We start from the raw sequence: 55,197 nt of genomic DNA, 5'->3' as shown, positions 1-55,197 counted from the left end.
ACGGAGCCGGCGAGCAGCATGCCCGCGCCGACCGGGACGGCCACCCCGAGCGACCCGGCGCCGGTGTGGGCGAGCTCCTCGGTGGGCCGGTTCTGCGTGACCGTGTGCGTACCGGGCGTGTTCGGCCCGCCGGGCTGGTGCCCACCGGAGTCACCGGGGCCACCAGGGGTGCCGGGGTTGCCAGGGGTGCCGGGGGTGCCAGGGGTGCCGGGCGTACCGGGATTGCCAGGCGTACCCGGGTTCCCGGGGTTGCCCGGATTCCCCGGGTTCCCGGGGTTGCCCGGATTCCCCGGGTTCCCGGGGTTACCCGGGTTCCCGGGGTTACCCGGGTTACCCGGGTTCGTCGGCTCGACCCCGTACCCGCAGTCGTTGCCGTACGCGGCGTTCCCCAGGCCGACGGCCGAGACGCTGTTGCCGCAGACGTTGACGGGGGCGTCGATCGGCACCTGGACCTGGTTGCCGGAGGCGACGCCCGGCGAGTTCGAGGCGTGCCCGCCGGCGGAGGAGCCGGGGGCGTGCTCGTCGCCGTAGCCGCCGCCGGGACGGCTCTTGTTGGCGCAGGAGTTCCCGTACGCCGGGTTCATGAGGCCGATGCCGTTGACGGTGTTGCCGCAGATGTTGACCGGGGCGTGGACCGGGACCTGGACGTTGTTGCCGGAGGCGACGCCCGGCGAGTGGGACGCCGCACCGGCGGCTCCCGCGTCGGCGTGGGCGTAGCCGCCGCCGAGGGCGATCACGCCGCCCGCCGCGGCGACGGTGAAGATGCTCTTACGGGTGATGCGTGTGACCTGTCGCATTGCTGATGACCTGCTTCCGTGCCTGCGCGGCTCGCGAGAAATGACCACCGGCCCCGGAGTGCATGGCACGCACTCCGGGGCCGGCCTTGGCTCAGACCCTCAGGGGTCGAGGCTCAACGTCAGGCGTTGACGCAGGTGTTGCCGAAGGCGGGGTTCAGCAGCCCGATCACGGAGACCGTGTTGCCGCACACGTTCACGGGGATGTGAACCGGCACCTGGACGACGTTGCCCGAGAGCACGCCGGGGGAACCGATGGCGGCACCCTGGGCACCCGCGTCGGCAACGGCCATGCCCGCACCCGCGAGAACGAGACCGCCGGTGGCAGCCGCAGCAGCGACGACCTTCTTGATCATTATTCCTCCTTGTTGGCAATGCGGTCCCAGCCGCGGACCGCACCACCTGTAACGAGGGGGGACCAAGGGGGCTACGAGCCCCCTCGGGCATTCACTCTTTCCGGTGGTGCACGCACGCGCGGTCGATTTCCGCCCGCCCCAGGGAGGTCAGGAGGCGCCGACGGGCGTCAGGACGCGTCGATGAAGCGGTCGAGGACCCGGACGCCGAACTTCAGGCCGTCCACCGGGACCCGCTCGTCCACGCCGTGGAACATGCCGGCGAAGTCGAGCTCGGGCGGCAGCTGGAGCGGCGCGAAGCCGAAGCAGCGGATGCCGAGGTCGTCGAAGGACTTGGCGTCCGTGCCACCGGAGAGCATGTACGGCACCGCCCGGGCGATCGGGTCCTCGGCGCGCAGGGCGAGCTGCATCGCGTCGACCAGGCTGCCGTCGAAGCTCGTCTCCAGGGCCTTGTCGCCGTGCACGTCCTCGCGCTTCACGCGGGGGCCGAGGATGCGGTCGAGGTCGGCGAGGAACTCCTCCTCGTATCCGGGCAGGAAGCGCCCGTCGACGTGCGCGGTGGCCTGGCCGGGAATGACGTTCACCTTGTAGCCGGCACCGAGCATGGTGGGGGCGGCGGAGTTGCGCAGGGTGGCGCCGACCATCTTGGCGATGCCGCCGAGCTTGGCGAGGGTGGCGTCCATGTCCTCGGGGTCGAGGGGGGTGCCGAGCGCGTCCGAGAGCTCGTCCAGGAAGCTGCGCACGGTCTTGGTGACCCTGACCGGCCACTGGTGGCGGCCGAGGCGGCCCACGGCCTCGCAGAGCTCCGTGATCGCGTTGTCGTTGTTGGTCATGGAGCCGTGGCCGGCCGTGCCCTCGACGGTCAGCCGCATCCAGTGCATGCCCTTCTGCGCCGTCTCGACGAGGTAGAGCCGCAGGTTCTCGTTGACGGTGAAGGAGAAGCCGCCGACCTCGCCGATCGCCTCGGTCACGCCGTCGAAGAGGTCGCGGTGCTTGTCGACCAGGTGGCGGGCGCCGTAGGTGCCGCCGGCCTCCTCGTCGGCGAGGAAGGCGAGGACGATGTCGCGCGGCGGCTTGCGGCCGCTGCGCAGCCGGTCGCGGACGACCGCGAGGGTCATCGCGTCCATGTCCTTCATGTCGACCGCACCCCGGCCCCAGACGCAGCCGTCGGCGACCTCGCCCGAGAAGGGGTGGTGGGTCCAGTCCTCGGCGTTGGCCGGAACGACGTCGGTGTGCCCGTGGATGAGCAGGGCCGGCCGCGACGGGTCCTCGCCCTCGATCCGGGCGACGGTGGAGGCCCGCCCCTTGTGCGACTCGATGATCTTCGGCTCGAGACCGACCTCCGCGAGCTTCTCCGCGACGTACTCGGCCGCCGCCCGCTCGCCCGGGCCCGAGTGGTCGCCGTAGTTGCTGGTGTCGATGCGGATGAGGTCACGACAGAGGTCGACGACCTCGTCCTCGCCCGTGACGCCCCGGCCGGTGTTCGACTCGCTCACGCTGCTTCCTCCCACTACGTGCCCCACGTGGACTGCTGCTGATCTCCCCCATCCTCCCGCGCGCCCCGCTCGACGCCCAAGGGCGTCCGCCGACCGACATGCGTCCGTCACATGCCGAGACCGGGACGGGGGTGGTGATCGGCCACCTCGAATGTTTGCTATGGTTTTCCTCGTCGGAAGGGCCGAACGGCCCAAGAAGACGCACACACCTGGTCCGGGTGGCGGAATGGCAGACGCGCTAGCTTGAGGTGCTAGTGCCCTTTATCGGGCGTGGGGGTTCAAGTCCCCCCTCGGACACCAGCTGAGAAGGCCCCACGTCATGTGGGGCCTTTTCGCATGTCGGGGGACGTTTAGGGTGGTCCGGTGAGACGCAGATCCAAGGCCCCCTCCTCCCCCCTCCCCCAGCGGCACGGCATCGACGCGGTGCGGGTGCGGCTGCCCGAGGATCCCGGGGGGCTCTGGGGGACCGTGCTCGAGCATCTCGTGGCGCGGTACGGCGGGGCCGTCGGGGCGGCGCGGGTCGCGGAGATGGCGCGGGAGGGACGGTTCGTCGGGGCTGACGGGCGGGCCGTGGCCGGGGACGAGCCGTACGTCGCCGGGCGATGCCTCTGGTTCCACCGGGACTTTCCGGTGGAGGAGCGGGTGCCGTTCGAGGTCGGTGTGGTGCACCGGGACGAGCGGATCGTCGTGGTGGACAAGCCGCACTTCCTGGCGACGATGCCGCGGGGACGGCATGTGACGGAGACGGCGGTCGCACGCCTGCGGCGGGAGCTGGGGCTGCCCGCGTTGCAGCCGGCACACCGGCTGGACCGGCTGACGGCGGGCCTCGTGCTCTTCGTCGTACGGCCGGAGGACCGGGGGGCGTATCAGACGCTGTTCCGGGACCGCGCGGTACGCAAGGAGTACGAGGCCGTGGCCGCGTACGACCCCGGGGTCGGGCTCCCCGTGACGCGGCGCAGCCGGATCGAGAAGGAGCGCGGCACCCTGGCCGCGCGGGAGGTGCCCGGCGAGCCGAACAGCGAGAGCCGGATCGAGCTGTCCGCCCGGCTGGAGGGCGGGCTCGCCCGGTACCGGCTGGTGCCGGCGACCGGGCGGACCCATCAGCTGCGGGTGCACATGGACGCGCTCGGGCTGCCGATCCTGCACGATCCGCTGTTCCCGGTCGTGCGGGAGGAAGGGGCCGAGGACTTCGGACGGCCGCTGCAACTGCTCGCGCGGCGCCTGGAGTTCGCCGATCCCTTCGGCGGGGAGCTCCGGCGGTTCGAGAGCCGGCTGCGGCTCAGTGGCCGCGCTTGATCCATTCCTCCAGGTGCGGGGCCTCCGCGCCGATCGTGGTGGTCGCGCCGTGGCCGGTGCGGACCGTCGTCTCGGGCGGCAGGACGAGCAGTTTCTCGCGGATCGACCCGATGATCGTCGGGAAGTCCGAGAAGGACCGGCCGGTCGCGCCCGGGCCGCCCTGGAAGAGGGTGTCACCGGTGAGGACGGTGCCCAGGTCGGGGGCGTACAGGCAGACCGCGCCGGGGGCGTGGCCGGGCGTGTGCAGGACGTGGAGGTCGGTCCCGGCGATCGTGAGGACCTGACCGTCCGCGAGGTCCCCGTCCGGGCTGTGGTCGGGGTGGGTCAGCTTCCACAGCGGCTGGTCGGCCGGGTGGAGCAGGATCCGGGCGCCGGTGGCGGCGGCCAGGGCCGGGGCGGCGTCGATGTGGTCGTCGTGCGCGTGGGTGCAGACGATGGCGCGCAGGGTGCGCCCGTCGAGGGCGGCGAGGATCGCCTCGGCGTCGTGGGCGGCGTCGACGACGATCGCCTCGGTGTCGTCGCCGACGATCCAGACGTTGTTGTCGACGTCCCAGGTGCCGCCGTCGAGGCTGAAGGTGCCGGAGGTGACCAGGTGGTCGATGCGGGCCGCCATCAGAGGACCACCACCGAGCGCAGGACGTCGCCCTCGTGCATGCGCGCGAAGGCCTTCTCGACGTCGCCGAGCCCGATGGTCTCGGTGACGAAGGCGCCGAGGTCGATCCGGCCCTGCTGGTGCAGGTCGATGAGCATCGGGAAGTCGCGGGACGGCAGGCAGTCGCCGTACCAGGAGGACTTGAGCGCGCCGCCGCGGCCGAAGACGTCGAGGAGCGGGAGTTCGAGTTTCATCTCGGGGGTCGGCACGCCGACCAGGACGACGGTGCCGGCCAGGTCGCGGGCGTAGAAGGCCTGCTGGTAGGTCTCGGGGCGGCCGACGGCCTCGATGACGACGTCGGCGCCGAAGCCGCCGGTGAGCTCGCGGATCGCCTCGACGGGGTCGGTGGTGCGGGAGTTGACCGTGTGGGTGGCGCCCATCTCGGTGGCCTTGGCCAGCTTGCGGTCGTCGATGTCGACGGCGATGATCTTCGCGGCTCCGGCGAGGCGGGAGCCCACCACGGCCGCGTCGCCGACGCCGCCGCAGCCGATGACGGCGACGGAGTCGCCTCGGCCGACGTTGCCGGTGTTGATCGCGGCGCCGATGCCGGCCATCACGCCGCAGCCGAGGAGGCCCGCCACCTCGGGGGCGACGGCCGGGTCGACCTTGGTGCACTGGCCGGCGGCGACGAGGGTCTTCTCGGCGAAGGCGCCGATGCCGAGCGCCGGGGAGAGCTCGGTGCCGTCGAGCAGCGTCATCTTCTGCTCGGCGTTGTGGGTGGCGAAGCAGTACCAGGGGCGCCCGCGCAGACAGGCCCGGCACTGGCCGCAGACGGCACGCCAGTTGAGGATCACGAAGTCGCCCGGGGCGACGTCGGTCACGCCCGTGCCGACGGACTCGACGACTCCGGCGGCCTCGTGGCCCAGGAGGAACGGGAACTCGTCGTTGATCCCGCCCTGCTTGTAGTGGAGGTCGGTGTGGCAGACGCCGCACGCCTGGATCTTCACGACGGCCTCGCCGGGGCCGGGGTCGGGAACGACGATCGTCTCGACCCGGACCGGCTCGTTCCTGCCGGGGGCGATGACCCCCTGGACCTGCTGCGCCATCGTGACTTCCTTCCTCCGAAACGGTGATCCGTGTTACGGATGTGACGATATCGGCCAGGCTACGCGCAGCCCGTGACCTTCGCCCGATCATGCGGGGTCTTCGCCCGTACCGGCATGACACGGCATCAGGGGACCGGAGGAGCGATGAACTCGAGTCGTCGGTGGTCACGTTGACCGTCCCGATGGCGATCGGGCCGGAGCCCGGGGGGCGGCAGGAGATCGGGCGCGGCCGCTGATGCGCGTGACCCCCGCGAGGCGGGGAGGGCCGCTCGCGGGGGTCACGCTCTTCCCGTGGGGGGAAGCGGGGGCCTTCCCGTTGGGGCGGGAAGGGGAGGTCAGCCCTCCTTGTGGTCGCCGGCGGTCGCGCGGACCCGGCCGCGGACCAGGAACCAGCCGCCGACCAGCGCCGCGGCGACCAGCGGCAGGCAGTTGACGGTGGTGCGGCCGACGCCGCCGTCCATCCACATGAGGACCAGGACGGCGGCGAGGAAGCCGAGCGTCACGATCTGGGTGTACGGGGCCCAGGGCAGCTGGTAGGAGGGGCGGACGAGCTTGCCCTCCTTGGCGCGGCGGACGAAGAGGAGCGAGCAGACCATGATCATCGCCCAGGTGCCGATGATGCCGATGGAGGCGAAGTTCAGCACCAGCTCGAAGGCGTCCTCGGGCATCTTGGCGTTGAGGACGACGCCGGCGACGCCGAAGCCCGCGGTGAGGAGGATGCCGCCGTAGGGAACGCCGCCCCTGTTCATGACGCCCGTGAACTTCGGCGCGGAGCCGGACAGCGACATCGAGCGCAGGATGCGGCCGGTGGAGTAGAGCCCGGAGTTCAGGCTGGACAGCGCGGCGGTGAGGACGACGAGGTTCATCACACCGGCGGCGCCGGGGATTCCGAGCTTGTCGAAGACGGTGACGAACGGGCTCTGGTCGCCGGAGTACGCGGTGTACGGAAGGATCAGCGCGAGCAGGACGACCGAGCCGACGTAGAACAGGCCCACGCGCCACATGATCGAGTTGATCGCCTTCGGCATGATCTTCTCGGGGCTCTCGGTCTCGCCGGCGGCGACGCCGCACAGTTCGACGGAGGCGTAGGCGAAGACGACGCCCTGGATCAGCAGCAGCATCGGCATGACGCCGTTCGGGAAGATGCCGCCGTTCTCGGTGATGTTGGAGAGGCCCGGGGTGTGGCCGCCGACGTCGTGGGAGGTGGCCACGAGGAAGATGCCGACGAGCATGAAGACCACCAGGGCGGCCACCTTGACGATGGCGAACCAGAACTCCATCTCACCGAAGTACTTCACGGAGATGAGGTTGGCGGCGAGGACGATCGCGAGGGCGATCAGCGCCAGCACCCACTGCGGGATGTCGCTGAACATCGACCAGAAGTGCGCGTAGGTGGCCGCGGCGGTGATGTCGGCGACGGCGGTGGTCGACCAGTTGAGGAAGTACAGCCAGCCGGCCGTGTAGGCGCCCTTCTCGCCCATGAACTCACGGGCGTAGGACACGAAGGCGCCGGAGGAGGGGCGGTAGAGCACGAGCTCGCCGAGGGCCCGGACCACGAAGAAGGCGAAGAGGCCGCACACCGCGTACGCGATGAAGAGCGAGGGGCCGGCGTTGGACATGCGCCCGCCGGCGCCGAGGAAGAGGCCCGTTCCGATGGCGCCGCCGATGGCGATCATGTTGATGTGCCGGGACTTGAGGTCCTTGCGGTATCCGGCGTCACCGGCGTCCACGTGGGAGGGCGTCGGGGAGGCTGCCGGGGCTGCCGGGTCGGCGGACAGCGGGTCGGCCGCAGTGATGCGGTCACTCATGGAGTTGTTCGCCTTCGTGAGGGGGAAGGGTCTGTGCGGTACCCGGCCGTGCCCTTGTGGGGTTTCCGGCACGGCCAGCGCACATCCTCACGGCAAAAGCGGCCGACTGACTGTGGCGGATGTCACTGAAAGCCCTTATTTGAGCTAGTTCAGAGGTTACGGGCGGGTAAACGAAACGCCGAGGTGTGGTGACCGGCAGTGGTCACGAGAGGATCGGCGAGCGGCAGCCGTCACGGGCGACGCGGCGACCGGCAGCCGTCACGGGAGGATCGGCGACCGGCAGCCGTCACGAGCCGCGCGGCGACCGGCAGCCGTCACGGAGCGAGGACGTCGAGTTCCTTGAGGGCGCCGACGGCGATCTGCCGGGTCAGCTCCTCGGCGCGGACCGCGTTCCTCTCCCTTACGGCTTCGGCGACCTGGACGTGGAGGGTGACGGCGGCCGGGTCGGGGTCCTCGAACATCACCTGGTGGTGGGTGCGGCCGGTGAGCACCTCGGCGACGACGTCGCCAAGCCGCGCGAACATCTCGTTGCCGGAGGCGTTGAGGACCACCCGGTGGAAGGCGATGTCATGCACCAGGTAGGCCTCCAGCCGGCGGCCGCGCGAGGTGGCGACCATGCCGAGGGCCTGCTCGGTGAGCTCGCGGCACTGCTCGGGGGTGGCGTTCAGTGCGGCGAGCCCGGCGGCGACGGGCTCGATCGCGGAGCGCAGCACGGTGAGCGAACGGAGCTGGCGGGGTCGGTCGGTGCCGGCCAGGCGCCAGCGGATGACCTGCGGGTCGTAGACGTTCCAGCGCTCGGTCGCCAGCACGATGACGCCGACCCGGCGCCGGGACTCGACGAGGTGCATGGACTCGAGGACACGGACGACCTCGCGCACCACGGTCCGGGAGACGTCGAAGCGCTCGGCGAGTTCGTCGGTGCGCAGCACACTGCCGGGCGGGTACTCCCCCGCGGTGATCGCGAGACCCAGGGTGCTCAGGACGTGCGGGTGGAGCCCCTGGGCCGGTGTCGTCATGTGGTCAGCCTATGCGCGATCAATGACGGGACCACAGCCGGGAACAAAAAGTACGACGTTTATGTCACAGACTCTTGAATACGTCGTACCCAATGGGTTTCATGAGCGCGACGGATCGATGTCGAAGAAGACAGCGAGGCACCACCCATGAGCACCACCCCCCAGTCCGGCACGGCGGACCGCCCCCAGGTCGTCGTCGTGATGGGCGTCGCCGGGACCGGCAAGACCACCATCGGCCCGATGGTGGCCCGGGCGCTCGACCTCCCGTACGCGGAGGGCGACGACTTCCACCCGGCGGCCAACGTCGCCAAGATGTCCGCCGGCGTCCCGCTCGACGACTCGGACCGCGAGCCGTGGCTCGACGCCATCGGGGCGTGGGCGCATGACCGGGCCGGGCTCGGCGGCGTGGTGAGCAGCTCGGCGCTGAAGCGGAGTTACCGGGACCGGCTGCGGGCGGCCGCTCCGGGCGTGGTCTTCCTCCATCTGACCGGCGACCGGGAGCTCATCGAGGGGCGCATGGCCGCGCGCAAGGGCCACTTCATGCCGACCGCGCTCCTCGACTCGCAGTTCGCCACGCTCCAGCCCCTGGAGGAGGACGAGGCCGGCGTCGCCGTCGACGTCTCGGGCACCCCCGAGGACATCACCGCCCGGGCCGTCACCGCGCTGCGCCGTCTCGCCGGCTAGCGCCGCTCCCCGCGCGTACGTCTCCCCGCACCACCACAGTCACCGCAGCTACCGCACTCACTGCAGTCACCGCAGTCACCGCGGCAAACGTCGTCACCGCAGACCCCGCAGCACCGCAGGCCCCACCCCCCGCACCCCCGTCCCATCCCTCTGACCCAAAAGGGACCACCGTGACCAGTCTCAGTGTCGAGATCCTGGCAGCGGACGCCGCCGAACCGATCACCTCGGCGGGCAACGCCCAGCTCGGCATCGCCGTCCTCGCCGGCATCGCCGTCATCGTCCTGCTCATCACCAAGTTCAAGCTGCACGCGTTCCTCGCCCTGACCATCGGGTCGCTGGCGCTCGGCGCGTTCGCGGGTGCCCCGCTCGCGGACACCATCAAGTCCTTCACCACCGGACTCGGCACCACCGTGGCCGGCGTGGGCGTCCTCATCGCGCTCGGCGCGATCCTCGGCAAGCTGCTCGCCGACTCCGGAGGCGCCGACCAGATCGTCGACACGATCCTCGCCAAGGCCGGCGGGCGGTCCATGCCGTGGGCGATGGTCCTCATCGCCTCCGTGATCGGTCTGCCGCTGTTCTTCGAGGTCGGCATCGTGCTGCTGATCCCCGTGGTGCTGCTCGTCGCCAAGCGCGGCAACTACTCCCTGATGCGGATCGGCATCCCCGCCCTCGCCGGTCTGTCCGTCATGCACGGGCTCATCCCGCCGCACCCGGGCCCGCTCGTCGCGATCGACGCGGTCGGCGCCAACCTGGGCATCACCCTCGCCCTCGGCCTGCTCGTCGCGATCCCGACCGTGATCATCGCCGGCCCGGTCTTCTCCCGGTTCGCCGCCCGGTGGGTGGACATCCCGGCCCCGGAGAAGATGATCCCGACGCGTCCGTCGGAGGAGCTGGAGAGGCGCCCCGGCTTCGGCGTCACCGTGGCGACCGTGCTGCTGCCCGTGGTCCTGATGCTCGTGAAGGCGCTCGTCGACATCGTCGTCGACGACCCGGAGAACGGCGTGCAGAAGGTCACCGACGTCATCGGCTCGCCGCTGATCGCCCTGCTCACGGCCGTCATAGTCGCGATGTTCACGCTGGGCCGCGCGGCCGGCTTCACCAAGGAGCGCCTGTCCTCCACCGCCGAGAAGTCGCTCGCCCCGATCGCGGGCGTGCTGCTGATCGTCGGCGCGGGCGGCGGCTTCAAGCAGACCCTGATCGACATCGGCGTCGGCCAGATGATCCTCGACTTCTCGAAGAACTGGTCGATCCCGGCCCTGCTGCTCGCCTGGCTGATCGCGGTCGCGATCCGGCTCGCGACCGGCTCGGCCACGGTGGCCACCATCTCGGCGGCCGGCCTGGTGGCCCCCCTCGCGGAGGGCATGTCGACGACCGAGGTCTCGCTGCTGGTCCTCGCGATCGGCGCCGGTTCACTCTTCTTCAGCCACGTCAACGACGCCGGATTCTGGCTGGTGAAGGAGTACTTCGGGATGAGCGTCGGCCAGACGGTCAAGACCTGGTCGGTGATGGAGACGATCATCTCGGTGTTCGGCATCGTCTTCGTGCTGCTGCTGTCCCTGGTGTTGTAGCGGCGACGACAACCTCTGGGGCCCGGAGGGCCGGCGGGACCGACGTCAGGTCGGGTCCGGCCGGCCCTCCGGCGCGAGGTGGCCGAGAAGCCGGACCGCGCGCGTGGCGATCCTGCCGGTATCGCGCGCGGCCGCGTGCCGGAGCACGGGAAGGAGTTCCGGGTCGTCCCGCCGGATGTCGGCCATCAGCCCGAAGGCGGCGGAACGGAGATCCTCGTCGGTGTCGTGGGCATAGCGGTCCTCGGCGAGGGCGAGCAACGCGGGCACGTCGTCGTGGCACTCGGCGAGACGGTCGAAAGCCGCCGCGCGCACCTGGGCGCTCGGGTCGTTCCGGACGAGGTCGAGAGCGATCCGGGCCTCCTCGGCACGATCGGGGTTCCGGACGTCGCTCCAGGCGAGCAGCGCGTGGGCGAGGCCGGTGCGAACGGACTCGTCGGCCTCGGCGCGCAGTCGCTCGCCCACCAGCTCGAGGCCGATCCCGCTGCCCGACATGGCGAGTTCGTTGATGGCGTCCAGGCGTGCCTCGGGCTGCGGCGCCGAACGGCTCCGCTCGGCGAGGAACTCCCGTGCCGCATCACCCTTGAGCGCCGCGATCGTGGACAAGGCGGCCCGTCGCACACCCCTGTCCGGATCGTGGTCCAGAAGGTGGGCGCTCCGGGCGACCATGTCCTCGTCCGGCGAGGTGGTCCGGGTGAGGCATCTCAGCGCCGTCCGCCTGACCTCGGCGTCGGCGTGCCCGCAGCACGACAGCACCAGCTCGCGCAGCCGGGGGACGTCAAGCGCTCGCGCCCCGAAGGTGTCGAGCGCGGCGGCGACGACTCGCGCGTGCGCCTCGTCGCGCACGGTGTCCTCGGCGAGCGTCCGGAGCCCGTGATCGTCGTCACCGCCGCCCTCCCGCACCCCGCGGAACGCCCGCACACGGAGCTCGGCGTCCTCCTGCGCCAGGGCGGAGCGGCGCAGGGCCATGCTGCGCTCGCGGTCCGGATCCCTGGCCAAGCGGTCGAAGGCGAGCCTGCCCACCCCGGGAGACGGGTCGTCCAGCGCCTGCTCGAGGACGGCGCGCAGCTCGGGAACGCGGGTCACGGCAGTCGGCAGCCGCCGCATGCTGTCCCCCCTGACCCACGCGTCGGCCTCGCGCGTCAGGCACTCCACCGCGAGCCGGATCGCCCAGTCCTCTTCGGCGCGTGGTCCGCGCACCAGCGACGGAATGAGTGCCGCCCGGACGGCCGGGCTCGGTTCCGCCCGCAGGCGGCGCTCGAAGACCCCCAGCAGTTCGGGCCGCTCGCCCAGCACGCTGAGGATCCGCACCAGCATCCGGTAGCGCACCTCCCGGTGGGGACTGCGCAGCACGGTCTCCGCGGTCTCCGCACGGAGCCGGTGTCCCTCCCCCTCTGAGCGGGAGACCAGGATGTCCGCGGCCAGCTGCCCGATCCGGTTGACGGACAGGGTCCGGTCCGCTTCCCGCTGCTCGTCATGGACGGGTCGCCGGTCATACCAGGTCGCGTACTCGTCCCAGCCGCTCCAGTTCCCGCCGAGCGCCGCCAGGGACGAGCTCAGCGTGCCCGCCTTGTCGTACGGGTAGAGGAAGCCTTGCCCCAACAGTTCCGCCTGCTCGAACAGCGAGGTGATCCTCCGCACCAGCGCCGCGCTCTGCGGTGCGAGTACGCCCAGGCGGCGCACCTCCGCGAGGGCCCGGGCGACGAAGGCGACTTCCGTGAAGGCCCGGTCGCCCTGGGCCGTGAGGGGGACGGCGACCCGGCGCGGTGCCAGCAGCCGGTCGATCACCCCGGCCACGAAGCGTTCGTCCAGCATCCCGACGAGCAGCAGGAGGATCTCCTGCCACGCCGGATCGGCGACCTTGGCCTCGAACAGGTCCTGGAGGTCCTGCTCCGTCAGCTCGCGGGTGTGGTGGAAGCGGTGGGCGAGGTCCGTCGCCGTGAGGTACTCGAGGAAGGCGCGGTGGACGAAGCCGTAGATCTCTCCGCCGTAACGGCTGAGGACGAAGTTCCGGTGACGGAACTGGTCGAGCATGATCCGGGCCGCGGTGGCCGCGCGGTCCGGAGGCAGGGCGTAGCGGTCCTTCAGGTAGTCCTCGAAGTGCTGGACGAGGTCGGGGCCGGCGATGTGGTTGCCCGCGACCCCGCCGTGGCCCTCCTGCATCCGGCGGGCGATCAGGCGCAGGAGTTCGCGCTTGTCCTCGGCGGCCAGGTACGGCAGGTGTTCCTCGACCCGGCGGTCCTTGAGGTACTTGCTGGGGTCCCAGTGTTCCACCAGGACGTCGACGGCGTGCTCGTACACCGTCCTGCGGTCGCGCGGAAGTTCGCGGCGGCGGCCGATGATGGCGAGGATGGTGAGGATGAGGGGGTTTCCGGCGAGTTCCCGAACGGACGGCGAACCGTCGACAGCCGAGGAGACCCGTGCGACCATCCTGCGGCCTCCCTCGGGGTCCTCGGGACAGGCGACGGCGAACCACTGCTCGGTGAAGGCGCCGATCTGGGCGCGGTCGAGGGCCTGGAGCATGAAGTTGGCGAACCCGGCACCGTCGAGAACCGCGCGCCGGTAGCCGTAGCCGCGGGAGGTGACGAGGATGCGGGCCCGGGGGTGGCGGGCGGCGAAACCGGCGATGCGCCGGGTGACGGCGTCTCTGATGTCCTTCTCGAAGAGTTCGTCGAGACCGTCGAAGATCACAAGTGCGGTACGAGGCCCCTGGCCCGCGAGGAGGTCGGCCAGGAGCCCGGGCGGCAGGCCGAGGCCCTCCGTCGCGTGCTGGTGGCCGAGGAAGTTCTCGAAGCTCTGCTCGCGCCAGGCGGCCTGCGCGTAGCTGCGCAGTTCCACGATCAGGGGCACTCGGTCCCGCAAGGGCTCCAGGCCGGGCGGCGGCTCGGGGGCGGTGAGCGCGAGGGCCAGGTAGCGGGCGAGGGTGGACTTTCCCGCGCCCGGGTCGCCCAGCAGGACGAGGTGTCCGTGCCCGGCCGCGGTCAGGACGTCCAGGACCGGTTGCGGCGGGCGCTCCTGATAGGCGCGACGGACCCGTTCCACGGTCTCGCGGTCGACACCGGGCGGCAGTTCGTGCAGCTCGGCTTCGGCTGGGTCCATCAGGCGGCGCAGGAGTTCCGGCGGCAGCTCGACGGGAGGCGGGTCGGCCCGTACGGATTGGGGGACGAAGACCTCGCGCAGCGGGACGACGGGATGCTCGCCCTGCTCCCGGAGCGGGGTGAGCACCTCCAGGTCGAGACGGCCGTAGCGCTGGCGCACGCACCTCGCGTAGGCGGCGTAGGCCGACTCCGTGTCCGGGGTGCCCGCCTGAGGGGGCACGGCGGCGGAGACGACCGTGACGTTGCCCTGGACGTGGCTGATGAGCGTGATGTCCCCGTCGGCGGTGGCGCCCGCCGCGTTCTGCCCGCGCCTCAGCCAGCGGCTCCACCGAGCGTTCACGGAGTGGACTCCGGGTCGATCCGCACCGAGCCGCCCACGCCGTCGACCTGCGGGAGATCTCCTCCCGTCCGCACGCCCCGAGCCGACTGAGCGGCCTGGCCCGGCTGAGGGCTGGTGCCGGTGCCTGCTGGTGAGGGCGCCGGCGTCGGGGAGCGACGCCCGATCACGACGTCGCCCGCCACTCCCCGGATCTGGTGCACCGACCCCTGAGCCGTGGCGTCGTCCGCCGACTGGGCCGGCCGGCCCGACAGCAGCCCGGCCACGGTCAGCAGAAAGCCCGCGACGGTGAAGAAGAGGCTGAGCACACTGCTCCACTTGTCGGCGTCGTCGAGCCCCTGCAGCACGAGGAAGGCCGCGAGGCCGCCCAGGGCGACGACAGCACCGACCGAAATGAGGATCGCTCGACGTGTCACACCGTCATCCTGCCGCCTCGGCGGCCTTGTTGGCAGCCGATCAGCCCACCGCCTCCGCCGCCGCGCGCCCCGCCGCGCGTCCCGAGAAGAGGCAGCCGCCGAGGAAGGTGCCTTCGAGGGAGCGGTAGCCGTGGACGCCGCCGCCCCCGAAACCGGCCGCCTCGCCCGCCGCGTAGACGCCGGGGAGCGGTTCGCCCGAGGCGGTGAGGACGCGCGAGGAGAGGTCGGTCTGGAGGCCGCCGAGGGACTTGCGGGTGAGGATGTTGAGGCGTACGGCGATCAGCGGGCCGGCCTTGGGGTCGAGGATGCGGTGCGGGGCGGCCGTACGGATCAGCTTGTCGCCCAGGTAGCGGCGGGCCCCGCGGATCGCCGTGACCTGGAGGTCCTTGGTGAAGGGGTTGGCGATCTCGCGGTCGCGGGCGATGATCTCGCGGCGCAGCGCGGCCTCGTCGATCAGGTCCTCGCCCGTGACGCGGTTCATCCCGCGCACGAGGGCGGCGAGGTCGCGCTCGACGACGAAGTCGGCGCCCTTGTCCATGAAGGCCTTCACCGGGCCGGGGACGTCGGCGCGGGCGCGCCCGAGGACGTCGCGGACGGACTTGCCGGTGAGATCGGGGTTCTGCTCGGAGCCGGAGAGGGCGAACTCCTTGCCGATGATCTTCTGGTCGAGCACGAACCAGGTGTGGTCGTACCCGGTCCGCATGATGTGTTCGAGCGTGCCGAGGGTGTCGAAGCCGGGGAACAGCGGCACCGGCAGCCGTCTGCCGGTCGCGTCGAGCCAGAGGGAGGACGGGCCGGGCAGGATGCGGATGCCGTGGCGGGCCCAGATCGGGTTCCAGTTCTCGATGCCCTCGGTGTAGTGCCACATGCGGTCGCGGTTGACGTGGTGGGCGCCGGCGTCCTCGGCGATGCCGAGCATCAGGCCGTCGACGTGGGCGGGGACGCCGGAGAGCAGCCGGGCGGGCGGGGTGCCCAGCCGCTCGGGCCACTGCTTGCGGACGAGGTCGTGATTGCCGCCGATGCCGCCGGAGGTGACGATCACCGCCTGGGCGCGGTAGGAGAACTCGCCGACGCTCTCGCGGCTGCTGGCGGTGCCGCGCGGGGCGGCCGAGGGAGCCAGCACCTCGCCGGTGACGGTGTCGACGGCGCCGGCCGTGCGGCCGAGTCCGGTGACCCGGTGGCGGAAGCGGAAGCGGACCAGTCCGCGGGCGACGCCCTCGCGCACGCGGCGCTCGAAGGGGGCGACGAGGCCGGGTCCGGTGCCCCAGGTGATGTGGAAGCGGGGCACGGAGTTGCCGTGGCCGTTGGCGTCGTAACCGCCGCGCTCGGCCCAGCCGACGACGGGGAAGAAGCGCACCCCGAGCCCGTGCAGCCAGGACCGCTTCTCGCCGGCCGCGAAGTCGACGTACGCCTCGGCCCACTTGCGCGGCCAGGCGTCCTCGGGCCGGTCGAACCCCGCGGTGCCGAGCCAGTCCTGGAGGGCCAGGGCGTGGCTGTCGCGGACGCGCATCCGGCGCTGCTCGGGCGAGTCGACGAGGAAGAGGCCGCCGAAGGACCAGTGCGCCTGGCCGCCGATGGACTGCTCGGGTTCCTGGTCGACCAGGATCACCGAGCGGCCGGCGTCGACCAGCTCGGCGGTGGCGGCGAGGCCGGCGAGGCCGGCCCCGATGACGATGACGTCGGCGTCGTACGACTCATGGGATGACATGGACCGCATCTTGGATACACGGATGTATCCAGTCAACGGTCCGGCCGCCTTCCGGGCCCTCCCGTTTTCTAATGTCGGGCATTAATATGGTGGGCATGGCAAGGACGTCAGGGCCCGAGACCCGGGAGAAACTCATCCGCGCGGCCGAGGAGGTCTTCGCGGCGAAGGGCGTCGACGGGGCCCAGCTGCGGGACGTCGTGAGCCTCGCCGGACAGAGCAATCCCTCTGCCGTGCAGTACCACTTCGGCTCGCGTGCCGGACTGCTCGACGCCGTCATGGCGGGACGGCAACAGCGCACCGAGCAGGTACTCGCCCCGCTCCTCGACGCCGCCGGCGACGACACCCACGACCTCGTCGCCGCGCTCGTCACGGCCGAGGCCACGGAGCTGCGCACCGACCGGGGCCGGCGCTGTCTGCGGATCTCCGCACAGCTCAGCCACGAGAGCGGGATCCGCACCCGCACCCCGCACCCCACGCTCGCCGGCACCTGCTACTGGCGCCTCATCGGGCGGCTGGAGGCCTGCCTCGCCGCGAACGGGCTGCCCGGGCCGCTGCGCCTGGAGCGTCTCGACCTGGCGCTGACCGTCGTGGGCGCGGCGATGGCGGACCGGGCCCGGCAGTACCTCGACGCCGCCGAGCCGCTGACAGGGGAGTCCCTCTTCCTCGCCGACCTCGTCGAGACCACCACCGCACTCCTCCGGGCCGCACAGCCCCGGAGCGTCTGACACCGAGACGATCCCGAAGGGACCCCCATGAACGACCTCACCGGAAAGACCGTGCTCATCACCGGCGGCGCCCGCGGCCTGGGCGCCGAGGCGGCGCGCCGGGTCGTGGCCGCCGGCGCGAACGTCGTGATCACCGACGTTCTCGACGAGGACGGCAAGGCGACCGCGGCCGAGCTCGGCGAGCGGGCCCGCTTCCTCCACCACGACGTGACCTCCGAGGAGGAGTGGGCGGCGGCCGTCGCCCACGCGGTCGCGGAGTTCGGCGGGCTGCACGGTCTGGTGAACAACGCCGGCATATCGACCGGCGCCTTCCTGGAGACCGAGTCCGTGGAGCACTTCCGCAAGGTGCTCGACATCAACCTGACCGGTGTCTTCATCGGCATGAAGGCCGCCATCCCGGCCATGAAGGAGGCCGGCGGCGGCTCGATCGTGAACATCTCCTCCGCCGCGGGCCTCATGGGTCTGGCCCTGACCGCCGGATACGGCGCCTCCAAGTGGGGCGTACGCGGCCTGACGAAGATCGGCGCCGTGGAGCTCGGCACGGCGCGGATCCGGGTCAACTCGGTCCACCCGGGCATGACCTACACCCCGATGACGGCCTCCGTCGGCATCGAGCGGGGCGAGGGCAAGTACCCGAACACCCCGATGGGCCGGGTCGGCGAGGCGGACGAGATCGCGGGGGCGGTCGTCTTCCTGCTCTCGGACGCCGCCTCGTACGTGACGGGCGCCGAGCTGGCGGTCGACGGCGGCTGGACCACCGGCCCGACGGTCAAGTACGTCATGGGCCAGTGACGGCGGGCACGACCGCCCCGACGCCGGTGACGGCCGGGCTTTCGGTGCGGCCCATGTCGGCGGCTTCGGTGACGGCCCACGTCTGCGACGGCCGGCCTTCGGCGACCGCCCGACGTCGGTGACGGCCGGCCTCCGGTGACGGCCCGACGTCGGCGACGGGCGGCCTCCGGTGATTTCATGGGCGCATGAGCGCCTCTGACGAAGTACTCGACGTCGTCGACGAGCACGACCGGGTCGTGGGCCGGGCCCCGCGCGGAGAGGTGTACGCGCGGGGCCTGATCCATCGCTGCACCTTCATCCAGGTGCGGGACGGCGAGGGCCGGGTCTTCGTGCACCGCCGCACCCCGACGAAGCTGGTCTACCCCTCCCTCTACGACATGTTCGTCGGCGGGGTCGTCGGCGCCGGCGAGTCCTACGACGCCGCCGCGCTGCGCGAGGCCGAGGAGGAGCTGGGGGTGTCGGGGCTGCCCCGGCCCGTACCGCTCTTCCGTTTCCTCTACGACTCCGGGGGCGTCGCCGGCAAGTGGTGGTCCGCGGTGTACGAGGTGCGCTGCGAACTGCCCGTGCGGCCGCAGGTCGAGGAGGTGGCCTGGCACGCCTTCCTGCCGGAGGAGGAGCTGACGGCCCGGCTGGCCGAGTGGGAGTGGGTGCCGGACGGCCGCGCCGCGTACGAGCGGCTGCTCGCGCACCGGGGCCGTTAGGGTGCGTGCGTGAGCGACTTCGTACAGAGCCTGCGGCTGTGGCTGGCGCCGCAGCGCCTCCGGGAGGAGGGTGAGACCCCGGACTACCGCTTCTCGCTGGCCAACGAGCGGACCTTCCTCGCCTGGATCCGGACCGCGCTCGCTCTGATCGGCGGCGGTTTCGCCGTGGACCAGTTCCTTCCGGACCTGCGCTGGGGCGTCCGGGTCGGGCTGGCGCTCACCCTGATCGCGGCCGGGGTGCTGTGCGCGCTGCGTGCCGTGAACCACTGGGTGCGCTGCGAGCGGGCCATGCGGCGCGGGGAGGACCTGCCCGTGTCGCGCTTCCCGACCGTGCTGAGCCTGGCGGTCGCGGTGGTCGCTCTGGCTATGGTGGTGGTCGTGGTCTTCGGCTGGGCCGGGCGATGAGTCCGTCGGCGGGCGCGCGGGACCCGGGCCTGCAGCCCGAGCGGACCAGGCTCGCGTGGCGCCGTACGACGCTGTCGTGCACCGTGGCCGCGGTGCTCGCGGGAAAGCAGGCGATCCACGACGGGGTGACGGCCACCGCGCTGGTCGCCGCCTGTCTCTCGGCCCTGGTGTGGATCGGCTTCCTGGCCGTCGCGCACCGCAGGATCCTGGCCCTCGAATCGCCCCGGCCGGGCCCGCTGTCGAACCGGGCCGCGCTGCTGGCGACCTTGTGCACGGTGGCGTTCGCCGGGTTCGCGGTCGCCGTGGTGATCTGAACGAGCCGAGGACACCCGGCACGGGCCGGCGACGGGTCGGGCGGGAAGGAGTCCGGGCGGACCCCGGCGCGGTCGGGTCGCGGCACGCTCCGGAGACGGCAGGTCGTGGACGGGCCGCGACACCACCGGTACGAAACCTGCCGGAACGGGCATTCCGGTCTAGCCTGAGGGCGTCACACCACCCCTCGCAGAGGCGGAGCCATGACCGCTGTCCACCACGAGCACGCCACCCACGCGCACACCCACGGCCCGACGTGCGGGCACACCGCCGTCAGCCACGAGGACCACGTCGACTACGCCCACGACGGGCACCTGCACCGCGAGCACGCCGGGCACTGGGACGAGTGCGAGGCGACCTCGCACGTCGCGCACACCCACCCCGACCACGCCCACGGGCCGGACTGCGGACACCCCGCGGTCGCGCACGGCGACCACGTGGACTACGTGCACGACGGACACCGGCACGCGGAGCACGGCGACCACTGGGACGACCACTGACCCCGGTCCCGTCCCCCGCCCGCCCCGGCTTCCCCCGGACCTGGAACGACTGGCACTCTTCCCCTGTCCAGTCGGGCTCTCATCCGGGGGATTCCCTTTGCCTGCCACCGATCCTTACGTGGTCGCGCTCGCGCCGAACGTCCACGCCTTCGTCCAGCCGGACGGCGGCTGGTGCCTGAACAACGCCGGCTTCGTCGGCGACGCCGGCGAGACGCTGCTCGTCGACACCGCCGCCACCGAACGGCGGGCCCTGCTGCTGCGTGACGCCGTCCGCGACGCGGGTCTCGCCGCGCCCCGCACGATCGTCTCCACGCACCACCACGGCGACCACACCTACGGCAACGGGGTGTTCCTGCCCGAGGCGCGGATCGTCGGGCACGAGAACTGCCGCGCCGAACAGCTCGCCGCCGGGCACCAGCTGCATCTGCTGTGGCCGCAGACCGACTTCGGACGGGTCGATATCCTGCCGCCCCAACTCACCTACCAGGACCGTCTGACGCTGTACGTGGGCGAGATCGAGGTGCGGGTGATCCACCCGGGTCCGGCGCACACCACCGGTGATTCCGTCGTCCATCTCCCCGAGCAGGGTGTGGTGTTCACCGGAGACCTGGTCTTCCACGGCGGCACGCCGTTCCTGCCGATGGGCTCGCTGGCCGGTTCGCTGCGCGCGCTCGACCTGCTGCGCTCGCTCGACGCGCCGACCGTGGTACCGGGCCACGGCCGGGTCACCGACCCCTCCGCGTACGACACGACCGAGCGCTATCTGCGCTGGGTGCTGGAGCTGGCGGCCGAGGGCCACGCGAAGGGCGCGACGCCGCTGGAGACGGCGCGCACCGCCGATCTCGGCGAGTTCGCCGCCTGGCAGGAGAGCGAGCGTCTGGTCGCCAACCTGCACCGCGCGTACGCGGAGCTGGACGGCCTGCCGGAGGGGCATCCGCTGGACCCGGCGGCCGTGTTCGGGGACATGGCGGCGATGAACGGGGGCGTGCCGGTGGCCTGCCACGCGTAGCGCTCGCGCGGTGGCGGGGCGACGCGGTGTGACGGGGCGGCGGACTACCAGCGGGTGGGCCGCCATTCCGGGGCCGCCGCGCGCATCGCCGCCGCGTCGTCGCGGTCGCGCAGAGTGCCGTCATCGTCCAGCCAGCGGCGGTGCAGGTCCGCGAGCCGGTCGTGGTCGAGCACGACGCCGAGGCCAGGCGCGTCGGAGACGGCGAGGCGGCCGGCCCGGAAGTGCGGGCGGGTGGTGACGACGTCCTCGGTGAGCCACGGGTAGTGGGTGTCGCAGGCGTGGTCGAGGCGGGGCAGGGTGGCGGCGACCTGGGTCATGGCGGCGAGGCTGATACCCAGGTGCGTGTTGGAGTGCATGGACAGCCCGACGCCGTACGTGCGGCAGAGCGCGGCGAGTTCGCGGGTGCGGTGCAGCCCGCCCCAGTAGTGGTGGTCGCAGAGCACGATCCGTACGGCCCCGCGCGCGAAGGCCTCCGGGACCTCCTCGAACGTCGTGACGCACATGTTGGTGGCCAGCGGCACGTCCGTACGGGCGGCCGTCTCGGCCATCGCGGCCGTGCCGGTCACCGGGTCCTCCAGGTATTCGAGCACGTCGCCGAGCTCGCGGGCGACCGCGAGGGCGGTCTCGACGGACCAGGCGCCGTTGGGGTCGAGGCGCAGCGGGCGGCCGGGGAACTCCCTGGCGAGGGCGCGGATCGCGGCGGTCTCCTGCTCGGGCGCGAAGACCCCGCCCTTGAGCTTGAAGGAGGGGAAGCCGTAGGCCCGGTCGAAGCGGCGGGCCTGCTCGACGACGCCGGCCGGATCGAGCGCCTCGCCCCATGCGTCGGGGACGCCGCCGGGGTGGGCGGCCCACTTGTAGAAGAGGTAGGCGCTGTACTCGACCTCGGCGCGCACCCTGCCGCCGAGCAGGGCGTGCACGGGCAGGCCGAGGGTCTTGCCGAGGGCGTCCAGGCAGGCGGTTTCGACGGCGGAGACGACGGAGAGCCGCAGCTTGTCGGCCGTCCGGACGCCGCGCAGGCCCCCGGCGTCGACGCGCCCGTCCACGTGCCCAGGCCCCGCCGGGGCACGGACCTCGGCGGCCAGCGCGAACAGGCTGTTCACATCCGTGACCGACCGTCCGGGCATGGCCTCGGCCAGCGGACGGGCCAGGTCCAGGTAGGGCGTGTCGCCGTAGGTCTCACCGAGGCCGGTGACCCCACCTGCGGTGATCACCTCCACGACGAGGCGGGGGGTGAAGGGCTGATGGACACCCTGGGTGTTGAGGAGGGGCGGGTCGGTGACGAGAACGGGGGTCAGCCGGACATGGTCGATGCACAGCGCTGAATCCATATGTGAACCCTATTCAGGGCACAGGATGGGGCACCAGAGGCGCGCATCAGGTTTCCCCGGCTGCGGAGGGGTGCGGAGAGGGCGGGTCCGGAGGGGGTGACCGCGGCGCGGGTCCGCTCCGAGACCGCGCGGCACCGCCGCGGGGTCCGGCACGGTGCCGCACACCGCCGCCCGGCTTCCCAGCGGCACCTCTGGACGACATACCGACTGGTCGGTCATGATGAGCACGACGCCGACCCCGGAGGTACGCCCGCATGAGTTCGCCCTCGCAGCCCGCTTCCCCGCCGCCCGGTCTGGACCTCGACCGGCTGCGCGGTCACCTGGACAGGGAGCGCCCCGGCCTGGTCACCGGCCCGCTGGAGGCCCGGCTGATCGAAGGCGGCCGCTCGAACCTCACGTACGCCGTGACCGACGGCACCGGCCGGTGGGTCGTCCGCCGCCCGCCGCTCGGGCACGTCCTCGCCACCGCCCACGACATGAAGCGCGAGCACCGGGTGATCAGCGCCCTGCACGCCACCCCCGTGCCCGTGCCCGGGGTGGTCACGCTGTGCGAGGACGAGTCGGTGCTCGGAGCGCCGTTCTACGTCATGGAGTTCGTCGAGGGCACCCCGTACCGCTCCGCCGCCGAGCTCGCACCGCTCGGCCCCGAGCGGACCCGCGCGGCCGTCCTCGGACTCGTCGACACCCTCGTCGACCTGCACTCCGTGGACCCGGCCGCCGCCGGACTCGACGACTTCGGACGGCCCGAGGGCTTCCTCGACCGGCAGCTGCGCCGATGGGGCAAGCAGCTCGCCGCCTCCCGGGGCCGCGACCTTCCCGGCATCGACGAACTCCACGCCGCCCTCGGCCGCAGCCTGCCGGTCTCCCCCGCGGCCACCGTCGTGCACGGCGACTACCGCCTCGACAACGTCCTCATCGGCACGGACGACCGCATCAGGGCCGTCCTCGACTGGGAGATGTCGACCCTCGGCGACCCGCTCACCGACCTCGGCCTGCTCGTCATGTACAGCACGCCGCTCGACCTGCCGAACTCCCCCATCTCCACCACCGCCACGGCCGCCGGACACCCGAGCAGCGCGGAGCTGATCGAGCGCTACGCCGCCCGCTCCGGCCGCGACACCGGCGCCCTCGCCTGGTACACGGCCTTCGCCTGGTTCAAGCTCGCCGTGATCCTCGAGGGCATCCACTACCGCTACACCCTCGGCCAGACGGTCGGCGCCGGCTTCGACCGGATCGGCGAACTCGTCCCGGTGTTCATCGACCACGGCCTCACCACCCTCCAGGAAGGCTGATCCGCCATGCACTTCGCGTACGACGCCCGCACCGAGGAACTCCGGGCGAGGCTCCTCGCCTTCATGGACGAGCACGTGTACCCGGCCGAGGCCGTCGCCGAGGAGCAGCGGGCCGGGCTCGCCTCCCCGTGGGACACCCCGCCGGTGGTCGAGGAGCTGAAGGCCGAGGCCCGCCGCCAGGGCCTGTGGAACCTCTTCCTGCCGGACGAGGAGTACGGCGCCGGGCTCACCAACCTCCAGTACGCGCCGCTCGCCGAGATCACCGGCCGCAGCCCGCACCTCGCACCCACCGCCCTCAACTGCGCGGCTCCCGACACCGGGAACATGGAGGTGCTCGCCCAGTTCGGCGACGAGACGCAGAAGAAGCAGTGGCTGGAGCCGCTGCTCGCGGGCGAGATCCGCTCCGCCTTCGCCATGACCGAGCCCGAGGTCGCCTCGTCCGACGCCACGAACATCGAGACCCGGATCCGGCGGGACGGCGACTCGTACGTCATCGACGGCCGCAAGTGGTACATCTCGGGGGCGATGAACCCCGAATGCAAGGTCTTCATCGTCATGGGCAAGACCGACCCCGACGGCACCGACCCGCGCCGCCAGCAGTCGATGATCCTGGTCCCCCGCGACACCCCCGGTGTCGAGGTGCGGCGCGCGATGCAGGTGTACGGCTACGAGGACCACTCCCACGGCGGCCACGCCGAGGTGGTCTTCGACGGGGTCCGGGTCCCGGCCGGCCATCTGATCGGCGAGGAGGGCGGCGGCTTCGCCATCGCCCAGGCCCGCCTCGGTCCGGGCCGCATCCACCACTGCATGCGCCTGATCGGCATGGCCGAGCGGGCCCTGGAGCTGATGTGCAGGCGCGCGGTGTCCCGTACCGCCTTCGGCAAGGCCCTCGCCCAGCAGGGTGTCGTCCAGAACTGGGTCGCGGACGCCCGGGTGACGATCGAACAGCTGCGGCTGCTCGTCCTGAAGACGGCCTGGCTGATGGACACCGTCGGCAACCGGGGCGCCCATACCGAGATCCAGGCGATCAAGATCGCCACTCCGCGCGCGGTCGTCGACATCATCGACAAGGCCGTCCAGGTGCACGGCGCGGGCGGCGTCTCGCAGGACTTCCCGCTCGCCGAACTGTGGGCCGCGGCCCGCACGCTGAAGCTGGCGGACGGCCCGGACGAGGTGCACCAGCGGTCGCTGGCCCGACGGGAGTTCAAGAAGTACCTGTAGGCGCGCAGGCCCGGTCGGGGAGCCGGCCCCGCGGCTCCTCGGCGGTGGGGTCCTCGATCCGCTCGTCGATCCGCTCGTCGATCCGCTCGTCGGCGGTAGCCGAGTCCGCCGAAGAGGCCGACGGCGGCGCGTGACTCCTCGGGCACGGGGGCCGGTTCGGCGGCGTGGTCGTACGCGTCCCCGCCGACCGCCCCGAGCCCGGGCCCGCGGTCCGGCTCGCGCCGAGCCGCCCGCCTCCCCCGTCGTGCCCGGGGGTTTCCCGCCACGAGGCGGTTACACCGCTGGGGCCGGGCGGATCACGGGCGTTCCGGCCGCCGCGGCCGCGCGGGTCACGGGCGCAGGGCGCGCAGCAGCAGGTCGGCCAGGTGGTCGGCGACCTGCTGGGGGGTCAGCGGGCCGTCGGGGCGGTACCAGGTGGACAGGTGGTGGACCGAGCCGAAGTGGTAGTCGACGACGAGGTCGGCGGGGGTCGCGGTGGAGAAGACCCCCGCCTGCTGCCCTTCCTCGATCAGCGCCCGGAAGCGCTCGTGGTAGCGCCGCCGCTCGACCCGTACCTGCTTGTTCTTCTCCGGGCTGAGGTGGTGCATCGAGCGGAAGAAGATCGACGCGTCGTCGAGGTTCTCGATGGTGGTGACGACCACGTCGGCGGCGGCGCCCCGGAGCCGCTCCTGGATCGGCGCGCCGGAGTCCGCGAAGGCGTCCAGCCGTTCCTGCTGGAGCCGCAGCACCCGGGCGTAGACCTCCTGGAGCAGGTCCTCCTTGGAGCCGAAGTAGTGATAGAGCGCACCCTTGGTGACGCCCGCCGCCTCGACGATCTCCTGGACGGAGGTCCGGTCGTAGCCCTGCTCCGCGAAGAGCCGGGTGGCGGCGGCGAGGAGTCTCTGGGGGACGGGGGCGCCGTTCCCGTCGGTCGTCCTGGCCATGCTGCGCCGCCTTTCCTTGATCTCGTGCTCACTTCCGGGAACGCAGGTCCCGCCTGAGGATCTTCCCACTTGTCGTCTTGGGGAGCTCCGGCAGGATCTCGACCTCGCGCGGGTACTTGTACGCGGCGAGCCGCTGCTCGCAGTGGGCGGAGAGCTCGGCCGGGTCCGCCGAGGCGCCGGGGCGGAGGCTCACGTACGCCTTGACGGTCTCTCCGCGGTAGGCGTCGGGCAAGCCGACGACGGCGGCCTCGCGCACGGCCGGGTGGGTGTAGAGGACGTCCTCCACCTCGCGCGGCCAGACCTTGAAGCCCGAGGCGTTGATCATGTCCTTCTTGCGGTCGACGACGTAGAGCCAGCCGTCCTCGTCCATGAACCCGATGTCCCCGGTGCGCAGCTCGCCGCCGGGGAAGGCGGCGGCGGTGGCCTCGGGCAGCCGCCAGTAGCCGGGAACCACCTGGGGTCCGCTGACGGCGATCTCTCCGTGCGTGCCGAAGGGGACGTCGGCGCCGTCCTCGTCGACGATGCGGACGACGCCGTCGGGGCCGGGGACGCCGACGGAGAGGGTGCCGGAGGCGGGGTCGACGGGCGCCTCGTGCTGCGGCGGTACGGCGGCACAGGGAGCGGTGCACTCGGTGAGTCCGTAGCCGTTGCGCAGGTACGGGCCGAAGCCGGCGCGGAACTTCTCGACCAGGGCGGGGGGCACCGGGGCGCCGCCGGAGGAGATCACGAGGAAGGACGAGAAGTGATCGGGGGTGGCGGCCGGGTGCGCGGCGAGCGCCATGAAGGCGGTGGAGGGGCCGACGGTGTAGGCGGGCCGGTGCTCCAGGAAGGCGTCGAGGACGACTCCCGGCTCGAAGCGGTAGGCGAGGGCGAGGGTGCCGCCGTTGGCGAAGGAGGTGGCGAGTTCGCAGACGAGTCCGGTGATGTGGAAGAGCGGCGCCAGCACGAAGTAGACGCCGCCCGGGGGGATCGGGTGGCCGGTCCGCTGGCGTTCGGCGTTGTGCACGATGCCCCGGTGCAGATTGAGCGCGCCCTTGGGGGTGCCGCTGGTGCCCGACGTGTAGCTGATCAGCGCGATGTCGTCGGTGCCGAGTTCGCGCCCTTCGGGGGCCGGGTGCCCGGCCCGGGCGACCGCGAGGAGGTCGTCGGTCTCGGTGGGGACCGGCGCGAAGCCGAGGACCCGGGTGTCGTCCCGGCTCTGCAGCTGGCGCTCGTCCGCGGTGAGGGCGATGCCGACCCCGGTCTCCGCTGCGGTGTCGCGGACGTAGCCGTCCCAGGCGCGGTCGGAGCAGATCACGGCGCGGGCGCCGGAGTCGCGCAGGGCGTGGGCGACCTCGCCGGCCTTGTACATGGGGTTCAGCGGGACGACGGCGGCGCCGGCCTTCCAGGCGCCGAGCAGGGCGAGGACGAAGTGCGGGCTGTTCTGGAGCATGACCGCGACCCGGTCGCCGCGTTCGACGCCGCGGGCGGCGAGGTGTCCGGCGACGGAGTCGGAGAGGGCGTCGGTCTCGCGGTAGGAGAGCCGGCCGTCGAAGTAGGCGAGGGCGGGGTGGTCGGGGGTGCGGGCGACGGCGGCCCGGAAGGCGTGCAGCGCGGTGGGCGGCGGGGTGATGGGGGCGCGCTGGGCGTCGGTGAGCAGGCCGAGCCAGGGTTTGGCGGCGTAGATCGATCCTCCGGCGCCGGCGGGGGTGGCCGTACCCGCTCCCCGCGTCTCCTGCGCCTCCGGAGCCTCTTGCGTCGTCTCCTGCGTCTCCTGCGAGTCCTGGGTCATGCGCCCGCCCCTTCCCACTTCTGCTGGATGTGGTTCATGTTGCCGATCCACCGCTCGGGATCGGTGGCCCGCGCCCGGTAGTAGCCGGCGACCTCGGGGTGGGGCAGGACGAGGAAGCGGTCGGCGTCGATGGCGTCGAAGAGCGCGTCCGCGACGCTCTCGGGCTCGATCGCGGTGGGGGCGAGCACGAGTTCGCCGGCCGACCCGGAGGCGGTCAGCATGTCGGTGCGTACGCCCTGCGGGCAGATGGCGTGGACCTTGAGGCCCCGGTGGCGGTAGGTGAGCGAGAGCCATTCGGCGAAGGCGTACGCGCCGTGCTTGGAGACGCTGTACGGGGCCGCGCCGACCATGGTGAGCAGTCCGGCGGCGGAGACGGTGGAGACGAAGCGGCCGGTGCCGCGCTCCAGCCAGTCGGGCAGCAGCGCGCGGGCCGCGCGGACGTGGGCCATCACGTTGACGTCCCAGGCGGCGGCCCAGACCTCCTCGTCGGCGAAGGCGTCGCCGGGCGAGGGGAGTCCGGCGTTGGCGCACCAGACGTCCACGGTGCCGCCGAGCGCGGCGCGGGCCTCCTCGACGACGGCGGAGGCGTCACCAGGGACGGCGAGGCCCCCGATCTCCTCGGCCACGGCCTTGGTGCGGTCGGGGTCGAGGTCGTTGACGACGACGCGGGCCCCCTCGGCGGCGAACCGGCGGGCGAGCGCGGCACCGATGCCGCCCCCCGCTCCCGTGACGACGACTCCCGCGCCCTGCACCGTGCTCATGCGGCCCACCTTCCGTTGCGGATCTGCGGGCAGACTAACCAGTCGGTATGGAGTCGCGGAAGGGGTCGGCGGCAAGCGTCGTCCCGCACGCCTCGTTCCGCGCGGTCGCGGCGGGCGCTAGCGTGCGTGGCCATGTCAGGGAAGGCGATCAAGGAGGTTTCCATGAGCCTGTCCAGACGGGGCCTGCTGGCCGCGGGCGGCGCGCTCGCGGCGGGGTCGGCCGCGGGAGCGGCCCCCGCGGCCGCCGACGCGCCGGACGGCCGGGGCCGGCGGGTCCGCACCGGCTTCGACCGGCTGGCCGCCGACGGATACGCGGCGCTCGCGGGGCAGCGGGTCGGCGTGGTCACCAACCCGACCGGGATCACGGCCGAGGCCCGGCACGTCGTGGACGTCATGCACGCCGACGAACGGGTCGACCTGATGGCCGTCTTCGGCCCCGAGCACGGCTTCCGCGGCACCGCCCAGGCGGGCGGCTCGGAGGGCCGTTACGACGACCCGGCGACCGGGCTGCCCGTCTACGACACGTACCTGAAGAGCGGCGGGCCGCTCGCGGACGTGTTCACGGCCTCGGGCGTGGACACGGTCGTCTTCGACATCCAGGACGTCGGCGCCCGCTTCTACACGTACATCTGGACGCTCTACGACTGCATGGCCGCAGCCGCGCTCGCGGGCAAGCGGTTCGTGGTCCTGGACCGGCCGAACCCGGTGACCGGGCGGGCCGCGCTGGGGCCGGTCCTGGACCGGGCGTTCGCGACCTTCGTGGGCCGCGAGCCGATCGCGCAGGCGCACGGGATGACCGTGGCGGAGCTCGCGCGGCTGTTCAACGGGGAGTTCCTGGAGCGGCCGGTGCCGTTGGAGACGGTGGCGGTGAGCGGCTGGCGGCGCCGCGACTTCTTCGACGCGACCGGGCTGCCGTGGGTGCCGCCCAGCCCCAACATGCCGACGGCCGACACCGCGCTCGTCTACTCCGGGACCTGCCTCTTCGAAGGCACCAACCTCTCCGAGGGACGCGGCACCACCCGCCCCTTCGAACTGCTCGGCGCGGAGGGGATCGACGGACGGTGGGCCGAGGCCGCGAACGCGCTCGGCCTGCCTGGCGTGCGGTTCCGCGAAGCGTACTTCGCACCGACCTTCTCCAAGTTCCAGGGGAGGACGGTCGGCGGGGTGCAGCTGATGGTGCACGACCGGGAGGTCTTCGATCCGGTACGCACCGGGATCGGGCTCCTGGTCACCGCCCGGCGCACCTGGAGCGGCTTCGCGTGGCGGGCGGACCGGTGGATCGACAAGCTGACCGGCTCGACGCGGGTGCGCACGATGATCGACGCGGGTGCGCCGGCGGACGAGGTGGCGGGCGCCTGGGAAGGTGACCTGGCGGCGTTCCGCGCGGTGCGGCGGGAGTACCTGATGTACCACTGAGGGGGCTGTCCCCCGTGCGGTTCCGGGGGCGGGCGGGATGTCCCCGTCCGGCCCCCGGAACGGAGGCTGAGTCCATGAACACTTTCTTACGACGTCGCCGCCGCCCCCTCGCCGCTCTGCTGGCCGCCCTGTGCGTGGGCCTGCTCGCGCCCGCCGCGGTCGCCGGGGAGGCGCCGAGGACGGACCCGATCCGCGATCCCGTCCGTGAACTCGCACGCACCGCACGCCCGTTGACCGACCACGAGGTGCTGGGCCGGATCGTGGGCCCGGCGAAGGTGGTCGGCCTGGGCGAGGCCACGCACAGCTCGACCGAGTTCTTCACGGCCAAGCACCGGATCTTCGAGCGGCTCGTGGAGGAGCGGGGATTCACCGCCTTCGCCCTGGAGGCACCCTGGAGCACGGGCCTGCTGGTCGACGCCTACGTACGCGGCGGCAAGGGCGACATCCGGAAGATCATGGACGCCGAGTTCCAGAACTCGTACGCCTTCTGGAACAACCAGGAGTACCTGGACCTGTTCACCTGGATGCGCCGGCACAACGAGCGCCACCCGGAGCACCCGGTGCGGTTCGTGGGCAACGACCTCGGCTACGCGGGCCCGAACCTCTTCGACGAGGTCACCGGCTACGTCGCTCGCACCCGGCCGGAGCTGCTCCCCCGCTTCCGGGACCTGTACCGGGCCTCGCGCCCGACCGGCCGGGTCGACACCTGGATGACGGCCTACCTGACGAGGCCGCTCGCCGAACGGCGGAGCATGGCGGCGGACGTGAACAGCGCCCTCGCCCTCCTGGAGAAGCAGAGGCCCGCCACCGCCGGGGGACGGAAGGCCCACGCGTGGGCGGTGCAGCACGCCCGGGCGATCGCCCAGGTCGGCACGGAGTACACGTACGACCTCGGCTCGCCGAGCGGCGCGGCGCAGGCCATGCTCTACCGCGACCGGACCATGGCCGAGAACACGGTGTGGTGGCAGCGGCACACCGGCGACCGGATGGTGGTGTCCGCGCACAACGGGCACCTCGCGTACGAGACGACCTGGCCGGAGCAGTACCCGCGCACCCAGGGCGCGTTCCTGCGCGACGCGCTCGGCCGGGACTACGTGAGCGTCGGCGCCTCCTTCGGGCGCGGCTCGTTCAACGCGCACGACACGCGGGAGACGGGCGAACCGGTGCGGGTCTTCACCGTCGGCCCGCTGGGCGCCGACAGCAACGCGCACGTCCTGGACCGGGTCGCGCCGCGCCCCTTCCTGCTCGACCTGCGCACGGCGACCCCTGCGGCGCGGCGTTGGCTGGACCTGGCCCGGCCGACCCGGTCGATCGGCACGGCGTACCCGTGGCCGGGCGACGTGACGGACGTGCGGCTCGGCACCTCCTACGACGTGGTGGTGCACTTCCCGGTCGTCTCGGCGGCGCGCCTGCTGGGCTGACGACTGGCCGTCCCTCCGCAAGGGAAGAAAGACCGGTGACGCCCGGGCAGCGGCGCGCCTTCGACGCGGAGGGACGGGGCCATGACGGTGACGAGTGTCGAGCCGTACCGCGAGGTCGTGTTCGACAAGGACGGCGACGGCCCGGCCGGCCAGGCGGGCTTTCTGGCGGCCCTGGCCCGGCAGGGATGCACGGACCTGGTGCTCTTCACGCACGGCTGGAACAACTCGCCGTCGGTCGCGAACGGCCTCTTCGACCGCTTCCTCCAGCCCTTTCCCTCGGTGACCGGCCCGGGGGTGCGGCTCGGCTACGCGGGCCTGGTGTGGCCGTCCATGATGTTCTCCGACGAACCGGTCCCCGACTTCCCCGCGCTCGCCGCGGTCGTGCCGGAGCGGGCGGCGACGATCGGGCGGCTCGCCGAGCTGGTCGAGGAGGAGCCGCCGCAGGAGGCGGCGTTCGCCGAGTTCGCGGCACTGCTGCGGGACCTGACGGACATCGACCAGGAGGGCCTGGTCTCCACCGGGGCCCCGGGATTCCTGCTGGGCGATCCGCGGGCGGTGTACGGGATGTTCGCCGACGCGCAGCAGGGCTCGGCCGGCGCGCCGGACAGCTCCGACGCGCCGACCGAGGAATCGCTCTTCGGCGCCGACCGGGCGAAACGCCTGTGGAAGGGCGCGCGGGAGGCCCTGCGCCAGGCCACGTACTACACGATGAAGCGCCGGGCCGGTGTGGTCGGCGAGCGCGGTCTGGGTCCGCTGCTCGGCGAACTCGCTCGTACGGCGCCCGGGTTGCGTGTCCATCTCGTCGGTCACAGCTTCGGCGGGCGGCTCGTGGCCCATGCTTTGCGCGGACTGCCCGCCGGGGCCCGCAACGTGAAGTCGGTGACGCTCCTCCAGGGCGCCTTCTCCCACTACGCCTTCGCCGCGCGCCTGCCGCACGCCCAGGACCACGGCGGCTCCCTCCGTGACCTCCAGTCGCGCGTCGACGGCCCCCTGGTGGCCTGTCACTCGCACCACGACACGGCGCTGCGCGTCTTCTACCCGCTGGCCTCGCGCCTGTCCCGCGACGACCATTCGCTCCTCGGCCAGGAGGACCGCCGCTGGTGGGCGATCGGCTACGACGGCGTCCAGGCCGTCCCGGCCACCACCACCCGCACCCTGGCCACGGCCCTGCGCGACGGCGTCCCGGCCACGGGGTGCGTCAGCGTGGACACGGCCCAGGTGGTGTCCGAACACAGCGACATATGCCACGAGGAACTGGCCCGCCTGGTGGCACGGGCGGGCCGCTTCGGGGGGTGAGGCCACGGATCCGCGTCACGGCGCGGGCGACCGGAACAGGCCATCTGCCGTGTGGGCGAGGCCACGTATGAAACCGCCGGTCACAGGCTGCCCGTGGGCTTCTGACCTGCGCGCACGTCAGATCCCCCCGCCCCGGCGTCCGGACGGGCGGGAGAGCGAAGAGCGACACACCGGGCCTCCCCCACGCCCCCTGACGGCTTCCCCCGGCAATTCGATGGAACAGGACGGGCGGCTCGTTCGTCCATCTCATATCGCCGGTGCTAGCGACGGAGGTGGCAGACGATGGCCGGGTTCCGGAGTCTTGCGAGACAGGTCCGAGATCCTGGGAGCGACACGGCGCTGCGGCGCTATTCGCTGCGCAAGTGCCTGGAGCGGTTCGCGCCGTACGGGCACAGGGCGACCTGGGATCATCTGTGCCGGAGGCACGGCTTCGGGCCCGAGGACCGGGAGGCCGACCCGGGGCGGCTCGTGGCGGCGCTCGACGAGCTGGAGGCGGCGCGGGCCGTGTGGCTCACGTACGAGAGCGAGTTCGCCGAGCGGCGGCGGCGCGAGAAACACGGCGGTCTGCGCAGGCCGGGCGCCCTCGACGAGTGGCACCGCAGGATCTGGGGCGGCAACGGGGTGGCCCGTTGCGACGACCCCGCCCACCATCCGACGGCGCCGCTGCCGGAGGTCGTGGGCCGGCTCGTGGACGCGCTGCGGCGCGGTCCGGGCGAGCAGTGCCCGGTGTGCGCGGGGCCGCACATCGAGTGGCGGGCCGAGCTGCGGGACGAGCCGTGGTTCGGTCCGGTGTGCGCGGACTGCGGGGTGCTGATACCCCGGGCCGTACTGACGCCCCGGGCGCTCGCCCGGACGCGCGGTGAGGACGCACCGCGGCTTGCGTCGGTGGCCTGATGCTCCAGGTCTGTCTCAACGGGAGCCGTGGGCCCGGGGATACGGCGGCGGTGCCGAGGTCCCCGGTCGCGATGGCCGAGGCGGCCGCGGCGGCGGTGGCCGCCGGCGCGGACGAGGTGCACGTCCACCCCAAGACCCCGTGCGGCGGCGACACGCTCTCGCCGCGGGTGCTCGCCGACACGCTCGCCGCGCTCCGCGGGGCGGTGACCGTGCCGATCGGTGTGACGACGGGTGCGTCGGCCGAGCCCGACCCGGTCCGCCGGCTCGCCCGGGTGCGCTCCTGGACGGTGCCGCCGGACCGCGCGACGGTCGCATGGCACGAACCGGGTGCCGAGGCCCTCGCGGCGGCCCTGATCGACCGGGGCGTCGCCGTCGACGCGGTCCTGCGCCAGGGCACCGACGGCCCGGCCCGCTTCCTGCGCTCCTCCGTGGCCCCGCGGGTGCCGCGCGTCCTCGCCGAGGCCGCGTCGGAGGAGGCGGCCCTCGCCCTCCTCGCGACCCTCAGCCGCTCGCCGCACACCCGCCCGGTCCTGCTGTACGGCCGCGGGGCCGCGGCCTGGCCGCTCTTCCGGCTCGCCCGCCGGCTCGGCCTCGCCGCCCGCACGGGCCTGGAGGACACGACCGTGCTGCCGGACGGGACTCCGGCTGGCTCGAACGCTCAGCTGGTGTCGGCGGCGCTCGCCGAGTCCGCAGCGGCGCCCATGTCGGCGTAGGCGGTCCACCGCTCCCCGGGCGGCAGCCGAGCAGCGGGACCCGGCGAGGGCCGGTGGCACGGGGGTGTCCGTGTCGGTCGACGGAAGCGTTCCTGACGGGACTCCGCCAGGTCGTCGCCCGGCGAATGGATCGACGCTACCAGCCAACAATGCGTTCGCCCAGGGGAATTCGGGTCGGCAGAGTATGCGGCGATGACCACACACGGGAACCCCCCGAGCGACCGGAGTTCTGAGATGTCGACGCTGCGCGTCACCGCCGAGGCCCTGACCGTCCACTCCCACCCGAACGCCGACGCGCTCGAACTCGCGCAGGTCGGCCTGTACCGGGCCGTCGTGGCCAAGGGCCGGTACCGGACGGGGGACATCGCGCTCTACATCCCGGAGCAGGCGGTGCTGCCGACGGCGCTCGTCGACGAGCTGGGGCTCACGGGGCGGCTCGCCGGGAAGGCGAGCGACCGGGTCAAGGCGGTGCGGCTGCGCGGCGAGTTGTCGCAGGGGCTCGTGTGCCTGCCGAAGGCGCTCGACGGCGTGGATCTCGAGCAGGCGGCGCAGGACGGGACGGACTTCGCGGAGTTGCTCGGGATCACCAAGTGGGCGCCGCCGATCCCGCCGACCATGAGCGGGGACGTGGAGGCGGCGCCGGAGCTGTTGCCGTGGGTGGAGATCGAGAACCTGCACCGTTTCCCGGACGTCTTCGAGCCGGGCGAGCCGGTGGTCCTCACCGAGAAGCTGCACGGCACGGCCTGCCTCGTCACGTACCTCGCCGAGGAGGGCCGGACCCTGGTCTCCTCCAAGGGTTTCGGCGCCAAGGGCCTCGCGCTGAAGGAGGACCCGCGCAATCTGTACTGGCGGGCCGTCCACGGGCACGGCGTGCCCGCCGTCGCCGCCCGGCTCGCGGAGCGGCTGGGGGCGACCCGGGTGGGCCTGTTCGGCGAGGTGTACGGCGCGGGCGTGCAGGACCTGGCGTACGGGGCGAACGCCCGCGCCGAGGACGGACTCGGGTTCGCCGTGTTCGACGTGTCCGCCGAGATCGACGGGCAGGTGCGCTGGCTGGACCCGGCCGAGGTGCTCGCGCCGGGCGAGCTGCCGCTCGTACCGCGCCTGCACACCGGTCCGTACGACCTGGACACCGTCCTCGCGCTGGCGAGCGGCCGGGAGACGGTCTCCGGGCGTGAGCTGCACCTGCGCGAGGGGGTCGTCGTCCGTCCGGTGACCGAGCGCTACAGCCCTGTCCTCGGCGGTCGCGCGATCGCGAAGGCGGTCAGCCCGGCCTATCTCACCCGCAAGGGCGGCACCGAGTACGAGTGACGCCCGTGTCCTGAACCGAACGGGGGCCCATCCACGGGGGTGGTGGGCCCCCGTTCCGCTGCCCGGGCCCGGCGCGACCCGTACGGTTCCCGGTTGCGCGGCGTCCCCGCCCCGTCAGTCCTGCTTGCGCTCGGGCAGCAGGCGCGAGCCGGTCAGGCGCTCGCCGAAGACGTCGTCGGGGTTGGAGAGGACGCAGTTCTCCAGCGACAGACAGCCGCAGCCGATGCAGTCGCTCAGGTGGTCGCGCAGCCGGCCGAGCTGCGTGATCCGCTCGTCGAGCTCCGTCCGCCAGGTCGCCGAGAGCCGGGCCCAGTCCTCGTGCGTGGGCGTGCGCTCCTCGGGGAGCTGCGCGAGGGCGGCGCGGACGGTGGCGAGCGGGATGCCGACCCGCTGGGCGGCCCGGATGAAGGCGACCCGGCGCAGGATGTCGCGGCCGTAGCGGCGCTGGTTGCCGCTGGTGCGGCGGCTGCTGATCAGACCCTTCGACTCGTAGAAGTGGAGGGCCGAGACGGCCGCCCCGCTGCGCGCGGAGAGCTGGCCGACGGTGAGCTCGTGGATCTTCTCGGGAATCTGCGGCACCCGGTCGAGCCTACGTCAGGACCGTTCGGTTCCGTTGACAAGGCGAGCCCTTCCCGCACATCCTGAGCAAGCGCTTAGACATCACCTGTGAGACTGCCGAGAGACGGGACGAGGAACATGGTCGAGCCGAGGATCTTCACCTCCGCCGAGGAGCTGCGCGCCGGGGTCGGCGAGCAGCTGGGACACAGCGAGTGGCTGGAGATCGAGCAGAAGCGGATCGACCAGTTCGCCGAGGCAACGGGCGATCACCAGTGGATCCACGTCGACCCGGAGCGCGCCGCGACCGGCCCGTTCGGGAAGACCATCGCGCACGGCTACCTCACGCTGTCGCTGCTGCCGACCTTCGTCCCGCAGGTCCTGCGCGTCGAGGGCATGAAGATGGGCATCAACTACGGCACCAACAAGGTCCGCTTCCCGTCCCCCGTACCGGTCGGCTCGCGGCTGCGCGCCACCGCTGTCCTGACCGAGGTGACGGAGGCCGGCGGCGGGGTGCAGGTCACGGCGACGGTGACCGTGGAGCGCGAGGGCGGCGACAAGCCGGTGTGCGTCGCCGAGTCGGTCTCCCGCTACTACTTCTGAACGCCCACCATCCGCAGCACGAGGTCGGCGTACAGCGCGCCGACCTCGTCGGGGGTCCGGCGGCCCTGGGTGTTGAACCAGCGTGAGACGTCGATGCAGAGGGACAGCACCGCGACCGTCGTGCCGGCGACGTCCGGGACGTCGAACTCCCCGGACGCCACTCCCTCGTTGATGATCCGCCGCACGGTGGCGTCCGACTCGCGGCGCAGCGCCACGATCTCGTCGCGGTGCTCGGGACCGAGGGCGTCGAGTTCGTACTGCACGACCCGGGCGGTGGTGTGCCGCTCGGCGTGCCAGCGGACGAAGGACCGCACGGCGTCGGCGAGCCGCTCGGCGGCCGTACCGTCGCCGTCGGCGGCCGCCTGCAGGATCTCCAGGGCCTTGTCGTGACCGATCCGGCTGATCCGGTGGAGCAGCTCTTCCTTGGTCTTGTAGTGGATGTAGAGCGCGGCCGGGCTCATGCCGGCCCGTCCCGCGATGTCCCGGGTCGTGGTGGCGTGGTATCCGCGCTCGGCGAACGCCTCGACGGCCGCGACCAGCAGGCGCCGGGCGGCCTCGGGCGTGACCTCGCCCCACGGCATCTCCTCGCCGCCGGGGGTCTCCTCCGCCGCGCTCATCGCACACTCCTTCTCGGGCCGTCCAAGGACGAACACCATACAACGAAGCTGAGCAAGCGCTTAGGGTCTCGCGGCATCACGGATCTTCAGGGCGTTCCGTTCAGTGGTTCCGGGCTCAGTGGTTCTGGAACGGGTCGTGCTCGGCGAGCAGCTTCTCCAGGCGGGCCTGGTCGACCCGGCTGACGATCTGCCCCGCCTCCTGCCGGTCACGGACGACCTTGGCGAGGGTGAAGGCGGACGTGGTGAGGTAGAGCACCGAGATGGCGAGGAAGGCCCGTACCCAGGCGCTCGCGTCCAGCTTGTAGACGCCGATGCCGACGGCGAGGAGCGCGAGGCCGAAGGAGATGACGGCCTGCGCGTAGTAGGCGGCTGTGTTCTGCTGCTTGACCGGTGTGTCGCTCATGCCGGACAGCATCGGGCGGATGCGGCCGCGGCCGCATCCGCCCGGATACTCAGGGCCGTACGGCGGGTACTCAGAACGCCGAGACGCCCGTCAGCGCCCGCCCGATGATGAGCTTCTGGATCTGACTGGTGCCCTCGTAGAGGGTCATCACCCGAGCGTCCCGGAGCAGCTTGCCGACCGGGTACTCGTCGATGTAGCCGTAGCCGCCGAAGACCTGGAGGGCGTTGTTCGCCGAGCGGACGGCGGCCTCGGAGGCGTACAGCTTGGCCTTCGACGCGGCCGTGGCGAACTCCTCGCCCCGGTCGATGAGGTCGGCGACGCGCCAGGTCAGCAGCCGGGCCGCGTCCACGTCGACGGCGATGTCGCTGATGAGCTCCTGGACCAGCTGGTACGAGGCGATCGGCTTGCCGAACTGCTCGCGTTCGCCCGCGTAGCGGACCGCCGCGTCGAGGGCGGCCTGGGCGATGCCGACACAGCCGGCCGCGACCGACATGCGCCCCTTGGCCAGGGCGGACATGGCGAGGGAGAAGCCCTTGCCCTCCGGGCCGAGCATGGCGCTCGCCGGGACGCGGACGTCCTGAAGGACGAGTTCGGCGGTGGCCTGGCCGCGCAGTCCGAGCTTGCCGTGGATGGCGCGGCGGGTGAGGCCTGGGGTGTCGGTGGGGACGAGGAAGGCGGAGACGCCCTTGTGGCCGGGGGTGTCGTTGGTGCGGGCGAACAGCAGGACCACGTCGGCCCAGGTGCCGTTGGTGATGAACATCTTGCTGCCGTTGATCACGTACGCGTCGCCGTCGCGGACCGCGCGGGTGGCCAGGTTCCCGGCATCCGAGCCGGTTTCCGGCTCGGTGAGGCCGAAGCAGCCGAGGGCGTCGCCGGAGGCGAGCCGGGGCAGCCAGGTCCGCTTCTGCTCGTCGTCCCCCCAGGAGGCGATGGTCTTGGCGACCAGGCCGAGGGAGACGGAGACGATGCCGCGGACCGAGGAGTCGCCGCGGCCCAGTTCCTCGGTGACGAGGCAGTAGGAGAGGTGGTCGCCGCCGGAGCCGCCGTACTCCTCGGGGATCGTCAGGCCGAGGAAGCCGACGGCGCCGAGCTTCTTCACGATCGCGCGGTCGACGTCCTCGGCGCGGTCCCACTCGACGGCGTGCGGGGCGACCTCACGGGCGACGAAGTCCTCGGCGAGCTCCCGTACGGCCTGCTGCTCCTCACTGAGCTCCAGATTCACCGCGCCACCCCGTCCCGGTCCCATTTAATTACCACTGCTAGTTTTTCTGGCCCCGCCTACTATGTGCGCCATGGCCCGACCGCGCAAGCCCCTCCTCAGCCGAGACCGCATCGTCGAGACGGCGGGCGCGCTCGTGGACGCCGAGGGGCTCGACGCCCTGTCGACCCGGCGGCTCGCGGCCGAACTGGGCGTGAGCGGCCCCTCCCTCTACAACCACTTCCGCACCAAGGACGAGATCCTGGACGCCGTCGCGGACGCGGTCAGCGCGAAGGTCGACCTGTCGATGTTCACGCCGGACGACCCCCGGGACTGGCGCACGGCGCTGCACGACTGGGCGGTGTCCTACCGTGCCGCACTCGCCGACCACCCCAACGTGGTCCCCGTCCTCGCCCAGGGCCCGGGCCGCCGCCCGGCGGGCCTCAAGGTCGCCGACGCGGTCTTCGGCGCGATGGTCCGCGCGGGCTGGCCGCCGGCCCAGGCCACGTACATCGGCGCCCTGATGCGGTACTTCGTCACCGGCTCCGCGCTCGGCTCCTTCGCCCGCGGCTTCGTCGACGACGAGACCGCGTACGACCCCGCCGACTACCCGCACCTCGGCCAGGCGCACCTGCTCGCCGAGCACCGCGAGAAGGTCGACGAGGGCGCCTTCACCACGGGCCTGCGGGCCCTGCTCGACGGCCTGGAGACGCAGTACGCGGCGTGCGGGGCGGGGCAGGACGCGTAGCGGCGGGCCGAGCCGCGGCGGGCGGCGCCGGAGCCCCGGAAGACTTCGGTCGGCGCCGAAGGGTCGCTGCGGCATCCTGGGGAGATGGCCGCCAAAGACCTCGCCTCCCTCGCCGCCCTCTTCGCCGACGAGACCCGCGCCGCCTTCCTGCTCGCCCTGCTCGACGGGCGGGCCTGGACGGCGGGCGAGCTGGCCCGGCACGCGCGGGTGGCGCCCTCGACCACCAGCGAACACCTCGGGAAGCTGGTCGCGGGCGGGGTGCTCGCCGAGGAGCGGCAGGGCCGGCACCGTTACGTACGGCTCGCCGACGCCGGCGTCGCCCACCTCGTCGAGGACCTCGCCGCCCGCTCCGAACCCGCCGTGCCGGAGACGCCGCGCACCCTGCGGGCCGCGAGCGCCGGGCAGGCGATGGCGCGCGGCCGGACCTGTTACGACCACCTCGCCGGGCGGCTCGGGATCGCCGTCACGGAGGCGATGACCGTACAGGGACTGCTGCGCCAGGACACCGGCTTCGCGCTCACCGACGGGGGTCTGGCCTGGTTCGAGGAGCAGGGCATCCCCCTCGTGGCCACCGGGCGGCGGCCCCTCGCGCGCGGCTGCCTGGACTGGACCGAGCGCAAGCCGCACCTCGCCGGGCTGGCCGGCGCGGCCCTGTGCCGGCACGCCATGGACGCCGGGTGGTGCGTACGGATCGGGTCCGAACGCGCGGTGAAGGTGACCGCGGAGGGCGAGCGGGCGCTGCACACCGCCCTCGGCATCGAGCAGGCGGCGCTGCGATGACCCGCCCCGCGCCCGCGGGCGATATTGCGGTGACCGCCGAACGGTCCGCGCCCTACGGTCGTCCCATGCCGAACCGAACCTCCCGTCTCGCCCTCGCCGCCGCCGGGGTCACCGTCGTCCTGTGGGCCTCCGCCTTCGTCTCGATCCGCAGCGCGGGCGCCGCCTACTCCCCCGGCGCCCTGGCCCTGGGCCGGCTCCTCGCCGGTTCCCTCGTCCTCGGGCTCGTCCTCCTGGTACGGCGCGAGGGGCTGCCGCCGCGCGCCGCCTGGAAGGGCATCGCCGTGTCCGGACTCCTCTGGTTCGGCGTCTACATGGTGGTGCTCAACTGGGGCGAGCAGGAGGTCGACGCGGGCACGGCCGCGATGGTCGTGAACATCGGACCGATCATGATCGCCCTGCTGGGCGCGAAGGTGCTCGGCGAGACCCTGCCGCCCCGGCTGCTCGCCGGCATGGGCGTCTCCTTCGCCGGCGCGGTGGCCGTCGGGCTCTCGATGTCGGGCGGCTCCGGCAAGAGCCACGCCTCGGTCCTCGGCGTCGTGCTCTGTCTCGTCGCGGCGATGGCGTACGCCGGTGGGGTCGTCGCCCAGAAGCCCGCGCTCGCGCACGGCAGCGCGCTGCAGGTGACCACGTTCGGCTGCCTGGTCGGCGCCGTGGCCTGCCTGCCGTTCGCCGGTCAGCTCGTCCGGGAGGCGGCCGAGGCCCCGTTGTCGGCGACCCTCAACATGCTCTACCTCGGCGTGTTCCCGACCGCCCTCGCGTTCACCACCTGGGCCTACGCCCTGGCCCGGACGACGGCCGGGCGGATGGGCGCGACGACCTACGCCGTGCCCGCGCTGGTGGTCCTGATGGCCTGGGTGCTGCTCGGCGAGCTGCCGGCGCTGCTCACGCTCGCCGGCGGCGCGCTGTGCCTGGCGGGCGTGGCGGTGTCGCGGTCCCGGCCGAAGGGCGCCGTGGCGCCCCCGACCGGGACGGCGGAGCCGGCCGCCCAGAAGGAGACGGCCTGAGGTCCGCGGGGCGGCTGACCGGCTCGGGGCCCCGGTAGAAGGGGGCCCCGAAGGAGCGGAGGTCCGGTAGGGGCGGAGGCCCGGTAGGGCGGAGGCCCGGTAGGGCGGAGGCCCGGTAGGGCGGAGGCCCGGTAGGGCGGAGGCCCGGTAGGGGCGGAGGCCCGGTAGGGGCGGAGGCCCGGTAGGGGCGGAGGCCCCGGAGAAGCAGGAGCCCTGGAGAAGCAGAGCCGCCCTAGAAGACGACGAGCGCGCGGCCGCCCTTGCCCGCCAGCATGTTGTCGAAGGCGCCCGGGATGCCCTCCAGGGTGATGCGTTCGGTGACCAGGGCGCTCAGGTCGAGGCGGCCGGCGCGGATGTGCTCCGCGAGGACCGGGAGGTCCTTCGCCGGGTCGGAGTTGCCGTAGACGCAGCCGGACAGCGTACGGCCCCAGTGGAAGATCTCCAGGGCGTGGAAGGTGACCTGCTGCTCCTTGCCGCCGATGCCGACGACCGTGGTTCGGCCGCCGCGCCGGGTGGCGTCCCAGGCGGCGCGGATGGTGGCGGCGCGGCCCACGCACTCGACGGAGACGTCGACGCCGTGGCCGCCCGTCAGTTTCCGGATGTCCTTGGCGGTGGCGTCGGAGGCGACGACGTACTCGGTGGCTCCGGCGGCCCGCGCCAGGGCCTCCTTCTCGGGCGACACGTCGACGGCGACGATCGTCGAGGCCCCGGCGATCCTGGCGGCCTGCAGGGTCGCGAGGCCGACGCCGCCGACCCCGAAGACCGCGACGGTCTCGCCCTCGCGCACCCGGGCGGAGTGGTGCACGGCGCCCCAGCCGGTGAGGACCGCGCAGCCGAGCAGGGCGGCGTCGGTGAGGGGGACGCCGTCGGGCACGGGCAGCACGCAGTTCGCCGCGACGACGGTCTCCTCGGCGAAGGCGGCGACGTTGAGCCCGGGGTGGAGCTCGGTGCCGTCCTCGGTGCGGGCGTACACGTTCGCGGAGCCGGCCAGCGCGTTCACGCAGAGCCAGACCTCCCCCAGCGTGCAGGGACGGCAGGTGCCACAGGACGGCGCCCAGTTGAGGACGACCCCGTCGCCGGGGGCCACATGCGTGACGCCCTCGCCGACGGAGACGACCGTGCCGGCGCCCTCGTGGCCGAGGACGGCGGGCACGGGGACCCGCATGGTGCCGTTGGACAGCGACAGGTCGGAGTGGCAGACGCCGGCGGCGGCGAGCCGGATCCGCACCTGACCCGGGCCGGGTTCGGGCAGTTCGATGCCGGTGATCTCCAGGGGAGAGCCCACGGCGGGCAGGACGGCGGCGCGGATCACGCTCGTGTCTCCTCGGTTGCTCAGCACTGCGGGGACTCGGGACGGCGAGGACTCAGAACTGCAGGGACTTGGTCTGGAGGTACTCGGCGAGGCCGTGCGCCCCGAGCTCGCGGCCCACGCCGGACTGCTTCCAGCCGCCGAACGGGGCCAGCGGGTTGAAGCGGCCGCCGTTGATGTCGACCTGGCCGGTCTCCATACGGCGGGCGAAGGCGACCGCTTCCTCCGGCTCGCCCCAGACCGCGCCGGCGAGCCCGTACACGGTGCCGTTGGCGATGGCGAGGGCGTCGGCCTCGTCCTCGTAGCGAATGATCGAGACGACCGGGCCGAAGATCTCCTCCTGGGCGATGGTCATCTCGGGGGTGACGTCGGCGAAGACGGTGGGGGCGACGTAGTAGCCCGTCTCGCGCGGTGCCTCGGGGCCGCCCGCGACGATCCGGGCGCCCTCTGCGACGCCCTGCTCGATGTAGCCGCGGACCCGGTCCCGCTGCCTGGCGTTGACCAGCGGGCCGACGCGCTCGCCGGGGACGTACTTGGCGACGGCCGCGGCCGCCAGCTCGACCGCCTCGTCGTACCGGTCCGCGGGGACCAGCATCCGCGTCCAGGCGCTGCACGTCTGGCCGGAGTTGGACATGACGTTGGCGACGCCGACGGCCACGGCCTTGCCGAGGTCGGCGCTCGGCAGGATCACGTTGGCGGACTTGCCGCCCAGCTCCAGGGCGACCCGCTTGACCGCGCCGCCGGCGAGCGCGCCGATCTTCCTGCCGACGGCCGTGGAGCCCGTGAACGAGACGAGGTCGACGTCGGGGTGCTCGGCGAGCGCCTGACCGGCCACCGTGCCGAGGCCGGTAACGAGGTTGAAGACGCCTGCCGGGACGCCCGCCGCGTGAACGGCCTCGGCGAACAGCTGGGCGGTCAGCGGGGTGTCCTCGGCGGGCTTCAGGACGATCGTGCAACCGGCGGCGAGGGCCGGGGCGACCTTCGCGACGATCTGGTGCAGCGGGTAGTTCCAGGGGGTGATCGCGGCGACGACGCCGACCGGCTCGGAGTAGACGGTGGAGTTGCCGACCTTCTCCTCGAAGGGGTGGGTCGCGGCGAGTTCGGCGTACGAGCCGGCCACGGCGATCGGCAGTCCGGTGTGCACGGCGGCCGCGAGCTGCGGCGGGGCGCCGAGTTCGGTCGTCACCGTGGCGGCGATCTCCTCGGCCCGGGCGGCGAGCGCGTCGCGCAGGGCGGCGAGCCGGGCGGCCCGCTCGGCGGGCGGGGTGGCGGCCCAGCCGGGGAAGGCGGCCCGGGCGGCACGCACGGCGGCGTCGACGTCCTCGGCGTTGCCGGCCGGCACGTGGGCGACGACCTCTTCGGTGGCCGGGTCCAGCACGGCGACGGTCTCCGTGGAGGCGGCGGCGCGCCACTCCCCGCCGATGTACATCGCGTCGTGGGCCATCATCCGCTGTCTCTCCTCGCTGGTCGGGGCGGTGGTGCGGCCGCGTCGTACGCCCACGGCCGGAGCCGGGCGCGCGCGGACGCGGGTGGCCGGGGCCGGGCACGGTGACGCGTACGGCCGGCGGCCGGGTCCTGCGGTCGGCCGGAGCCGTCGGGCGTCGGCCGGGCCCCGCAACCGCTCCGGGTGGCGCGTGGGCCGGCCCGGGCTGCTCGCGGGACTCCCAAACTAGCGCTGTTAGTTTTCCGGCGCCAGGCCCCTTCTCCCGGGTACGGACCGATCGTCGCCCCCGGCACCCCGCCCTGTCCACGGCCCACCCGGACGGAGACCGACTCCCGGCGAGCCGGTACCACCACCCGACCGCCCGTTCACCGCCGAGGTGTTCGGCCGCTTCACCGCGGGCGCCGAGGGCTCAGCCCGGACGGAGACGACCCCAGGCGCCCCGCCTCGGCGCACCGGCACGCCCCCGCCCGACACGGCTCGGACGGAGACCGACCCTCGGGACTCCGCCCACACCACCGCCGGGCACGACCCGGACAGGTGCCGCTCTCTGCACGCCGGCTCGCCGGTCGCCGCCGCACGGGAGCGTGGGCGTGCGGGCGGGCGGTGCGGGCGGGCGTGCGGGCGTGCGGGCGTGCGGGCGCAACGAGGGGCTCGCCCGGTGTCGGCGACGGACGGCCCTCCCTCCTCCCTGGTGCGGGAGGGACAACGCGTCCGTCTCCCTGCTGACCGGCGAGGCAGGGCACGGCAGGACCCGGCTCGTCGGCGAGGCGGCCCGGCGCGCGGCCGGGAGCCGGGAGCGGCGCGCGGCCGGGAGCGGCGCGCGGCCGGGAGCGGCGCGCGGCCGGGAGCGGCGCGCGGCCGGGAGCGGGGCACGGCCGGGAGCGGGGCACGGCCGGGAGCGGGGCACGGCCGGGAGCGGGGCGCGGCCGGGTGCGGCGGCGCGACGCCCCTGCGCCGAGGCCCCGGACGGCTGGCCGGCGGACCGGCCGGCCGCGGAGCGGGCCCGTGCGGGTGCGGAGCATCCCGAACCGCCCACCCTGCTGCCGTCCTTGGGGCGGGGCGCCCGGAGCCGGGGCGCGGTCCCGAGGAGGAGCGGGACCGGCTGTTCCGGGCGACGGCGGGGCTGCTCGCCGAACCGGTGGCGGAGCGGCCCGTGAGGTGGCGCCGGACGATCTCCACACGGCGGACGCGGGCTCTTTCCGGCTCCTCTCCCATCCTGCGCGCCCGCCCGCGAGCGCGGAAGCGGTTGGCACATTGTCGCCACGCCGCCCGCGCAGGCCCTCCGGCCGCGGCTCCCGCCGCCGGGCCGCGGGGGTGCGGCAGCCCGGCAGTCGCTCGCGTGTCGGTGCGGCGTCGCAGCCGCCCCGTACTCCTTCACCGGCCCTCACGACACATGCCAGCACCAGGGCCGGAGCCCTGTCGGTACCCGCCCCCCGATCCGGCGCGATGCGCCCGAAGCGAGGAGCGGGCCCCCGATCAGATCTGGCGATCGACGTCGGTGAGGTGGGCGAAGACCACGATGTTCGAGGCGTAGCCCCCCTTGCGGTCGAAGTTTCCGCCGCAGGTGAGCAGGCGGAGTTCGGGCCGGCCGGTGGTGCCGTACACCTCCTCGTCGGGGAAGGCCGCCTTGGCGTACGTACGGACCCGGTCGACCGTGAAGACGGCGACACGGCCGTCGGCGCGGGCGACGCGGACGGTGTTGCCGGGGCTGAGGGAGTTGAGGTTGAGGAAGATCGCCGGGCCGGTACGGGTGTCCCGATGGCCGACGACGACGGCGGTACCGCGTTCCCCGGGCGTCACGCCGCTCGCGTACCAGCCGACGACCTGCGGGTTGTCGACGGGCGGGGTGGCGAGCTGACCGGACTTGTCGAGGTCGAGCCCCAGGACGGGTGCCTCGATGGTGATCGCGGGGATGGCGAGGGTCGTCGGCCGGGAACGGCCCAGGGGTGCGGGGGCGGGCTGCGCCCGGGGTGCGACCGCGGCCTTCCTCGGGGTGGCCGCCGGCTTCCGGGGGGTGGCCGTGGCCTTCCGGGGGGTCTCCTTGGGGCTGTCGACGGGGCCCGCGACGCCGCGCGGGGTGGGCCCGGCGGCCAGCGCGGGGCCGGTCGGCTCCTCCCCCTGGGCCCACCAGACGCCGCCGACGACCAGGGACACGGTCAGGGCGAAGGTTCTGGTGAGCCGGAGGACCCGGCGCTGCCGGCGCGTGGTGCGGCCGCGTCGGACGGGCCCGCGCGGGTGGCGCCGGCGCGGGCTCCGCTCGTACGGGGACGAGGCCTGGGCCCGGCCGACGGGATCCGTCCCCCGCGGGAGAACGGACCTACGCGGCGCCATCGTTGCGGCGGCGCGAACGACGGACGAGGATCAGACCGGCGGTACCCGCGAGGCCCGCCGCGATGGCCGATCCGACACCGAAGGCGGAGCTGTCATCGGCGGGGGCGGTGCCGTCGGAGGCTCCGCCACCACCGGCGCCAACGGGGCCGTGGGGAGGCTTGTGGTACCCGTGTCCGCCGCCGTTGCCGCCGCCGTTGTCACCGCCACCGGTGGTGGGAGGGTTCGTCGGCGGGTTGGTGGGCGGGTTCGTCGGCGGGGCGGTGGGGCAGATGACCTGGAAGACCTTGCTCTTGCCGGCACCGTTCTCGCCCTCGAAGGTCCAGTCGAGCTTGTACATGCCGTTGGGAAGGGCGAGTTCCCCGGTCTGGCCCTGCCCCGAGCTGAGGGTGATGTGGCCGCTGAGGGTGGGGCCGTCCGCCCTGGGCGGCTGCGGCGCGATCGAGTAGTCGACTTCCTGGAGGGTGTCGAAGTTGAAGGCGGCGAGGTAGAACCGGCACACCTTCGGCTCGTCCCTCTGGTCGTTGGGGGCCGTGCCCACGTTGTGGGTCTTGACGTCGCCGTTGTCGCCCGGGGCGGCATGGGCCATGGGCGCGCCCCCGAGGGCGAGGGAGCCGATGGCCAGTGCGGTCGCGGCGGTGGACAGCAGGGGACGGAGAGCCGTGACGGTCATGCGGGATTTCCTCCAGTTCAGACATCGGATGTAATCGGCCGATAATCTGACTATTTGTCACCCCTTCACCACGGAGGGTGGCAACGTGGCCGCGCCGCCCTCCGACTTCCACCCGTCCGGCCCCGCCCGGATCGCCCCCGCCCGGATCCCCGTCCGGCTCGGCCCGCACCGAGCCGGACGGGTCGTCCCGCCGGCCTAGATGATCCCGAAGAGGATCCCGGCGGCCAGGACCACCAGCGATGTCAACGCGGCCCACTTCACCGTGAACCTCGTGTGGTCGCCGAACTCCACCTTCGCCATGCCGACGAGCACGTACACCGCCGGAACCAGCGGGCTCGACATGTGCAGCGCCTGGCCGACCAGGGAGGCCCGGGCGATCTCCAGCGGGGACACGCCGTGGGCGGCTCCCGCCTCGGCGAGCACCGGCAGGACGCCGAAGTAGAAGCCGTCGTTGGACATGAAGTACGTGAGCGGCAGGCTCAGCACGCCGGTGACGAGGGCCATGTGCGGGCCCATGCCCTCCGGGATGGCGCCGACCAGCCAGTCCGCCATGTGCTTGACCATGCCGGTGCCGGTGAGGACGCCGGTGAAGACGGCCGCGGCGAAGACCATGCCGGCGACGTTGAGGACGTTGTCCGCGTGGGCGGCGATCCGGGCTTTCTGGTCGGCCGGCTTGGGGTAGTTCACGGTGAGCGCGAGCGCGGCGCCGAGCAGGAAGAGCACCGGGATCGGCAGCAGCTCCGTGATCATGGCGGCGAGCAGGGCGACGGTGAGCCCGGCGTTGAACCAGTAGAGCCGGGGCCGCAGCGTCTCGCGCTCGGGATCGAGCCCCCGGAAGCCCTCCTCACCGGCGCCGTGACCGGCTGCGGCCGGAACCGCCCCGGAGCCCGGCGCGCCCGGCGCGCCCAGCGCATTGGAGCCCAGCTCATCCACCTCGCCGGAGCCCGCCTTGCCCGAGCCCGCCTTACCGGCACCGCGGCCGCCGGCGCGCCCACCGCCGGCGCCCCCGTCACCGTCACTGGTGACACCACCGGCGACGTCACCGGCACCCGCCGCCACCAGGACCGTCTCGTTCTTCGGCGCCAGCACCTCGTCGAGGCTCAGGTAGCCGATGCGCTTGCGCTCACGGCGGCCGAGGACATAGGCGAGGACGAAGACGAACAGGAGCCCGGCACCGAGCGCCGGGATCATCGGGACGAAGATGTCGGCCGCGTCCAGCTTCAGCGCGGTGGCCGCGCGGGCGGTGGGACCACCCCAGGGAAGGGTGTTCATGACGCCGTTCGCGGTGGCGGCGACGCCCGTCATGACGACGAGGCTCATCCCGAGGCGCTTGTAGAGCGGATACATCGCCGAGACGGTGATCATGAAGGTGGTCGAGCCGTCGCCGTCCAGCGAGACGATGGCGGCGAGCACCGCCGTACCGACCACGACGCGCACCGGGTCGGCCTTGCAGAAGCGCAGGATGCCGCGGACGATCGGGTCGAAGAGGCCGACATCGATCATGACGCCGAAGTAGACGATCGCGAACATCAGCATCGCGGCCGTGGGCGCCAGCTTCCCTACGCCCTCGATGACGTAGTCGCCCAGCTGGGCCCCTTGCCCGACGGCGACGCAGAACAGCGCGGGAATGAGCACGAGCGCCGCGATCGGCGACATCTTCTTCATCATGATCAGGACCAGGAAGGTCGCGATCATGGCGAAGCCGAGGATGGTCAGCATGGGAGGACACCTCACGTTCACCCTTGAACTCCCGCCAGAGCGGCGGTGCGGATGACGGTAGGTGCCTGCTTCACGCGTTAACAAGACGTTGACGCGTGAGCAATACGAGCAAAACCCCAGGTCACGGCATGGGTGCTCCACTGGGGCCGACATGGACCGGGAATCCGTTGAGGACCGCGGTGCCCGACAGCGGGTCCAGTCGGGAGCCGTCGAGCAGCTGGTTCACGTTGACTCCGGGGCGGGCCGCGGCGACCCCGAGCCGGGTGCCGGGACGGTCGTGGCCCCAGCCGTGCGGAAGGCTCACCACGCCCCGGCGGACGGTGTCGGTGACCTCCACCTCGGCCTCGATCTCCCCGCCCTCGCCCTTGACCCGGGCGAGCGCCCCGGCCGCCAGGCCGAGCCGGGCCGCGTCCTCCGGGTGGACCTGGAGCGTGCAGCGGTTGGAGCCGCCGCTGAGGGCCGGGATGTTGTGCAGCCAGCTGTTGTTGGAGCGCAGATGGCGGCGGCCGACCAGCTGGAGGCTGCCGGGTTCGGGTACGGAGTCGAGGGCGGCGCGCAGCCGGGGCAGGTCGGCGGCGATCGGCGCGGGCAGCAGCTCGATGCGCCCGCTGCGGGTTTTGAGGAGACCGGGCAGACGCGGTGCGAGTGGGCCGAGGTCGATGCCGTGCGGCGCGGCGCGCAGGACGTCGAGGGTGAGCCCGTGCGAGCGGCCGTACGGGCCGAGGCGCAGCATCAGGTCGAGGCGGCGCTCGGGTCCCGTGGCGCCGGTGAGGGAGGCGGCCACGGCCTCGGGGTCCGCCCCGTGGACCGGCGAGTGGTCCTGGGTCACGGCCTTGGCGAGGGTCGTGTCGATGGCGAGGTCGTCGACGGCGGAGGGCGGGGCGCCGTGCATGCCGGAGACGGCGAGGATCAGGCGGGCGTGGATCTCGCACTCGTCCATGCGTCCGGGCGCGAGGGGGACGGCGGCCGGGGTGTAGCGGACCTGGTTGCGGACGGCGAACTGGTTGAAGGCGAAGTCGAAGTGCGCGCTCTGGGAGGGCGGCGGCGGGGGCAGGACGACATCGGCGTGCCGGGACGTCTCGTTGAGGTACGGGTCGACGGCGACCATGAAGTCGAGGGACGCCAGGGCCGCGTCGAGGCGTCGGCCGTCCGGGGCGGACAGGACGGGGTTGGCGGCGATGGTGACGACGGCCCGGATGCGTCCCTCCCCCGGGGTGTCGATCTCCTCGGCGAGGGCGGCGAGCGGCAGCTCGCCCTTGGCCTCGGGATGGCCGGAGACCCGGCTGGCCCAGCGACCGAGCGCGAAGCCCCTGCCGGGGCCCGCGGGACGGGGCGCGGGGGCGGTGGCGGAGAGCGGGAAGAGGGCGCCGCCGGGCCGGTCGAGGTTGCCGGTGAGGATGTTGAGCACGTCGACGAGCCAGTTGCCGAGGGTGCCGTACGCCACGGTCGACGAGCCCATCCGGCCGTAGACGGCGGCGGTCGGGGCGGCGGCGAGCTCGCGGGCGGTGGTACGGATGGTCTCGGCGTCCAGGTCGCAGGCGGCGGCGACGGCCTCGGGGCTGAACTCCCGTACCGCCTGACGTACTTCCTCGACGCTCCCCTCCACCGTGTGGGCGTCGAGCACACCGAGGTCCGTGAGCCCCTCCGCGAAGAGGGTGTGGACGACGGCCGCCAGGAAGAGGGCGTCGGCGCCGGGGCGGATGGCGAGGTGGCGGTCGGCGAGCCGGGCGGTGCGGGTGCGGCGGGGGTCGACGACGGTGAGCGTGCCGCCGCGGCGGCGCAGCGCCTTGAGCCGGCCGGGGAAGTCGGGGGCGGTGCACAGACTTCCGTTGGAGTCCAGGGGGTTGGCGCCGAGCATCAGGAGGTGGTCGGTGCGGTCGAGGTCGGGCACCGGGATCGCGAAGGCGTCACCGAAGAGCAGCCCGCTGGATACGTGCTTGGGCATCTGGTCGAGCGTGGAGGCGGTGAAGAGGTTGTGGGTGCGCAGGGCGCCGATGAGGAGGGGCGGGTAGAGGGCGCCGGCGACGGTGTGGACGTTGGGGTTGCCGAGGACGATGCCCACGGCGTCGGCACCGTGCTCTTCGACGAGCGGGCGGACGCGGGCCGCGACGAGGTCGAAGGCCTCGTCCCAGGTGGCCTCGCGCAGGACGCCGTTCTCCCGGACGAGCGGGCCGGTGAGCCGGTCGGGGTCGGCGTCGACCTCGGGGAACGCGGCGCCCTTGGGACAGATGAAACCCTGACTGAAGACGTCGTCCCGGTCGCCGCGGGCGGCCGTGACGCGCCCGGCGTCGAGCGTGAGGGTGAGACCGCAGGTCGCCTCGCACAGGGGGCAGATGCGCGGGGCGGTGGAGGTCGGTGAGGCCTCCGGTGTGCCGGGGAAGGTCGTGAGGGAATCCGGGGGGAGGGAGTCCGGGGGGAGGGAATCCTGCGGCGAGAGGGGCTCGGACGTGCGGGGCTCCGACGTGCGGGGCTCCGGCGTGAGGGGCTCCGGCACGGACGTCTCCGACCTGGACGTCTCCGGCATGGCGGTCTCCCTGGGGCGGCGGTGGCACGCGGGCAAGCGCGAGCATACCGACCGGTAGGGAGGTGCGACAGGCCTCCGGCGGCTTCGGACGGCGTCCTGCGGCGTTCGGACGGGGAGGGCCGGGCCCTGATCAGGAAGAACGGGCCGGAACGCCTGCCGCGCACCGGCCGGACCGGGCGGGCCGGGCCGGGCCGCTGCACGGCGGACGGGCCATGCGGCAGCGCAGCCTCCCGTACGCGGTGAGCCGGCGGCCCGGCCGGCCGGGCCGGTGCGTCGCCGACACGGCCGGTACGCGGCGGACGGGGCGGGTGCGCGGGCGGACGGCGCGGGTGCGCCGCCGACAGGACCGGTGCGCGGCAGACGGGGCGGGTGCGCGGCCGACACGGCCGGTGCGCGGCGGACGGCGCGGGTGCGCGGCGGACTGGGCCGCGCGGCAGCGCAGCCTCCGACAACTGCCTCCGGTCCGGGACCGGCTAGCAGCCCGGGCCCAACGAGGGTGCGAGATAGGCGTGGAGAAGGGCGCGGGTCTCGGCGATCAGGGCGGGGTCGCCGGCCGGGTCGGCGCGGAAGGCGAGCCGGAGGAGGGCGTCGGTGGCTTCGACACCGACGAGGACCTTGCGCAGCAGGGTCGCGTCGGCGGGCCGGCCGAGCGGGGCGGCGAGCAGGCCGCAGATCCGGTCGGCGACGAGGTGGTTGGGGTCCTCGTCGCCCGCTTCGGCGGGGGCGCCGGCCGGGATCCCGAAGTCGACGAGGGCGAAGCCGGGCACGGTCCGCTTCATGGAGATGTACGCGTCGAGGACCGTGTCGATGACGCTCAGGGCGTCGACGGAGGGCAGCGCGGCGAGGCCGGCGCCGATCCGGTCGGCGTAGCTGTCGAGGTTGTGGTGGGCGAGGGCGGCGACCATCGCCCGCTTGTTGCCGAAGAAGCGGTAGACGGAGCCGATGGGGACGCCCGCGCGAGCGGCGACGGCGCGGGTGCTCAGCTGCTCGTAGCCGGTCTCGTCGAGGAGTTCGGCGCAGGCGTCGAGGATGCGGGCGAGGCGTTCGGCGCTGCGCTGCTGGACGGGGGCGCGGCGGAGCGCGGGCCCTTGGCCCGGGGCGGACGAGGGTTTGGGGGTGGACTGGGGCACGGGGACCATCATGCCGCTCCGGTGGGTTTCAGGCGATCAGCAGGCCGATCCCGCCCAGGGTGTACGCGATCATCAGGACGAACAGCGGGAGTTGGCCGGCGACCGCCCGCGCGGGCGGGAGAAGGCGGACGGAGCGGTCGTGGGCAGCGACGACGCCGAGAACGTGGCCGGTGACGATCGCGGCGACCTGGAGGGTGGCGAGGCCGCCGGGGCCCAGGGGTGGGGCGGGTGCGGGGGCGTTGTCAGTGCCCCCTGCCATGATGACGGTGCGTGGTCCTTCGGTGGCGAAGAGTGTGAAGTAGTGCGCGACGAGGTAGCCGAGGGCGATGGGCAGGAGCGAGTGGGCGAAGGAGGTGAGCGGGGTGGTGAGTTCGCGGTTGAGCAGGCGCAGGGTGCCGGCGCACAGCCCGTAGAGCGCGGCGACGAGGGCGACGGCGGCGAGCAGTCCGAGTGTGGCGGTGGGGGTGCGGCCGAAGGGTGAGGTCTGGAGGGTGGTGATCCAGCGGGGGTTGTCGGAGAGGCCGTCGTAGGCGGTGGAGCCGAGGAGGACGCAGACGGTGGCGACGAGGCCGGGCACGGGCGGGGTGGCGTCGAGGCCGTCGAAGGGCGAGCGCAGGACCAGGCGCCCGTCGGCGCGGCGGCCGAAGGGGGAGAGCCGGGCGAGGAGGGAGGAGTAGACCTCGAAGGGGTCGGCGTGGGCGAACCAGTCGGGGCCGTACCGGGTCGCGCCGAGGAGTTGCACGGCGGTGTGGGTGGCGAGCGCCGTGAGGAGGACGGGGGCGGCCGTGTTGTCCGGGGCGACGAGTTCGAGCCAGGTGAAGAGGAGGAGTCCGGCGGCCGCGGGCCGGATGCCGAGCCGGGCGGGGATCGGACGGGGTGAGCGCCGAGCGGGCAGAGCGGCCTGCCGAGCGGGCAGAGCGGCCCGCAGGGCGCGGATCGGACGGGATGAGCGCCGAGCGGGCAGAGCGGCCCGCAGGGCGCGGATCGGACGGGATGAGCGCCGAGCGGGCAGAGCGGCCTGCAGGGCGGGGATCGGACGGGATGAGCGCCGAGCGGGCAGAGCGGCCTGCAGGGCGCGCAGGGGGTTGAGGAGCCGCCAGGCGGGTCCGACCAGGAGGGAGGCGGGGACGAGGCCGACCCAGAGCAGGACGTAGACGGCGCCGGGGGCGGGGTTGCGGTCCGGGTCGTCGGGTCCGAGGAGGAGGTGGAGGACGAGGGCGAGAGCGGCGGCGGCGCCGAGTACGCGGAGGGCGGTGCGGGTCGCGGGCGCGTCCGCGAGGCGCTGGACGGCGGCGGGGAGCGGGCGGCCCGCGCGGTCCCCGTGGAAGCGGGAGGAGGACCAGAGCAGGCCGAGTGAGAGGAAGGAGACGAAGAGCGCGGCGAAGGCGCCGGCGTACGCGTAGAACGGCGAGAGCGGCAGGTCGTGCCGGGCGCCCACGCCATGGGCGAGCGGCAGCGGGCCGAGCGGTGCCGGGACGGTCGCGAGTGCCGTCATCGGACCACGAGTTGGGTCAGCAGGAGTCCGGACTCGTGGGTCTCGACCTCGAAGAGGCCGGTGCGGTCGGCGGTGAGCGTGAGGGTGGCCTGCCGGCCGGGAGGCAGCTCGATCTCGCGGTCGTAGCCGTGGACGTGGAGGGTGTCGGCGCGGTCGCTGGTCACCTGGAGGGTGAGGCGTTCGCCCTTCTTCAGTTCGACCCGGGAAGGGGGTGGTTGTACGGAGTTTCCGGAGATGCCGATCGTGAGGGTACGGCCGTCCGGCCACGCGGTCCGGGTGGTCGGGGCGTTCGACGCGGAGCCCGTGCCGGGGGCGGTCGCGGCGGACGGCGCGCCTGCGCCGAGGGGGACGGTGGCCTCCACGGGACGGCCGGCGACGGACCAGACGGTGTGGTCGTCGGCCAGGAGGCGAGCGGTGAGGGTGCGGGCGCCGGTGCCGGCCGGGACGTGCACCCAGGGGCCGTAGGCGCGGGCGGCCTCGTGGCCGTCGACGAGGAGCCGGGCGTGGCCGCGGCCGAGGAGGGCGGCTCCGCCGGTGCTCTCGGGGGTGAAGCGGAACCTCTCCACCATCAGGTGGACGTTCCAGCCGCCCTCGCTGTCGGGCCGGGCCTCGATGCGTACGGCGGGTGCCCCGGCCGCGGGCACCTCGCGGAGGCGGTGCCCGGTGCCGTCCTTCGTCGTGAGGAGGCTGCCGTTGACGCCGGTCGCCTCCTGGTGGCTGGTCCCGGGCTTGTGGTGGGTCGTGGGCCGCCCGCCGCAGCCGGCCGTCACGACCGCCCCCAGGGCCAGGGCGAGCAGCACCTCCGCGGCGCGGGCAGTCCGGCGGGCGGTCACTCGGCACCGCCCGCGGGCGCGGCGGCGGGAGCGGACCCCGCCCGCGCGCCGTGGTCCGGGTCGGGGTCGTGGCCCGCGTCCGCTTCCGTGCCCGGGCCGCGGGTGCCGGCGACGATCACGGCCCACAGGACCCAGACGACGGCGAGGAGTGCGCGGGCCCAGGCCGGGCTCAGCGGGATCCAGGGGATCATCAGGACCGCCTTGTCGAAGGCGTCGAGCAGGGTGAGCGCGCCGAGGACGACCGTGGTCCAGGCGAAGAACCGGCGGTGCGGGCGAAGGGCGAGGCCGAGGACCGTCCACCACAGGCCGGTCAGCAGGAGGGCGAGGGCGGGCAGGAGGGTCGGCGTCAGGGCGAGGGTCGAGCCGGCGACGTCGAGGGCCAGGCCGAGCAGGCCCAGGACGGTGGCCACGCCCGCCGGGCGGTTGTCGCGGAGCCGGCGCCACCACAGGAGGGTGCCGACGAGGGCGAGGACGGCGGCGGTGCCGAGGGCGAGCTGGGTCTCGACGCGCTGGATGCCGCGTGCGCCGTACCAGTCGCAGCCCGCGGGCAGGCGGCGGGCCTGGACGTTGTAGTCGGCGCAGACGAGGAGTTGGGCGAGTTTGACGGGTTCGCCCACCAGCCGGCGGGTGTTGCCGGAGACGTCGCCCCAGCGGGGGCCGCAGGCGGGCAGGGCGTACGGGGTGGCGGCGCCGGCGTCCGGCTGCCAGCAGTTGCCGCCGCCCTGGCCGTCCCACCACACGTCGCTGCGGTTGGGGCGGGAGGTGCCGTCGCGGTCG

Annotated in this window: 50 protein-coding genes and 1 tRNA gene (2 of these 51 only partly in view); 23 read left to right on the top strand and 28 right to left on the bottom strand. The window is 73.3% G+C overall.

Annotated elements, in window-relative coordinates:
* From ACIRQF_RS26895 to ACIRQF_RS26885, 3 genes are all read right to left on the bottom strand, one after another.
* On the bottom strand, positions 1–797 hold the 5' portion of the coding sequence (locus tag ACIRQF_RS26895) for a chaplin (RefSeq protein ID WP_404095702.1). It extends 31 nt beyond the left edge of the window; the window shows 797 of its 828 coding nt (coding positions 1–797); its start codon is at positions 795–797; its stop codon lies off the left edge, out of view.
* Between the two features lie 119 nt (positions 798–916).
* Positions 917–1,150 (bottom strand): chaplin ChpH, encoded by a 234-nt coding sequence (gene chpH, locus ACIRQF_RS26890; protein ID WP_123450641.1) that lies wholly within the window; start codon positions 1,148–1,150, stop codon positions 917–919.
* Positions 1,151–1,317: 167 nt separating this feature from the next.
* Entirely contained in the window at positions 1,318–2,643 is a 1,326-nt protein-coding gene (locus ACIRQF_RS26885) for a M20/M25/M40 family metallo-hydrolase (RefSeq protein WP_376637209.1), read from the bottom strand.
* A 212-nt stretch (positions 2,644–2,855) separates the two neighbouring features.
* On the opposite strand from ACIRQF_RS26885, the gene ACIRQF_RS26880 reads away from it, so the two are divergent.
* Positions 2,856–2,943 (top strand) — tRNA-Leu (locus ACIRQF_RS26880).
* A 63-nt stretch (positions 2,944–3,006) separates the two neighbouring features.
* Positions 3,007–3,939: a pseudouridine synthase gene (locus ACIRQF_RS26875; RefSeq protein WP_382487969.1), complete on the top strand. Its 933-nt coding sequence runs from the start codon at positions 3,007–3,009 to the stop codon at positions 3,937–3,939.
* On the opposite strand, the gene ACIRQF_RS26870 is transcribed toward ACIRQF_RS26875, so the two are convergent.
* From ACIRQF_RS26870 to ACIRQF_RS26855, 4 genes are all read right to left on the bottom strand, one after another.
* Positions 3,923–4,552, bottom strand: coding sequence for an MBL fold metallo-hydrolase (locus ACIRQF_RS26870; protein ID WP_403528894.1), 630 nt, complete (start codon positions 4,550–4,552; stop codon positions 3,923–3,925). The two genes, ACIRQF_RS26875 and ACIRQF_RS26870, sit on opposite strands and share 17 nt — an antisense overlap.
* Complete coding sequence (locus ACIRQF_RS26865; RefSeq protein WP_376637206.1) at positions 4,552–5,637, bottom strand: S-(hydroxymethyl)mycothiol dehydrogenase; 1,086 nt, start codon at positions 5,635–5,637, stop codon at positions 4,552–4,554. The genes ACIRQF_RS26870 and ACIRQF_RS26865 overlap by 1 nt, the downstream gene beginning before the upstream one ends.
* Before the next feature lie 335 nt (positions 5,638–5,972).
* Positions 5,973–7,445 carry an amino acid permease gene (locus ACIRQF_RS26860; RefSeq protein ID WP_389756371.1) on the bottom strand — a complete coding sequence of 491 codons (1,473 nt, stop codon included), beginning with the start codon at positions 7,443–7,445 and terminating at the stop codon, positions 5,973–5,975.
* A 314-nt stretch (positions 7,446–7,759) separates the two neighbouring features.
* A complete protein-coding gene (locus tag ACIRQF_RS26855) occupies positions 7,760–8,461 on the bottom strand; it encodes a FadR/GntR family transcriptional regulator (RefSeq protein WP_376637204.1) in 702 nt (233 codons plus the stop codon).
* 147 nt (positions 8,462–8,608) lie between these two features.
* Between ACIRQF_RS26855 and ACIRQF_RS26850 the strand changes: the two genes are divergently transcribed.
* Positions 8,609–9,145, top strand: coding sequence for a gluconokinase (locus tag ACIRQF_RS26850; protein WP_389756368.1), 537 nt, complete (start codon positions 8,609–8,611; stop codon positions 9,143–9,145).
* Positions 9,146–9,315: 170 nt separating this feature from the next.
* Positions 9,316–10,713 carry a gluconate:H+ symporter gene (locus tag ACIRQF_RS26845; RefSeq protein ID WP_404095697.1) on the top strand — a complete coding sequence of 466 codons (1,398 nt, stop codon included), beginning with the start codon at positions 9,316–9,318 and terminating at the stop codon, positions 10,711–10,713.
* 45 nt (positions 10,714–10,758) lie between these two features.
* On the opposite strand, the gene ACIRQF_RS26840 is transcribed toward ACIRQF_RS26845, so the two are convergent.
* From ACIRQF_RS26840 to ACIRQF_RS26830, 3 genes are read right to left on the bottom strand one after another with little or no spacing between them, the layout of a single operon-like run.
* Positions 10,759–14,148: an NACHT domain-containing protein gene (locus ACIRQF_RS26840; protein ID WP_404095695.1), complete on the bottom strand. Its 3,390-nt coding sequence runs from the start codon at positions 14,146–14,148 to the stop codon at positions 10,759–10,761.
* Positions 14,145–14,561: a hypothetical protein gene (locus ACIRQF_RS26835; RefSeq protein WP_404095692.1), complete on the bottom strand. Its 417-nt coding sequence runs from the start codon at positions 14,559–14,561 to the stop codon at positions 14,145–14,147. The genes ACIRQF_RS26840 and ACIRQF_RS26835 overlap by 4 nt, the downstream gene beginning before the upstream one ends.
* A 40-nt stretch (positions 14,562–14,601) precedes the next feature.
* The gene (locus ACIRQF_RS26830; protein ID WP_404095689.1) at positions 14,602–16,269 is read right to left on the bottom strand and encodes an FAD-binding dehydrogenase; all 1,668 of its coding nucleotides are present in this window, start codon (positions 16,267–16,269) and stop codon (positions 14,602–14,604) included.
* Between the two features lie 95 nt (positions 16,270–16,364).
* Between ACIRQF_RS26830 and ACIRQF_RS26825 the strand changes: the two genes are divergently transcribed.
* The 7 genes from ACIRQF_RS26825 to ACIRQF_RS26795 all read left to right on the top strand — a co-directional run bounded on the left by ACIRQF_RS26825 (position 16,365) and on the right by ACIRQF_RS26795 (position 20,713).
* Positions 16,365–16,994 carry a TetR/AcrR family transcriptional regulator gene (locus ACIRQF_RS26825; RefSeq protein WP_404095686.1) on the top strand — a complete coding sequence of 210 codons (630 nt, stop codon included), beginning with the start codon at positions 16,365–16,367 and terminating at the stop codon, positions 16,992–16,994.
* Between the two features lie 27 nt (positions 16,995–17,021).
* The gene (locus tag ACIRQF_RS26820; protein ID WP_404095683.1) at positions 17,022–17,786 is read left to right on the top strand and encodes a glucose 1-dehydrogenase; all 765 of its coding nucleotides are present in this window, start codon (positions 17,022–17,024) and stop codon (positions 17,784–17,786) included.
* Between the two features lie 185 nt (positions 17,787–17,971).
* Positions 17,972–18,487: an NUDIX hydrolase gene (locus ACIRQF_RS26815; RefSeq protein ID WP_382483083.1), complete on the top strand. Its 516-nt coding sequence runs from the start codon at positions 17,972–17,974 to the stop codon at positions 18,485–18,487.
* 9 nt (positions 18,488–18,496) lie between these two features.
* Positions 18,497–18,892: a YidH family protein gene (locus ACIRQF_RS26810; RefSeq protein ID WP_376637197.1), complete on the top strand. Its 396-nt coding sequence runs from the start codon at positions 18,497–18,499 to the stop codon at positions 18,890–18,892.
* Positions 18,889–19,206, top strand: coding sequence for a DUF202 domain-containing protein (locus ACIRQF_RS26805; protein WP_382483084.1), 318 nt, complete (start codon positions 18,889–18,891; stop codon positions 19,204–19,206). The genes ACIRQF_RS26810 and ACIRQF_RS26805 overlap by 4 nt, the downstream gene beginning before the upstream one ends.
* Before the next feature lie 201 nt (positions 19,207–19,407).
* Complete coding sequence (locus ACIRQF_RS26800) at positions 19,408–19,704, top strand: hypothetical protein (protein ID WP_382483086.1); 297 nt, start codon at positions 19,408–19,410, stop codon at positions 19,702–19,704.
* 97 nt (positions 19,705–19,801) lie between these two features.
* On the top strand, positions 19,802–20,713 hold the full coding sequence (locus tag ACIRQF_RS26795; RefSeq protein ID WP_404095678.1) for an MBL fold metallo-hydrolase: 912 nt from the start codon (positions 19,802–19,804) through the stop codon (positions 20,711–20,713).
* 44 nt (positions 20,714–20,757) lie between these two features.
* Here ACIRQF_RS26795 and ACIRQF_RS26790 read toward each other — a convergent pair whose 3' ends face one another.
* On the bottom strand, positions 20,758–22,041 hold the full coding sequence (locus ACIRQF_RS26790; RefSeq protein WP_404095675.1) for an enolase C-terminal domain-like protein: 1,284 nt from the start codon (positions 22,039–22,041) through the stop codon (positions 20,758–20,760).
* 254 nt (positions 22,042–22,295) lie between these two features.
* Between ACIRQF_RS26790 and ACIRQF_RS26785 the strand changes: the two genes are divergently transcribed.
* Both ACIRQF_RS26785 and ACIRQF_RS26780 read left to right on the top strand, forming a co-directional pair.
* The gene (locus ACIRQF_RS26785; protein ID WP_382483091.1) at positions 22,296–23,333 is read left to right on the top strand and encodes a phosphotransferase family protein; all 1,038 of its coding nucleotides are present in this window, start codon (positions 22,296–22,298) and stop codon (positions 23,331–23,333) included.
* Between the two features lie 6 nt (positions 23,334–23,339).
* Positions 23,340–24,554, top strand: a complete 1,215-nt coding sequence (locus ACIRQF_RS26780) for an acyl-CoA dehydrogenase family protein (protein WP_404095672.1) — start codon at positions 23,340–23,342, stop codon at positions 24,552–24,554.
* 329 nt (positions 24,555–24,883) lie between these two features.
* Here the strand turns inward: ACIRQF_RS26780 and ACIRQF_RS26775 are convergent, their stop codons facing one another.
* From ACIRQF_RS26775 to ACIRQF_RS26765, 3 genes are read right to left on the bottom strand one after another with little or no spacing between them, the layout of a single operon-like run.
* On the bottom strand, positions 24,884–25,477 hold the full coding sequence (locus ACIRQF_RS26775; RefSeq protein WP_382483094.1) for a TetR/AcrR family transcriptional regulator: 594 nt from the start codon (positions 25,475–25,477) through the stop codon (positions 24,884–24,886).
* 28 nt (positions 25,478–25,505) lie between these two features.
* The gene (locus ACIRQF_RS26770) at positions 25,506–27,248 is read right to left on the bottom strand and encodes a class I adenylate-forming enzyme family protein (protein WP_404095669.1); all 1,743 of its coding nucleotides are present in this window, start codon (positions 27,246–27,248) and stop codon (positions 25,506–25,508) included.
* The gene (locus tag ACIRQF_RS26765; protein WP_376637188.1) at positions 27,245–28,009 is read right to left on the bottom strand and encodes an SDR family oxidoreductase; all 765 of its coding nucleotides are present in this window, start codon (positions 28,007–28,009) and stop codon (positions 27,245–27,247) included. The genes ACIRQF_RS26770 and ACIRQF_RS26765 overlap by 4 nt, the downstream gene beginning before the upstream one ends.
* Before the next feature lie 162 nt (positions 28,010–28,171).
* Here ACIRQF_RS26765 and ACIRQF_RS26760 point away from each other — a divergent pair, with 162 nt between their 5' ends.
* The 6 genes from ACIRQF_RS26760 (at position 28,172) to ACIRQF_RS26735 (ending at position 35,057) form a co-directional block, all read left to right on the top strand.
* Positions 28,172–29,425, top strand: coding sequence for an exo-beta-N-acetylmuramidase NamZ domain-containing protein (locus ACIRQF_RS26760; protein ID WP_382483097.1), 1,254 nt, complete (start codon positions 28,172–28,174; stop codon positions 29,423–29,425).
* A 74-nt stretch (positions 29,426–29,499) separates the two neighbouring features.
* Positions 29,500–30,846: an erythromycin esterase family protein gene (locus ACIRQF_RS26755; RefSeq protein ID WP_404095666.1), complete on the top strand. Its 1,347-nt coding sequence runs from the start codon at positions 29,500–29,502 to the stop codon at positions 30,844–30,846.
* 81 nt (positions 30,847–30,927) lie between these two features.
* Positions 30,928–32,142, top strand: coding sequence for a serine-threonine protein kinase (locus tag ACIRQF_RS26750; RefSeq protein ID WP_404095664.1), 1,215 nt, complete (start codon positions 30,928–30,930; stop codon positions 32,140–32,142).
* 282 nt (positions 32,143–32,424) lie between these two features.
* Entirely contained in the window at positions 32,425–33,036 is a 612-nt protein-coding gene (locus ACIRQF_RS26745) for a hypothetical protein (RefSeq protein ID WP_376637184.1), read from the top strand.
* A complete protein-coding gene (locus tag ACIRQF_RS26740; RefSeq protein WP_404095662.1) occupies positions 33,036–33,749 on the top strand; it encodes a 3-keto-5-aminohexanoate cleavage protein in 714 nt (237 codons plus the stop codon). The genes ACIRQF_RS26745 and ACIRQF_RS26740 overlap by 1 nt, the downstream gene beginning before the upstream one ends.
* A 234-nt stretch (positions 33,750–33,983) precedes the next feature.
* Positions 33,984–35,057, top strand: coding sequence for an RNA ligase (ATP) (locus ACIRQF_RS26735; protein ID WP_389756324.1), 1,074 nt, complete (start codon positions 33,984–33,986; stop codon positions 35,055–35,057).
* A 114-nt stretch (positions 35,058–35,171) separates the two neighbouring features.
* On the opposite strand, the gene soxR is transcribed toward ACIRQF_RS26735, so the two are convergent.
* Complete coding sequence (soxR, locus tag ACIRQF_RS26730; RefSeq protein WP_376637181.1) at positions 35,172–35,636, bottom strand: redox-sensitive transcriptional activator SoxR; 465 nt, start codon at positions 35,634–35,636, stop codon at positions 35,172–35,174.
* A 117-nt stretch (positions 35,637–35,753) separates the two neighbouring features.
* Between soxR and ACIRQF_RS26725 the strand changes: the two genes are divergently transcribed.
* Positions 35,754–36,215 (top strand): MaoC family dehydratase, encoded by a 462-nt coding sequence (locus ACIRQF_RS26725; RefSeq protein WP_404096098.1) that lies wholly within the window; start codon positions 35,754–35,756, stop codon positions 36,213–36,215.
* Here the strand turns inward: ACIRQF_RS26725 and ACIRQF_RS26720 are convergent.
* From ACIRQF_RS26720 to ACIRQF_RS26710, 3 genes are all read right to left on the bottom strand, one after another.
* Positions 36,206–36,832 carry a TetR/AcrR family transcriptional regulator gene (locus ACIRQF_RS26720; protein ID WP_382483106.1) on the bottom strand — a complete coding sequence of 209 codons (627 nt, stop codon included), beginning with the start codon at positions 36,830–36,832 and terminating at the stop codon, positions 36,206–36,208. The genes ACIRQF_RS26725 and ACIRQF_RS26720 overlap by 10 nt on opposite strands.
* 115 nt (positions 36,833–36,947) lie before the next feature.
* Complete coding sequence (locus ACIRQF_RS26715; protein ID WP_376637179.1) at positions 36,948–37,235, bottom strand: YiaA/YiaB family inner membrane protein; 288 nt, start codon at positions 37,233–37,235, stop codon at positions 36,948–36,950.
* A 70-nt stretch (positions 37,236–37,305) separates the two neighbouring features.
* Positions 37,306–38,481 carry an acyl-CoA dehydrogenase family protein gene (locus ACIRQF_RS26710; protein WP_404095656.1) on the bottom strand — a complete coding sequence of 392 codons (1,176 nt, stop codon included), beginning with the start codon at positions 38,479–38,481 and terminating at the stop codon, positions 37,306–37,308.
* Between the two features lie 37 nt (positions 38,482–38,518).
* On the opposite strand from ACIRQF_RS26710, the gene ACIRQF_RS26705 reads away from it, so the two are divergent.
* From ACIRQF_RS26705 to ACIRQF_RS26695, 3 genes are all read left to right on the top strand, one after another.
* On the top strand, positions 38,519–39,181 hold the full coding sequence (locus ACIRQF_RS26705; RefSeq protein WP_403528821.1) for a TetR/AcrR family transcriptional regulator: 663 nt from the start codon (positions 38,519–38,521) through the stop codon (positions 39,179–39,181).
* Between the two features lie 84 nt (positions 39,182–39,265).
* Entirely contained in the window at positions 39,266–39,961 is a 696-nt protein-coding gene (locus ACIRQF_RS26700) for an ArsR/SmtB family transcription factor (RefSeq protein WP_404095653.1), read from the top strand.
* A gap of 65 nt (positions 39,962–40,026) precedes the next feature.
* Positions 40,027–40,965 (top strand): DMT family transporter, encoded by a 939-nt coding sequence (locus ACIRQF_RS26695; protein WP_404095650.1) that lies wholly within the window; start codon positions 40,027–40,029, stop codon positions 40,963–40,965.
* A 232-nt stretch (positions 40,966–41,197) separates the two neighbouring features.
* On the opposite strand, the gene ACIRQF_RS26690 is transcribed toward ACIRQF_RS26695, so the two are convergent.
* From ACIRQF_RS26690 to ACIRQF_RS26645, 10 genes are all read right to left on the bottom strand, one after another.
* Positions 41,198–42,277, bottom strand: a complete 1,080-nt coding sequence (locus ACIRQF_RS26690) for a Zn-dependent alcohol dehydrogenase (RefSeq protein WP_404095647.1) — start codon at positions 42,275–42,277, stop codon at positions 41,198–41,200.
* Between the two features lie 52 nt (positions 42,278–42,329).
* Entirely contained in the window at positions 42,330–43,721 is a 1,392-nt protein-coding gene (locus tag ACIRQF_RS26685; RefSeq protein ID WP_382483153.1) for an aldehyde dehydrogenase family protein, read from the bottom strand.
* Positions 43,722–45,194: 1,473 nt separating this feature from the next.
* Positions 45,195–45,872: a class F sortase gene (locus tag ACIRQF_RS26680; protein WP_404095644.1), complete on the bottom strand. Its 678-nt coding sequence runs from the start codon at positions 45,870–45,872 to the stop codon at positions 45,195–45,197.
* 163 nt (positions 45,873–46,035) lie between these two features.
* Positions 46,036–46,719 (bottom strand): hypothetical protein, encoded by a 684-nt coding sequence (locus tag ACIRQF_RS26675; protein WP_389756307.1) that lies wholly within the window; start codon positions 46,717–46,719, stop codon positions 46,036–46,038.
* Positions 46,720–46,914: 195 nt separating this feature from the next.
* Complete coding sequence (locus ACIRQF_RS26670) at positions 46,915–48,438, bottom strand: CitMHS family transporter (protein WP_404095641.1); 1,524 nt, start codon at positions 48,436–48,438, stop codon at positions 46,915–46,917.
* Between the two features lie 121 nt (positions 48,439–48,559).
* On the bottom strand, positions 48,560–50,962 hold the full coding sequence (locus ACIRQF_RS26665) for a molybdopterin-dependent oxidoreductase (protein ID WP_404095638.1): 2,403 nt from the start codon (positions 50,960–50,962) through the stop codon (positions 48,560–48,562).
* A gap of 473 nt (positions 50,963–51,435) precedes the next feature.
* Positions 51,436–52,101: a TetR/AcrR family transcriptional regulator gene (locus ACIRQF_RS26660; protein ID WP_389756400.1), complete on the bottom strand. Its 666-nt coding sequence runs from the start codon at positions 52,099–52,101 to the stop codon at positions 51,436–51,438.
* 19 nt (positions 52,102–52,120) lie between these two features.
* Complete coding sequence (locus ACIRQF_RS26655) at positions 52,121–53,587, bottom strand: hypothetical protein (protein WP_404095635.1); 1,467 nt, start codon at positions 53,585–53,587, stop codon at positions 52,121–52,123.
* Positions 53,584–54,420, bottom strand: coding sequence for a hypothetical protein (locus ACIRQF_RS26650; protein WP_404095632.1), 837 nt, complete (start codon positions 54,418–54,420; stop codon positions 53,584–53,586). Before ACIRQF_RS26650 ends, ACIRQF_RS26655 begins: the two co-directional genes overlap by 4 nt.
* On the bottom strand, positions 54,417–55,197 hold the 3' end of the coding sequence (locus ACIRQF_RS26645; protein WP_404095629.1) for a right-handed parallel beta-helix repeat-containing protein. 1,319 nt of this gene lie beyond the right edge of the window; 781 of the gene's 2,100 nt are visible here — the last part of the coding sequence; the start codon falls outside the window, past its right edge; the stop codon is at positions 54,417–54,419. Before ACIRQF_RS26645 ends, ACIRQF_RS26650 begins: the two co-directional genes overlap by 4 nt.

The organism is Streptomyces sp. NPDC101191 (genome assembly GCF_044767915.1).
Classification (GTDB): domain Bacteria; phylum Actinomycetota; class Actinomycetes; order Streptomycetales; family Streptomycetaceae; genus Streptomyces.
This window is presented reverse-complemented; position numbering and strand designations above follow the sequence as displayed.

What these genes read in the sequence shown, in the direction of transcription:
- ACIRQF_RS26745 (WP_376637184.1), top strand. Translation starts at nt 32,425, where the DNA reads ATGGCCGGGTTCCGGAGTCTTGCGAGACAGGTCCGAGATCCTGGGAGC.
- ACIRQF_RS26770 (WP_404095669.1), bottom strand. Translation starts at nt 27,248, where the DNA reads ATGACCCAGGACTCGCAGGAGACGCAGGAGACGACGCAAGAGGCTCCG.
- ACIRQF_RS26675 (WP_389756307.1), bottom strand. Translation starts at nt 46,719, where the DNA reads ATGACCGTCACGGCTCTCCGTCCCCTGCTGTCCACCGCCGCGACCGCA.
- ACIRQF_RS26740 (WP_404095662.1), top strand. Translation starts at nt 33,036, where the DNA reads ATGCTCCAGGTCTGTCTCAACGGGAGCCGTGGGCCCGGGGATACGGCG.
- ACIRQF_RS26805 (WP_382483084.1), top strand. Translation starts at nt 18,889, where the DNA reads ATGAGTCCGTCGGCGGGCGCGCGGGACCCGGGCCTGCAGCCCGAGCGG.
- ACIRQF_RS26775 (WP_382483094.1), bottom strand. Translation starts at nt 25,477, where the DNA reads ATGGCCAGGACGACCGACGGGAACGGCGCCCCCGTCCCCCAGAGACTC.
- chpH (WP_123450641.1), bottom strand. Translation starts at nt 1,150, where the DNA reads ATGATCAAGAAGGTCGTCGCTGCTGCGGCTGCCACCGGCGGTCTCGTT.
- ACIRQF_RS26685 (WP_382483153.1), bottom strand. Translation starts at nt 43,721, where the DNA reads ATGATGGCCCACGACGCGATGTACATCGGCGGGGAGTGGCGCGCCGCC.
- ACIRQF_RS26725 (WP_404096098.1), top strand. Translation starts at nt 35,754, where the DNA reads ATGGTCGAGCCGAGGATCTTCACCTCCGCCGAGGAGCTGCGCGCCGGG.
- ACIRQF_RS26785 (WP_382483091.1), top strand. Translation starts at nt 22,296, where the DNA reads ATGAGTTCGCCCTCGCAGCCCGCTTCCCCGCCGCCCGGTCTGGACCTC.
- ACIRQF_RS26765 (WP_376637188.1), bottom strand. Translation starts at nt 28,009, where the DNA reads ATGAGCACGGTGCAGGGCGCGGGAGTCGTCGTCACGGGAGCGGGGGGC.
- ACIRQF_RS26720 (WP_382483106.1), bottom strand. Translation starts at nt 36,832, where the DNA reads ATGAGCGCGGCGGAGGAGACCCCCGGCGGCGAGGAGATGCCGTGGGGC.
- ACIRQF_RS26705 (WP_403528821.1), top strand. Translation starts at nt 38,519, where the DNA reads ATGTGCGCCATGGCCCGACCGCGCAAGCCCCTCCTCAGCCGAGACCGC.
- ACIRQF_RS26655 (WP_404095635.1), bottom strand. Translation starts at nt 53,587, where the DNA reads ATGACGGCACTCGCGACCGTCCCGGCACCGCTCGGCCCGCTGCCGCTC.
- ACIRQF_RS26755 (WP_404095666.1), top strand. Translation starts at nt 29,500, where the DNA reads ATGAACACTTTCTTACGACGTCGCCGCCGCCCCCTCGCCGCTCTGCTG.
- ACIRQF_RS26825 (WP_404095686.1), top strand. Translation starts at nt 16,365, where the DNA reads ATGGCAAGGACGTCAGGGCCCGAGACCCGGGAGAAACTCATCCGCGCG.
- ACIRQF_RS26750 (WP_404095664.1), top strand. Translation starts at nt 30,928, where the DNA reads ATGACGGTGACGAGTGTCGAGCCGTACCGCGAGGTCGTGTTCGACAAG.
- ACIRQF_RS26815 (WP_382483083.1), top strand. Translation starts at nt 17,972, where the DNA reads ATGAGCGCCTCTGACGAAGTACTCGACGTCGTCGACGAGCACGACCGG.
- ACIRQF_RS26670 (WP_404095641.1), bottom strand. Translation starts at nt 48,438, where the DNA reads ATGCTGACCATCCTCGGCTTCGCCATGATCGCGACCTTCCTGGTCCTG.
- ACIRQF_RS26850 (WP_389756368.1), top strand. Translation starts at nt 8,609, where the DNA reads ATGAGCACCACCCCCCAGTCCGGCACGGCGGACCGCCCCCAGGTCGTC.
- ACIRQF_RS26715 (WP_376637179.1), bottom strand. Translation starts at nt 37,235, where the DNA reads ATGAGCGACACACCGGTCAAGCAGCAGAACACAGCCGCCTACTACGCG.
- ACIRQF_RS26760 (WP_382483097.1), top strand. Translation starts at nt 28,172, where the DNA reads ATGAGCCTGTCCAGACGGGGCCTGCTGGCCGCGGGCGGCGCGCTCGCG.
- ACIRQF_RS26665 (WP_404095638.1), bottom strand. Translation starts at nt 50,962, where the DNA reads ATGCCGGAGACGTCCAGGTCGGAGACGTCCGTGCCGGAGCCCCTCACG.
- ACIRQF_RS26820 (WP_404095683.1), top strand. Translation starts at nt 17,022, where the DNA reads ATGAACGACCTCACCGGAAAGACCGTGCTCATCACCGGCGGCGCCCGC.
- ACIRQF_RS26830 (WP_404095689.1), bottom strand. Translation starts at nt 16,269, where the DNA reads ATGTCATCCCATGAGTCGTACGACGCCGACGTCATCGTCATCGGGGCC.
- ACIRQF_RS26855 (WP_376637204.1), bottom strand. Translation starts at nt 8,461, where the DNA reads ATGACGACACCGGCCCAGGGGCTCCACCCGCACGTCCTGAGCACCCTG.
- ACIRQF_RS26800 (WP_382483086.1), top strand. Translation starts at nt 19,408, where the DNA reads ATGACCGCTGTCCACCACGAGCACGCCACCCACGCGCACACCCACGGC.
- ACIRQF_RS26780 (WP_404095672.1), top strand. Translation starts at nt 23,340, where the DNA reads ATGCACTTCGCGTACGACGCCCGCACCGAGGAACTCCGGGCGAGGCTC.
- ACIRQF_RS26735 (WP_389756324.1), top strand. Translation starts at nt 33,984, where the DNA reads ATGTCGACGCTGCGCGTCACCGCCGAGGCCCTGACCGTCCACTCCCAC.
- ACIRQF_RS26710 (WP_404095656.1), bottom strand. Translation starts at nt 38,481, where the DNA reads ATGGGACCGGGACGGGGTGGCGCGGTGAATCTGGAGCTCAGTGAGGAG.
- ACIRQF_RS26660 (WP_389756400.1), bottom strand. Translation starts at nt 52,101, where the DNA reads ATGGTCCCCGTGCCCCAGTCCACCCCCAAACCCTCGTCCGCCCCGGGC.
- ACIRQF_RS26700 (WP_404095653.1), top strand. Translation starts at nt 39,266, where the DNA reads ATGGCCGCCAAAGACCTCGCCTCCCTCGCCGCCCTCTTCGCCGACGAG.
- ACIRQF_RS26695 (WP_404095650.1), top strand. Translation starts at nt 40,027, where the DNA reads ATGCCGAACCGAACCTCCCGTCTCGCCCTCGCCGCCGCCGGGGTCACC.
- ACIRQF_RS26860 (WP_389756371.1), bottom strand. Translation starts at nt 7,445, where the DNA reads ATGAGTGACCGCATCACTGCGGCCGACCCGCTGTCCGCCGACCCGGCA.
- ACIRQF_RS26790 (WP_404095675.1), bottom strand. Translation starts at nt 22,041, where the DNA reads ATGGATTCAGCGCTGTGCATCGACCATGTCCGGCTGACCCCCGTTCTC.
- ACIRQF_RS26865 (WP_376637206.1), bottom strand. Translation starts at nt 5,637, where the DNA reads ATGGCGCAGCAGGTCCAGGGGGTCATCGCCCCCGGCAGGAACGAGCCG.
- ACIRQF_RS26870 (WP_403528894.1), bottom strand. Translation starts at nt 4,552, where the DNA reads ATGGCGGCCCGCATCGACCACCTGGTCACCTCCGGCACCTTCAGCCTC.